Source organism: Dermacoccus nishinomiyaensis (assembly GCF_900447535.1).
Classification (GTDB): domain Bacteria; phylum Actinomycetota; class Actinomycetes; order Actinomycetales; family Dermatophilaceae; genus Dermacoccus; species Dermacoccus nishinomiyaensis.
Window position 1 is genome coordinate 675,920 of the sequence record NZ_UFXX01000001.1, and the last position, 57,671, is coordinate 733,590.

At 68.9% G+C, this 57,671-nt stretch carries 47 protein-coding genes, 1 pseudogene, 1 riboswitch and 1 other annotated feature (2 of these 50 running past the window's edge); of the genes and pseudogenes, 13 read left to right on the top strand and 35 right to left on the bottom strand.

Annotation, left to right across the window (positions count from 1 at the left end; all coding sequences use genetic code 11):
* The 3 genes from DYE07_RS03295 to DYE07_RS03305 form a co-directional block, all read left to right on the top strand.
* On the top strand, positions 1 to 974 hold the 3' portion of the coding sequence (locus DYE07_RS03295) for a leucyl aminopeptidase (protein ID WP_115296336.1). 511 nt of this gene lie to the left of the window's left edge; 974 of the gene's 1,485 nt are visible here — the last part of the coding sequence; the start codon falls outside the window, past its left edge; its stop codon occupies positions 972 to 974.
* A gap of 188 nt (positions 975 to 1,162) precedes the next feature.
* Positions 1,163 to 3,013: a 2-oxoglutarate dehydrogenase, E2 component, dihydrolipoamide succinyltransferase gene (gene sucB, locus DYE07_RS03300; protein WP_115296337.1), complete on the top strand. Its 1,851-nt coding sequence runs from the start codon at positions 1,163 to 1,165 to the stop codon at positions 3,011 to 3,013.
* A 23-nt stretch (positions 3,014 to 3,036) separates the two neighbouring features.
* Positions 3,037 to 3,945 carry a TIGR01777 family oxidoreductase gene (locus DYE07_RS03305; RefSeq protein ID WP_006946521.1) on the top strand — a complete coding sequence of 303 codons (909 nt, stop codon included), beginning with the start codon at positions 3,037 to 3,039 and terminating at the stop codon, positions 3,943 to 3,945.
* A 68-nt stretch (positions 3,946 to 4,013) separates the two neighbouring features.
* Here DYE07_RS03305 and DYE07_RS03310 read toward each other — a convergent pair whose 3' ends face one another.
* The gene (locus tag DYE07_RS03310; protein ID WP_074045454.1) at positions 4,014 to 5,699 is read right to left on the bottom strand and encodes a serine/threonine-protein kinase; all 1,686 of its coding nucleotides are present in this window, start codon (positions 5,697 to 5,699) and stop codon (positions 4,014 to 4,016) included.
* Positions 5,700 to 5,842: 143 nt separating this feature from the next.
* Between DYE07_RS03310 and lipB the strand changes: the two genes are divergently transcribed.
* From lipB to DYE07_RS03325, 3 genes are all read left to right on the top strand, one after another.
* Complete coding sequence (lipB, locus tag DYE07_RS03315; RefSeq protein ID WP_006946636.1) at positions 5,843 to 6,484, top strand: lipoyl(octanoyl) transferase LipB; 642 nt, start codon at positions 5,843 to 5,845, stop codon at positions 6,482 to 6,484.
* Between the two features lie 115 nt (positions 6,485 to 6,599).
* Positions 6,600 to 7,625 (top strand): lipoyl synthase, encoded by a 1,026-nt coding sequence (lipA, locus tag DYE07_RS03320; RefSeq protein ID WP_006946581.1) that lies wholly within the window; start codon positions 6,600 to 6,602, stop codon positions 7,623 to 7,625.
* Positions 7,626 to 7,629: 4 nt separating this feature from the next.
* A complete protein-coding gene (locus DYE07_RS03325) occupies positions 7,630 to 8,439 on the top strand; it encodes a DUF4191 domain-containing protein (RefSeq protein ID WP_006946616.1) in 810 nt (269 codons plus the stop codon).
* Positions 8,440 to 8,659: 220 nt separating this feature from the next.
* On the opposite strand, the gene DYE07_RS03330 is transcribed toward DYE07_RS03325, so the two are convergent.
* Positions 8,660 to 9,085, bottom strand: a complete 426-nt coding sequence (locus DYE07_RS03330) for an RDD family protein (protein ID WP_062258745.1) — start codon at positions 9,083 to 9,085, stop codon at positions 8,660 to 8,662.
* 246 nt (positions 9,086 to 9,331) lie between these two features.
* Here DYE07_RS03330 and glnA point away from each other — a divergent pair, with 246 nt between their 5' ends.
* Both glnA and DYE07_RS03340 read left to right on the top strand, forming a co-directional pair.
* Positions 9,332 to 10,756 (top strand): type I glutamate--ammonia ligase, encoded by a 1,425-nt coding sequence (gene glnA / locus DYE07_RS03335; RefSeq protein WP_115296338.1) that lies wholly within the window; start codon positions 9,332 to 9,334, stop codon positions 10,754 to 10,756.
* Positions 10,757 to 11,006: 250 nt separating this feature from the next.
* On the top strand, positions 11,007 to 11,474 hold the full coding sequence (locus tag DYE07_RS03340; protein WP_040014932.1) for an SRPBCC family protein: 468 nt from the start codon (positions 11,007 to 11,009) through the stop codon (positions 11,472 to 11,474).
* Positions 11,475 to 11,639: 165 nt separating this feature from the next.
* Here DYE07_RS03340 and DYE07_RS03345 read toward each other — a convergent pair whose 3' ends face one another.
* The 21 genes from DYE07_RS03345 to mraZ form a co-directional block, all read right to left on the bottom strand.
* The gene (locus tag DYE07_RS03345) at positions 11,640 to 13,787 is read right to left on the bottom strand and encodes a S9 family peptidase (protein WP_006946554.1); all 2,148 of its coding nucleotides are present in this window, start codon (positions 13,785 to 13,787) and stop codon (positions 11,640 to 11,642) included.
* Positions 13,788 to 13,816: 29 nt separating this feature from the next.
* The gene (gene dnaE, locus DYE07_RS03350; RefSeq protein WP_115296339.1) at positions 13,817 to 17,365 is read right to left on the bottom strand and encodes a DNA polymerase III subunit alpha; all 3,549 of its coding nucleotides are present in this window, start codon (positions 17,363 to 17,365) and stop codon (positions 13,817 to 13,819) included.
* 102 nt (positions 17,366 to 17,467) lie between these two features.
* A complete protein-coding gene (locus DYE07_RS03355) occupies positions 17,468 to 18,397 on the bottom strand; it encodes an RluA family pseudouridine synthase (RefSeq protein WP_006946614.1) in 930 nt (309 codons plus the stop codon).
* On the bottom strand, positions 18,394 to 18,972 hold the full coding sequence (lspA, locus tag DYE07_RS03360; protein ID WP_370447738.1) for a signal peptidase II: 579 nt from the start codon (positions 18,970 to 18,972) through the stop codon (positions 18,394 to 18,396). The genes DYE07_RS03355 and lspA overlap by 4 nt, the downstream gene beginning before the upstream one ends.
* Complete coding sequence (locus tag DYE07_RS03365) at positions 18,969 to 19,385, bottom strand: TraR/DksA family transcriptional regulator (RefSeq protein WP_040014933.1); 417 nt, start codon at positions 19,383 to 19,385, stop codon at positions 18,969 to 18,971. The genes lspA and DYE07_RS03365 overlap by 4 nt, the downstream gene beginning before the upstream one ends.
* Positions 19,386 to 19,598: 213 nt before the next feature.
* The gene (locus DYE07_RS03370; protein ID WP_006946610.1) at positions 19,599 to 20,726 is read right to left on the bottom strand and encodes a DivIVA domain-containing protein; all 1,128 of its coding nucleotides are present in this window, start codon (positions 20,724 to 20,726) and stop codon (positions 19,599 to 19,601) included.
* 93 nt (positions 20,727 to 20,819) lie between these two features.
* Entirely contained in the window at positions 20,820 to 21,098 is a 279-nt protein-coding gene (locus DYE07_RS03375) for a YggT family protein (RefSeq protein WP_006946604.1), read from the bottom strand.
* A gap of 101 nt (positions 21,099 to 21,199) precedes the next feature.
* A complete protein-coding gene (locus tag DYE07_RS03380) occupies positions 21,200 to 21,700 on the bottom strand; it encodes a cell division protein SepF (RefSeq protein ID WP_006946575.1) in 501 nt (166 codons plus the stop codon).
* Between the two features lie 73 nt (positions 21,701 to 21,773).
* Positions 21,774 to 22,553: a YggS family pyridoxal phosphate-dependent enzyme gene (locus DYE07_RS03385; RefSeq protein WP_170957184.1), complete on the bottom strand. Its 780-nt coding sequence runs from the start codon at positions 22,551 to 22,553 to the stop codon at positions 21,774 to 21,776.
* Positions 22,550 to 23,293, bottom strand: coding sequence for a peptidoglycan editing factor PgeF (pgeF, locus tag DYE07_RS03390; RefSeq protein ID WP_006946611.1), 744 nt, complete (start codon positions 23,291 to 23,293; stop codon positions 22,550 to 22,552). The genes DYE07_RS03385 and pgeF overlap by 4 nt, the downstream gene beginning before the upstream one ends.
* A 15-nt stretch (positions 23,294 to 23,308) precedes the next feature.
* Positions 23,309 to 24,631 carry a cell division protein FtsZ gene (ftsZ, locus tag DYE07_RS03395; RefSeq protein WP_006946559.1) on the bottom strand — a complete coding sequence of 441 codons (1,323 nt, stop codon included), beginning with the start codon at positions 24,629 to 24,631 and terminating at the stop codon, positions 23,309 to 23,311.
* A 223-nt stretch (positions 24,632 to 24,854) separates the two neighbouring features.
* The gene (murC, locus tag DYE07_RS03400; RefSeq protein WP_074041037.1) at positions 24,855 to 26,306 is read right to left on the bottom strand and encodes a UDP-N-acetylmuramate--L-alanine ligase; all 1,452 of its coding nucleotides are present in this window, start codon (positions 26,304 to 26,306) and stop codon (positions 24,855 to 24,857) included.
* Entirely contained in the window at positions 26,303 to 27,403 is a 1,101-nt protein-coding gene (gene murG / locus DYE07_RS03405; RefSeq protein WP_006946518.1) for an undecaprenyldiphospho-muramoylpentapeptide beta-N-acetylglucosaminyltransferase, read from the bottom strand. Before murG ends, murC begins: the two co-directional genes overlap by 4 nt.
* A gap of 5 nt (positions 27,404 to 27,408) precedes the next feature.
* Complete coding sequence (gene ftsW, locus DYE07_RS03410; RefSeq protein WP_006946534.1) at positions 27,409 to 28,662, bottom strand: putative lipid II flippase FtsW; 1,254 nt, start codon at positions 28,660 to 28,662, stop codon at positions 27,409 to 27,411.
* Positions 28,659 to 30,164, bottom strand: a complete 1,506-nt coding sequence (gene murD, locus DYE07_RS03415) for a UDP-N-acetylmuramoyl-L-alanine--D-glutamate ligase (protein ID WP_115296341.1) — start codon at positions 30,162 to 30,164, stop codon at positions 28,659 to 28,661. The genes ftsW and murD overlap by 4 nt, the downstream gene beginning before the upstream one ends.
* Positions 30,161 to 31,252 (bottom strand): phospho-N-acetylmuramoyl-pentapeptide-transferase, encoded by a 1,092-nt coding sequence (mraY, locus tag DYE07_RS03420; RefSeq protein ID WP_115296342.1) that lies wholly within the window; start codon positions 31,250 to 31,252, stop codon positions 30,161 to 30,163. Before mraY ends, murD begins: the two co-directional genes overlap by 4 nt.
* On the bottom strand, positions 31,249 to 32,661 hold the full coding sequence (locus tag DYE07_RS03425) for a UDP-N-acetylmuramoyl-tripeptide--D-alanyl-D-alanine ligase (protein WP_115296343.1): 1,413 nt from the start codon (positions 32,659 to 32,661) through the stop codon (positions 31,249 to 31,251). The genes mraY and DYE07_RS03425 overlap by 4 nt, the downstream gene beginning before the upstream one ends.
* Positions 32,658 to 34,397: a peptidoglycan D,D-transpeptidase FtsI family protein gene (locus tag DYE07_RS03430; RefSeq protein WP_237723950.1), complete on the bottom strand. Its 1,740-nt coding sequence runs from the start codon at positions 34,395 to 34,397 to the stop codon at positions 32,658 to 32,660. The genes DYE07_RS03425 and DYE07_RS03430 overlap by 4 nt, the downstream gene beginning before the upstream one ends.
* Before the next feature lie 326 nt (positions 34,398 to 34,723).
* Positions 34,724 to 35,212 (bottom strand): cell division protein FtsL, encoded by a 489-nt coding sequence (gene ftsL / locus DYE07_RS03435; RefSeq protein ID WP_136788337.1) that lies wholly within the window; start codon positions 35,210 to 35,212, stop codon positions 34,724 to 34,726.
* 140 nt (positions 35,213 to 35,352) lie between these two features.
* Positions 35,353 to 36,324 (bottom strand): 16S rRNA (cytosine(1402)-N(4))-methyltransferase RsmH, encoded by a 972-nt coding sequence (gene rsmH / locus DYE07_RS03440; protein ID WP_074045461.1) that lies wholly within the window; start codon positions 36,322 to 36,324, stop codon positions 35,353 to 35,355.
* A 138-nt stretch (positions 36,325 to 36,462) separates the two neighbouring features.
* The gene (mraZ, locus tag DYE07_RS03445; RefSeq protein ID WP_006946550.1) at positions 36,463 to 36,894 is read right to left on the bottom strand and encodes a division/cell wall cluster transcriptional repressor MraZ; all 432 of its coding nucleotides are present in this window, start codon (positions 36,892 to 36,894) and stop codon (positions 36,463 to 36,465) included.
* A 395-nt stretch (positions 36,895 to 37,289) separates the two neighbouring features.
* On the opposite strand from mraZ, the gene DYE07_RS03450 reads away from it, so the two are divergent.
* From DYE07_RS03450 to DYE07_RS03470, 5 genes are all read left to right on the top strand, one after another.
* Positions 37,290 to 38,261, top strand: a complete 972-nt coding sequence (locus tag DYE07_RS03450) for an AAA family ATPase (protein WP_115296345.1) — start codon at positions 37,290 to 37,292, stop codon at positions 38,259 to 38,261.
* On the top strand, positions 38,258 to 39,358 hold the full coding sequence (locus DYE07_RS03455) for a DUF58 domain-containing protein (RefSeq protein ID WP_115296346.1): 1,101 nt from the start codon (positions 38,258 to 38,260) through the stop codon (positions 39,356 to 39,358). The genes DYE07_RS03450 and DYE07_RS03455 overlap by 4 nt, the downstream gene beginning before the upstream one ends.
* The gene (locus DYE07_RS03460; RefSeq protein WP_115296347.1) at positions 39,355 to 41,550 is read left to right on the top strand and encodes a transglutaminase TgpA family protein; all 2,196 of its coding nucleotides are present in this window, start codon (positions 39,355 to 39,357) and stop codon (positions 41,548 to 41,550) included. The genes DYE07_RS03455 and DYE07_RS03460 overlap by 4 nt, the downstream gene beginning before the upstream one ends.
* 692 nt (positions 41,551 to 42,242) lie before the next feature.
* Positions 42,243 to 42,518 (top strand): hypothetical protein, encoded by a 276-nt coding sequence (locus DYE07_RS03465; protein WP_115296348.1) that lies wholly within the window; start codon positions 42,243 to 42,245, stop codon positions 42,516 to 42,518.
* Between the two features lie 57 nt (positions 42,519 to 42,575).
* The gene (locus DYE07_RS03470) at positions 42,576 to 42,923 is read left to right on the top strand and encodes a hypothetical protein (protein WP_115296349.1); all 348 of its coding nucleotides are present in this window, start codon (positions 42,576 to 42,578) and stop codon (positions 42,921 to 42,923) included.
* Positions 42,924 to 43,633: 710 nt separating this feature from the next.
* On the opposite strand, the pseudogene DYE07_RS03475 reads toward DYE07_RS03470, so the two are convergent.
* From DYE07_RS03475 to hrpA, 12 genes and pseudogenes are all read right to left on the bottom strand, one after another.
* Positions 43,634 to 44,893: pseudogene (locus tag DYE07_RS03475) on the bottom strand (IS3 family transposase).
* Positions 44,478 to 44,609: a sequence feature (AL1L pseudoknot), on the bottom strand. It overlaps the preceding pseudogene by 132 nt.
* Before the next feature lie 106 nt (positions 44,894 to 44,999).
* Positions 45,000 to 45,743, bottom strand: a complete 744-nt coding sequence (locus tag DYE07_RS03480; protein WP_115296350.1) for a hypothetical protein — start codon at positions 45,741 to 45,743, stop codon at positions 45,000 to 45,002.
* Positions 45,744 to 46,326: 583 nt separating this feature from the next.
* Entirely contained in the window at positions 46,327 to 46,890 is a 564-nt protein-coding gene (locus DYE07_RS03485; protein WP_147286880.1) for a hypothetical protein, read from the bottom strand.
* Between the two features lie 5 nt (positions 46,891 to 46,895).
* Positions 46,896 to 47,819, bottom strand: coding sequence for a tyrosine-type recombinase/integrase (locus tag DYE07_RS03490; RefSeq protein WP_115296352.1), 924 nt, complete (start codon positions 47,817 to 47,819; stop codon positions 46,896 to 46,898).
* Between the two features lie 112 nt (positions 47,820 to 47,931).
* Positions 47,932 to 49,584, bottom strand: a complete 1,653-nt coding sequence (locus DYE07_RS03495; RefSeq protein WP_115296353.1) for an RNA polymerase sigma factor — start codon at positions 49,582 to 49,584, stop codon at positions 47,932 to 47,934.
* Between the two features lie 303 nt (positions 49,585 to 49,887).
* Positions 49,888 to 50,250 (bottom strand): universal stress protein, encoded by a 363-nt coding sequence (locus DYE07_RS03500; protein WP_006946612.1) that lies wholly within the window; start codon positions 50,248 to 50,250, stop codon positions 49,888 to 49,890.
* A 69-nt stretch (positions 50,251 to 50,319) separates the two neighbouring features.
* Complete coding sequence (metX, locus tag DYE07_RS03505) at positions 50,320 to 51,492, bottom strand: homoserine O-acetyltransferase MetX (RefSeq protein WP_115296354.1); 1,173 nt, start codon at positions 51,490 to 51,492, stop codon at positions 50,320 to 50,322.
* Between the two features lie 34 nt (positions 51,493 to 51,526).
* Positions 51,527 to 51,634: riboswitch (SAM riboswitch) on the bottom strand.
* An 89-nt stretch (positions 51,635 to 51,723) separates the two neighbouring features.
* Positions 51,724 to 52,662: a hypothetical protein gene (locus tag DYE07_RS03510; protein WP_147286881.1), complete on the bottom strand. Its 939-nt coding sequence runs from the start codon at positions 52,660 to 52,662 to the stop codon at positions 51,724 to 51,726.
* A 271-nt stretch (positions 52,663 to 52,933) separates the two neighbouring features.
* The gene (locus tag DYE07_RS03515) at positions 52,934 to 53,620 is read right to left on the bottom strand and encodes an EcsC family protein (protein WP_115296356.1); all 687 of its coding nucleotides are present in this window, start codon (positions 53,618 to 53,620) and stop codon (positions 52,934 to 52,936) included.
* A gap of 127 nt (positions 53,621 to 53,747) precedes the next feature.
* Positions 53,748 to 54,677: a PAC2 family protein gene (locus tag DYE07_RS03520; protein WP_202775055.1), complete on the bottom strand. Its 930-nt coding sequence runs from the start codon at positions 54,675 to 54,677 to the stop codon at positions 53,748 to 53,750.
* Positions 54,678 to 54,750: 73 nt separating this feature from the next.
* Positions 54,751 to 55,194, bottom strand: a complete 444-nt coding sequence (locus DYE07_RS03525; RefSeq protein ID WP_006946632.1) for an HIT family protein — start codon at positions 55,192 to 55,194, stop codon at positions 54,751 to 54,753.
* Between the two features lie 20 nt (positions 55,195 to 55,214).
* Positions 55,215 to 57,671: the 3' portion of an ATP-dependent RNA helicase HrpA gene (hrpA, locus tag DYE07_RS03530; protein ID WP_115296358.1), read on the bottom strand. It continues 1,506 nt past the right edge of the window; the window shows 2,457 of its 3,963 coding nt (coding positions 1,507-3,963); the start codon falls outside the window, past its right edge; the stop codon is at positions 55,215 to 55,217.

Consider the following 57,671-nt stretch of genomic DNA (forward strand, 5'->3'; position numbering starts at 1 on the left):
CGGCCGTCGTGACCGCGCAGAACTGGGCGCGCGACCTCGTCAACATGCCGCCGCTCGACCTCAACCCCGCCTCGTTCGCCGACATCGTCCGCAAGCGCATGTCGGGCACCAAGGTCAAGGTCGACATCATGGACGAGAAGGCCCTCGCGAAGGCCGAGTGCGGCGGCCTCATCGGCGTCGGCCGCGGCTCGGCGCGTCCGCCGCGCCTCGTGACGCTGACGTACAAGCCCGCGAAGGCGACGAAGCACATCTCGATCGTCGGCAAGGGCATCACGTTCGACTCCGGCGGCCTGTGCATCAAGCCCGCCAACGGCATGGCGACGATGAAGTGCGACATGGCCGGCGCTGCCGCCGTCGCGGCCTTCCTCGAGGCCGTCGCCGCGCTCGAGCTGCCGGTCGCCGTCACGGGCTACCTGTGCCTCGCCGAGAACATGACGGGCGCCGACGCGCAGCGTCCCGGCGACGTCATCCGCATGCACGACGGCACGACCGTCGAGATCGACAACACCGACGCCGAGGGGCGCCTCGTCATGGCTGACGGCCTGTGCTACGCCACCGAGGAGGAGCCCGATCTCATCATCGACATCGCGACGCTCACCGGCGCGGCCGTGCTCGCGCTCGGCAACCGCACGGCGGCGATCGTCGGCAACAACGACGAGGTGCGCGACGAACTGATCGCGGCCTCCGAGCGCGTCGACGAGCACATGTGGCCGATGCCGCTGCTCGAGCACCTGCGCCCGAGCATCGACTCCGAGGTGGCCGATCTCAAGCACACCGGCGAGCGCATGGGTGGGCTCATCACCGCGGCGATGTTCCTCAAGGAGTTCATCGGCGAGAAGAACGGCGAGCAGATCGACTGGATCCACATGGACATCGCGGCGCCCGCGTTCAACGAGGGCAGCCCCTACGGCGTCAACCCCAAGGGCGGCACCGGTTTCGCCGTCCGCACCCTCGTCGAGCTGGCTCGCGCCTGATCGAGCAGGCCCGCGGGTGGGAACGGCCGTTTTCCTACCCGCGGGTATTCGGGGCGGGTTTCCGCAACCCCGTCCGCGAGTGACAAGATGGCCTTGATCGGGGAGATCCGCTCGCTGCGAAGTGCCCCGGAGTTCACAACTTCATCCGCGAAACCAAAGTGAATTTTGGATTGAGGAGACCTCCACCCATGTCTGACCGCGTGACCATGCCGGCCCTCGGCGAGTCGGTGACCGAAGGCACCGTGACCCGCTGGCTGAAGAACGTCGGCGACACCGTCGCCGTTGACGAGCCGCTGCTGGAGGTCTCCACGGACAAGGTCGACACGGAGATTCCGTCGCCGATCGCCGGAACGCTGCAGGAGATCCTCGTCGAAGAGGATGAAACGGTGCCGGTCGGCGCCGACCTCGCCGTCATCGGTGACGGCGACGCTCCCGCGTCGTCCGACTCCGGTTCCGACTCCTCCTCCGACGACTCGCAGGAAGCCGAGCCGCAGGCCGAGGCCGACGAGATGAAGGACGAGGCCGCCGAGAGCGCGCCGCAGGCGTCCGAGAGCTCGAACTCCTCGAACGACTCCGCTGCTGAGGTCTCCGGCGGCGAGAAGGTGACGATGCCCGCGCTCGGCGAGTCCGTCACCGAGGGCACGATCACGCGCTGGCTCAAGTCCGAGGGCGACGACGTCGCCGTTGACGAGCCCCTGCTCGAGGTCTCCACGGACAAGGTCGACACCGAGGTTCCCTCCCCCGTCGCGGGCAAGCTGACGAAGATCCTCGTCGCCGAGGACGAGACGGTGCCGGTCGGCGCCGACCTCGCCGTCATCGGCGGCTCGGCCGGTTCGAGTTCCTCCGACGACTCGGCCGAGGCCGAGAAGGCGCAGAAGAACCAGGACGAGGTCGACTCGAAGAAGCAGGACGAGGCCGTCGAGGCCGCGGAGTCGAAGAACGAGACGCCGGCCCCGGTCAAGGACGACGAGGCCGCCGAGAAGGAAGCCCCGAAGGCCGAGTCGTCGGCGAGCGAGGCGCCGAAGGACGAGGCCCCCAAGGCCGGCGCCGGCTCCGACAAGCAGCAGGAGACGTCGACGAAGGTCGACAACTCCGGCACCTACGTCACGCCTCTGGTGCGCAAGATCGCGGCCGAGAACAACATCAACCTGTCGACGATCACGGGCACCGGCGTCGGTGGCCGCATCCGTAAGCAGGATGTCCTCGACGCCGCGAAGAAGGCCCAGGAGCCGAAGCAGGAGGCCGCCCCGGCTGCGTCCGCCGCGGCTCCGGCAGCATCCTCCACCCCGGCCGCGTCGACGACGACGCCGCAGCCGTCCGCCGAGGCTCAGGCCAAGCGCGGCACGACGGAGAAGATGTCGCGTCTGCGCAAGGTCATCGCGCAGCGCATGGTCGAGTCGCTCGCCGTGTCCGCGCAGCTGACGGCCGTCGTCGAGGTCGACCTCACGAAGGTCGCGAGCATCCGTGCGCGCAACAAGGAGAGCTTCAAGTCTCGCGAGGGCGTCAACCTCTCCTACCTGCCGTTCATCACGACGGCTGTCGTCGAGGCGCTCAAGGCGTTCCCGCAGGTCAACTCCTCGGTCGACGGTGACAACATCATCTACCACAACGCCGAGCACATCGGCATCGCGGTCGACACGCCGCGCGGCCTGCTCGTGCCCGTCATCAAGGACGCGGGTGACCTGTCGATCGCCGGCATCGCGAAGAAGATCGCCGACCTCGCCGCTCGCACGCGTGACAACAAGGTGACGCCGGACGAGCTGGGTGGCGGCACGTTCACGATCTCGAACATCGGCTCGAACGGTTCGCTCATCGACACCCCGATCATCAACCAGCCGCAGGTCGCCATCCTCGGCACCGGCGCGATGGTCAAGCGTCCCGTCGTCGTCACCGATGAGTTCGGCAACGACTCGATCGCGATCCGTCAGATGATGAACCTCGTCCTCACCTACGACCACCGCGTGGTCGACGGCGCCGACGCCGGTCGCTTCCTCTCGGCCATCAAGGCTCGCCTGGAAGAGGGCGCCTTCGAGGTGTGATCGTCGCGGGCTAGTCTGACCGCATGACTGGACAGCGCATCGCCATCACCGGTTCCTCCGGAGTGATCGGCGGTGCGCTGTCATCATGTCTGCGTCGCCGCGGCGACACCGTCATCCGGATCGTCCGACGACCGGCGGTCACACCCGGCGAGGTGACGCTGCCCGAGGCCCGCAGCTCGAACAGCCGATTGGTCGAGACGCTCGCCACCGTCGATGCGGTCGTCAACCTGGCCGGGGCGGGCGTCGGGGATCATCGGTGGAGCCGCGCGTACAAGGACGCGATTCGCGAGTCGCGGATCGAGACGACGTCGAGGCTCGCCGACGCACTGGCGGAGGTGCCCCAACGGATTCGTCTCGTCTCGGCTTCGGCGATCGGCTTCTACGGCGATCGCGGTGACGAGGTGCTCGACGAGACGAGCGCACCCGGGGAAGACTTCCTCGCTCGCGTCTGCATCGAGTGGGAAGCTGCGGCGATGAGGGCTGCGAAGCGCCACGACGTCGCCCTCGCGCGCACCGGTCTCGTCATGACGGGCGAGGCCGGAGCGTTCGCTCCCCTCCTGACGACGACGCGGCTGGGCGCAGGGGGCCCATTGGGTTCGGGGCGGCAGTGGTGGAGCTGGATCACGCTGCGTGACGAGGTGCGCGCGCTGGTGTTTCTTCTCGACCACCCCGACGTCGTCGGGCCCGTCAACCTCGTCGCACCGCGCGCGAGTCGGCAGGCCGATCTCGCACAGGCACTCGCGCGCTCGCTGCGGCGCCCCGCTGCCCTGCGCGTACCGAAGGGGGCATTGCGCTTCGTCCTCGGTGAGATGGCCGACCAGGTGACCGCGTCGACGCGGGTACGCCCCCACGTGCTCGAAGCTGCCGGGTTCGACTGGCAGGACGAGAACCAGGACCAGGCGCTCGACCGGCTCGTCGCGTCGGCGCTCTGACCGGCGCGCGTCGGGAGGCTGATCGGGCGCGTGGCGCGCTCTCGTCCGGTTCATGGCGGAGATGCGCCTCAGCTCGCTGACCAGGACGAGATGCGCCAGCCCGTGCCGTCGTGGCTGAGGACGAGCCGGACGTCATCGTGACGCGCAGCAACACGCTCGCTCGCGGTCTTGGTGCGGACGTCGTACCCCGACGTCGTGATTCGGCTCGTCAGGCACACCTGGCCACCGCTGCATGACGTCGGCGTCAGCGCGCCGATCGCGTAGCCGAGGCCGTCGTACGACGCGCCCTGCGCGCTCGCCCGCGTGAAGGCCTGCAGGTCGTGCGTGTGAGCAGCCGAGCCCGGCACGAGGCACCGGCCCAGGCCTTCTCGATCCAACGTCGACCAGGCCTTGGCCCGGCAGTCGAGCAGCGCCACGACCTCCTGACGCGTCGGAGCCGTCATCGTGGGCGTCTTCGCACCGGACGCGGGCACCGCCGTCCCCGCCTCCGGGTTGGTCGAGGGCGACACCGCGTTCGGCATCGTCTTCGACGGCGGTGCGGGCGTCACCGCCGTCGAGGACGTCGTCGAGTTCGCCGGTGTCACACCAGGGTTGGCGCGCGCGTAGGCCGCGCTCGTCGAAGATCCGGCGTCATTCGCCGAGTCTCCGCCTGCGTGAACGGGCCACATCGCTGCTGCTGTGACGACGCACGCCCCCAGCAGCGCCGCGGGCACCCAGCGACCAGCTCTCCAGCACGCGCCCGCCGCGTCAGCACGTCGCCCAGCGTCGACGGCCCCTGGACGCCACGTCCGTCTTCCCCCGACCTCGCCGCGGGTTTCAGCGCCACGACGCCCCCGTCGCCCACGACGTCCGCCCCTGAGTGACGACCCATGGCGCTCCGCGTCGGCCGGCTCGAGGAACTGCCGCCGCTGCGCCTCGTCCCGCAGTCGTCGCGTGATCGACTCACCAACGGCAGGGGTGTCACTCCCCTCGCCAATCGGCACGGCGGTCGGCACGGGCACCGGGCGTGCGGTGGCGACACCGCGCAGCCGGGTCGCCAGCTCCGCGGCGTGCGGGCGCGACGACGGCGTCTGTGCGAGGCACGCCGTGATGAGGTCGACGAGCGCGTCCGGCGCGTCGGGCAGGACGTCGACGAGGTGCGGCCGCAGCGCTGCGACGGGCGGCGGCGTCCCCAGGAGACAGAACCAGGCGAGCGCCCCGAAGGAGTACACGTCGGCCGCCGCGCTGGGCGGTTCGCCGTCGACGATCTCGGGAGCGACGAACCCGTAGGTGGCCCAGTCGGCCCCGTCGGCGCGTGCCGCGACACGCGTGGCCCCCAGGTCTGCGATCGCAGGGCGTCCCTGGTGGTCGAAGAGAATGTTGGACGGGGTGAGGTCGGCGTGCACGCATCCTCGGTCGTGGAAACCCGCCATGGTCGCCGCGACCGGAGCGAGCGCCGTCACGCACTCGCCGACGGTGAGTCCGCCGCGTCCTCGCACGACGTCGTCGAGGCTGCCGCCGGCCATGTACTCGAGCACGAGCGCGCTGTGGCCCTCGGCGCTCGTCGTGAGATCGAGGGCCTCGACGACGTGGGGCCCCGCGTGGCGCCGCAGCATCCGCCATTCCGAACGCGCGGTGATCGCGGGTTCCGTGCCGACCTTGATCGCGACGGTGCCCTGCGGCCCGGTGGCGCGCCACACCGACGAGCTGCCGCCCTGCCCGATGCGCGCTTCGATGGTGTATCCGGCGATCGTGGGTGCGGTGGCGTCGGGCATGGTGACTCCTGGGTTCGGCGTGCGAGGGGCGCCGCGGTCGGCGTCACTGGTTCCACTGTCGCCCAGGAGGGCCGAAGCGTGCGTCGAGTTATCCACAGGCAGGCCGGCGGCCGTCGCGGCGTGTCGGAGAGTAGGCTCGGGGGATGCGTATCCAGCACCTCGGCTTCGCCCCTGACTTCGTCGACTACGAGCAGGCGTGGGAGGTGCAGCGTCAGGTCCACGCCGACGTCGTCGCGGGCGGCGAGGACACGGTTCTGCTGCTCGAGCACTCCCCCGTCTACACGGCGGGCAAGCGCACCGAGGCGCACGAGCGTCCCTTCGACGGCACGCCCGTCGTCGACGTCGACCGCGGCGGCAAGATCACGTGGCACGGTCCGGGTCAGCTCGTGGGCTACCCGATCATGGCGTTGCCCATCCCCATCGACGTCGTCGCGCACGTGCGTCGCCTCGAGCAGCTCATGATCGACGTGTGCGCCGAGTTCGGCGTCGACGCCGACCGCGTGGAGGGACGTTCCGGCACCTGGGTGCTCGCCGACGACAAGGGCCCCGACCGCAAGATCGGCGCCATCGGCGTGCGCGTCTCGAAGCGCGCGACGATGCACGGTTTCTCGCTCAACTGCGACTGCGACCTGTCGTGGACGCAGACGATCGTGCCCTGCGGCATCGCCGATGCCGGGGTGACGACACTGAGCCGCGAGGTCGGTCGTGACGTCACCGTCGCCGAGGTGCTCCCGGTCGTGGAGCGTCACCTGTCGGCGATCGTCGCCCCGTCGAAGGCGGCATGAGCGCCGTCCGCGTACTCGTGGGGAAGTTTTCACCCGCGTACGCTGTTGTTCTGAGCGCTGGCGCGCATCTTCGCGCCGTGTCGCCCTCAATCGCCAAGCCGAGGAGTGCTTTTCTGTGACCGTCGCGCCCGAAGGCCGTCGACTGCTGCGCGTGGAAGCGCGCAACGCCGAAACGCCCATCGAACGAAAGCCGAGCTGGATCCGCACCACGGCGAAGATGGGCCCGGAGTACAACTCGCTGCAGAATCTCGTCAAGGGTGGCGGCCTGCACACCGTGTGCCAGGAGGCCGGCTGTCCCAACATCTTCGAGTGCTGGGAGGACCGTGAGGCCACGTTCCTCATCGGCGGCGACACCTGCACGCGACGCTGCGACTTCTGCGACATCGCGAGCGGCAAGCCGTCCGCCCTCGACCTCGACGAGCCGCGCCGCGTCGCCGAGTCCGTCCGTGAGATGGGCCTGCGCTACGCCACCGTCACCGGCGTCGCGCGCGACGACCTGCCCGACGGTGCCGCGCAGCTGTACGCCGACACCGTGCGCCTCATCCACGAACTCAACCCGAACACGGGTGTCGAGATCCTGCCGCCCGACTTCGGCGCCGTCCCCGAGCTCGTCGGCAAGGTCTTTGACGCCCGCCCCGAGGTGTTCGCCCACAACCTGGAGACGGTACCGCGCATCTTCCGACGCATCCGCCCGGCGTTCACGTACGAGAAGTCGCTCAAGGTGCTGACGATGGCGCGCGAACAGGAGCTCGTGACGAAGTCGAACCTCATCCTCGGCATGGGTGAGGAGGAGCACGAGATCGACCAGGCGCTCGTCGACCTGCACGAGGCGGGCTGCGACATCATCACGATCACGCAGTACCTGCGCCCCTCGAAGCTGCACCACCCGATCGACCGGTGGGTCAAGCCGGAGGAGTTCGTGCACTGGTCCGAGCGTGCCGAGGAGATCGGTTTCTCCGGCGTCATGGCGGGACCGCTCGTGCGTTCCTCCTACCGAGCCGGCCGTCTGTACGCCCAGGTCATGGCCAAGCGCGGCCAGGAGCTGCCGGAGAACCTGCTGCACCTCGCGGAGGCGGCGTCGTCGCCGGCGCGTCAGGAAGCTGCGTCTTTGGTGGCCCGCGCCGAGACCCGCGTATCCTGACCCCATGGCATCAACCTCCCCCACCAACGAGCCCAAGAAGTCGCGGTTCCGCCGCGGTTCGAGCGGCGGCGCCACGAAGGCCGACGGTGCGTCGAGCACGAGAGGCGAGGCCAAGGAGCCGGGCCGCTCCGCTCAGTTCCGTCAGGTGTTCGAGACGGCGCGCGCCAACGACCCCGCGCTGCTGGCGTGGATGATCGGTGCGTTCGCGCTCGTGTTCGTGCTGCTGCTCATCATCGGCTTCAGTATCGGCCACCCGATCTACCTCGGCATCATCGGCGTGCTGCTGGGTGTGCTCGCCGCACTGCTCGTGCTCGCCCGCCGCGCGAACACCGCGATCTACAAGTCGATCTCGGGTCAGCCGGGCGCGAGCGTCGCCGTCATGTCGTCGCTGCGCAAGGGCTGGTTCGTCGAGCAGGAGCCCGTCGGCGTCGACATGGGCCGCAACCGCCAGGTGCGCGACCTCTCGGGTGCCGCGATGGTGTACCGCGCCGTCGGCAAGCCGGGCGTCGTGCTCGTCGCGGAAGGCCCCAAGGGCATGGCCGAGCGTTTGCTCTCCAGTGAGAACAAGCGCACGACGCGGGTGCTCGGCCCCGAGGTTCCGGTGCACACGCTGCGCGTCGGCACCGACGAGGGCTCCGTCCCCGTCGAGCGTCTGCAGAAGGACATGCAGAAGATGCCCAAGGTGCTCACCGACGACGAGGCCGCTCGCATCACCAAGCGCTTGCGCGCCCTTGGGTCGGGCCGCCCCGCAGCTCCGGCCGGTATCGACCCCACGAAGGCACGCGTCAACCGCGCCGCGATGCGTGGCCGCTGAGCCTCCACGCACGAACACGAGAGCCCGCCACCTCGAGGTGGCGGGCTCTCGTGTGTTCTGGGGCTTGTCGCTTGTTCCCGCGCCCACGTGGTGCGACGCGGCGATGCATGTCGTCCCATCCGGGTGACGGGGCGTGAGGCGGGGCAACCCGCATGGGTCGTGCCATGAAGGTCATGCTGCCTGGGGCGTGCGCGCGGCGAGCGTCAATGTCGCATCGAGTTCAGCGCGTACGGACGATGACGGTGCCGGCAAGCTTGTCGTGCAGCCCGCGTCCGCTCGAGTCGGTGACGACGGCGGGGATCGCGAGGCAGAGCAGCACGGTGCGGACTGCGCCGGCGAGTAGACCGGGGGCGGCGCCGTCGCTGACGCGCTGCACCTGCATCCCCATGACGCGGTGCCCGAGCGTCATCCCGAGGGTGCTGACGAGCAGGAGGTTCTCGACGGCGAAGACGGCGAGCGGTTTGAAGCCCTCGGCGCCGCTCCCGCCCCAGCGGTAGCCCAGCAACCCCATGGCGATGACGGAGCAGAGCGCCCAGTCGATGAGCAGCGCGACGGCGCGCGGGGCCAGCCGCGCGAAGGAACCGGGGCCCTCGACGGGGCGGTTCTCGGCGGGGTCGGCATCGGCGAGGGGGGCAGCTGGGGGCACGTTCGTTTCCGTTCGGTGGTGTCTCGCACTGTGAGTCGTAGCGCGCCCTCCAAGACTAGAGGTGAGGTGCCTGGATAGGTTGGAGGGGTGGTCGCGCGCCGTGCGCCGACCGGCGTGAACTGTTCACATGTTTCGTAACACCGACGAAACATGAGGGCCATGCCCGGGTAATCGGGGGGTCCTAGCATCATGGGCAACACGTGGTGTGGTGTCGACCGGCATCGCACACCCCAGTCAGGAGGATCCATGTTCAAGACCGCTGAAGAGGTCGTGAAGTTCATCGAGGATGCGGACGTCAAATTCGTCGACATCCGCTTCTGCGACCTGCCGGGCGTCATGCAGCACTTCAACATCCCGGCCGAGAGCTTCGACGCTGAGGCGATCGAGACCGGCCAGATGTTCGACGGCTCGTCCATTCGCGGTTTCCAGGCCATCCACGAGTCCGACATGAAGCTCATCCCGGACCTGCAGACGGCCTACCTGGACCCGTTCCGTGAGTACAAGACGCTCATCATCAACTTCTCGATCGTCGACCCGTTCACGGGCGAGCAGTACTCGCGCGACCCGCGCAACATCGCGGCGAAGGCCGAGGCGTACCTGAAGTCGACGGGGATCGCCGACACGGCGTTCTTCGGCGCCGAGGCCGAGTTCTACGTCTTCGACGACGTGCGTTTCGAGACGAAGCAGAACGCCGGCTACTACTACATCGATTCGATCGAGGCGGCCTGGAACACGGGCCGCGTCGAAGAGGGCGGCAACCTGGGGTACAAGACCCGGTACAAGGGAGGTTACTTCCCCGTCCCGCCCGTCGACCACTTCGCCGACCTGCGCGACGAGATGGTGCTGAAGCTGCACGAGGTCGGCCTCGAGGTCGAGCGCAGCCACCACGAGGTCGGCACGGCCGGTCAGATGGAGATCAACTACAAGTTCAACACCCTGCTGCAGTCGGGTGATGACGTCATGAAGTTCAAGTACGTCATCAAGAACGTCGCGTTCCAGAACGGACGCTCGGCGACGTTCATGCCGAAGCCGTTGTTCGGCGACAACGGTTCGGGTATGCACACGCACCAGTCGTTGTGGAAGGACGGCGAGCCGCTGTTCTACGACGAGCGTGGTTACGGTGGCCTGTCGGACATCGCTCGCTGGTACATCGGTGGTCTGCTCAAGCACGCGCCGTCGCTGCTCGCGTTCACGAACCCGACGGTCAACTCCTACCACCGTCTCGTACCGGGTTACGAGGCGCCGGTGAACCTCGTGTACTCCGCGCGCAACCGTTCCGCGTGCGTGCGTATCCCGATCACGGGCACATCGCCGAAGGCGAAGCGTGTCGAGTTCCGTGTCCCGGACCCGTCGGCGAACCCGTACCTGTGCTTCGCGGCGCAGCTGATGGCGGGCCTCGACGGCATCAAGAACCGCATCGAGCCGCCGGAGCCGGTCGACAAGGACCTGTACGAGCTGCCGCCCGAGGAGCACGAGGCCATTCAGCAGGTTCCGGGTTCGCTCGGTGACGTGCTCGACGCGCTCGAGGCCGACCACGAGTATCTGCTCGAGGGTGACGTGTTCACGGAGGACCTCATCGAGACGTGGATCGAGTACAAGCGTCTGAACGAGATCGACCCGATTCGTTTCCGTCCGCACCCGCACGAGTTCGAGATGTACTACGACATCTGAGCCTGGGAGGCAAAGGCCGAGCGGGTTCAGATGTCGGAGAAAAAATGGTCATCTGAACCACCTTTGCATCTGGAGGCGAAGGTTGAGGGCCCGAGGCGGGCAGCGAGCGTGAGCGAGCTGCCCCCCCGGGCCCTCTGTCGTGGCCGAGCGGGTTCAGATGCCGGAGAAAAAATGGTCATCTGAACCGATCTTCAACGCCAGCCCCGCCGTAGCCGAGGAGGATGACCAACGGCCAGCTACGGTGGGCGTCATGGCTGACAACCTCGAATCTGAGATCTTCATCGCTGCTCCCCCGGAGCAGGTGTGGCCGCTCGTCAGTGACCTGCGGCGGATGCCGCAGTGGTCACCGCAGTGTCGCAAGGTGATTGCGCGGGGCCCGATCCGCCGTGGCACGTTCATGCTCAACGTCAATCGTGACGGCAATCTGTGGTGGCCGACGCGTGCCAAGGTGACTGATTTTCACGACCTGCAGCGCGTCGCTTTCCGGGTGCTCGACAACGGCACGACGTGGAGCTTCACGCTCACGCCGCAGGACGGCGGCACCGTGCTGACGCAGCGACGTGACGTGCCGCCGAGCGGTACGTCGAAGGTGTCGGCGCTGCTCGTCGACAAGGTGCTCGGCGGTGAGGACCACTTCGAGGCCAACCTCGTCGCCGGCATGAACACGACGCATCCGCGCATCCGTGCAGCCGTCGAGGCGCGCTCAGCTCAGGAGTGATAGCCGACGGCTTGGCGCAGCGGGCCCGTCCTCGACCTGAGCCGGCGCGACTCGCGTCGTGCCCAAGAGATGCAGCCCCCGTTCTTGCGCCCAAGTGCACCCGGGTGCACTTGGGCGCAAGAACGGGGTTCACTTCCCCAGGGTGCCGATTTCTCAGGGCGTGAGTCAGACGTTGGCGGACGCTGGGTGCACGATCTCGGACGCGTCGAGACGGTCGAGAATCCACGCGGTCTCGAACGCCGCTTCCTTCCACGCCTCGTACCGCCCGCTGACGCCGCCGTGGCCCGCGACCATCTCGGTCTTGAGCAGAATCGGTCGCTCGTTCTGGTCACTCGTGACGGTGCGGCGCAGCATCTGCACCCACTTCGCGGGTTCGACGTAGAACACACGCGTGTCGTTGAGGCTCGTCGTCGCGAGCACCGACGGGTAGTCGACGTCGCGGACGTTCTCGTACGGCGTGTAACTCTTCATGTACGCGTACACGTCCGGGTCGGCGAGCGGGTTGCCCCACTCCTCCCACTCCCCCTGCGTCAGCGGCAGCGACGGGTCGAGCGTCGTCGTCAACGCGTCGACGAACGGCACCTGCGCGTGCACGGCGCAGAACAGCTCAGGCGCCTCGTTGATCGCCGCGCCGATGAGGAGGCCGCCAGCCGAACCACCCTCGGCCGCAAGGCGATCGGGGGCCGCCCACCCCGTCTCGACGAGGTGACGCCCCGCCGCGACGAAGTCGGTGAATGTGTTCTTCTTGTGCTCGAGCCGCCCGTCGAGATACCAGGATCGGCCCATCTCACCGCCACCGCGCACGTGCGCGATGGCGAACACGACGCCGCGCTGCAGCAGGCTGAGCCGCAGGACGGAGAAATACGGGTCGATCGACGACTCGTACGAGCCGTACCCGTACAGCAGCACGGGGTTCGTCCCGTCGGGCGTGACGTCGCGGTGCGCCACGAGCGAGACCGGCACCTGGGCGCCGTCGGGAGCCGTCACCCACAGACGGTGCTGCTGGTAGTCGGCCGGGTCGTGGCCGCCCAGCACCTCGCGACGCTTGAGCAGCGTCACCTCGTCCGTCGTCGTGTCCCAGTCGTAGATGGCGCGCGGCTCGATGAACGACTCTGTTGCGACCATGAGCGTCGTCGCCTCGTACGTCGGGTTCGCCCCGACACCGACGACGGTGAGCTCCCCCGCGAACGGCAGCTCGCGCGCCGCCCCGAAACCGTCGCCCTCCTTGGGCAGGAGCCGCACGGTCGGCAGGCCGCCGGCGCGCAGCCCGACGAGCATGAAGTCGCGGTAGGCGGAGACCCCGAGGATGCGCTCGCCCTCGGCGCCCACGAGCAACGGCTGCCAGTTGTCGACGCCGGGGTCGGCGAGCGGCGCCACGGCCACGTCGAAGTCGACGCGGTCACGGTTGTGCACGATGTAGAGCCGGTCCCCGTCGATCTCGATGTCGTAGTCGAGCCCCTCGGTGCGCGGCTGCACGACGCGCCAGCCGGCGGCCTCGTCGTGCAGATCCATGAGGTGGAACTCGGAGGTGTTCTTCGACCCCATCGACAGGATGAGCCACCGATCGTCATGCGTGCCGCCGATGCCGAGCCAGAAGGCCGCGTCGTCCTCCTGGTAGAGCAGCACGTCCTCGCTCGGGTCGGTGCCGACGACGTGACGCCACACCTGGTGCGGGCGCCACGACTCGTCGACGCGCGTGTAGAAGTACGCATCCCCCGCAGCCGACCACACGAGGCCGTACCCGACGTCGGTGACGCTCTCCTCGATCGTCTCGCCCGTGGCGATGTCGCGCACCGTGACGGCGTAGCGCTCGTCACCCGCGAAGTCCATGAGCGCGGCGAGCCGGTTCTGGTCGGGCGTCAGCGCGAGTGCGCCGACCGAGTAGAACTCCTTGCCCTCGGCCTCGACGTTGCCGTCGAGCAGCACCTGCTCCCCCGCGAGCGCCTCCCCCGGCCGCGGCGTCGGACGGGCCTCACCGTCACGGTACGGTGCGCGGCAGCTGATGCCGTACTGCTTTCCCTCGAGGGTGCGCGTGTAGTACCACCAGTCCTTGTCGCGCACCGGGATCGACAGATCGGTCTCCTTCGTGCGCGACTTGATCTCGTCGAAGAGACGCTCGCGCAGCGGCTCCTGCGCCGCGAGCACGGCGTCGGTGTAGGCGTTCTCCGCGTTCAGATGCGCGATGACGTCGGGGTTGCTCTTGTCGCGCAGCCACTCGTAGTCGTCGACGAAGACGTCCCCGTGGTGGGTGCGCTGCGTCGGCACGCGACGAGCGATCGGCGGCATCGGCTGAGTCGCCGTGGTGTCGGTCATGGGTGTTCCTTCCGAACGGTCGTCGTGCGTCAGCCGAGGCACGAGGGGCCCAGGAGGGCCTTGAGGTCACCGAACAGCGCGGGCGTCGCGTTGACGCGCAGGCTGTCGTCGAGCTTGACGGTGAGGGTGCGCCCCGGCCGCGAGAGCTTGAGGTGCACCTCGGTGATGCCGGGGTGCTCCCCCAGCACCTCCTTGAGCCGCTCGGCCAACCCCTGCGTCGCCCGCGCGTACGGCAGGTGCAGCAGCACCGGGCCGCGTGGGCCGTCCGTCAGCTCGGGCAGCGTCAGCTCCATCGCGTTGAGCGCGACAGACTCGTCACGACGGTTGACGCGCCCCTTGACGGCGCACACGACGTCCTGGCTCAGCATCGTCGAAACCGTCGCGTACGTCGAGGGGAAGAACAGGCACTCGATCGCGCCGTCCATGTCCTCGACGGTCGCGATGGCCCACAGATCGCCCTTCTTCGTGCGCTTGATCTGCAGGCCCGTGATGAGCCCGGCGATCGTCACCGTCGCGCCGTCTGGCAGCGCGTCCTCGGCGAGCAGGCGCGCGACCGATGTGTCGGAGAACTGCGCGAGCGCCGCCTCGATGCCGAACAGCGGGTGGTCGGAGACGTACAGGCCGAGCATCTCGCGCTCGAACGCGAGCTTCGTCTGCTTGTCCCACTCGATCGGCGGAATCTGCGGTAGCGCGGCGAACTCGATGCCCGGCGCGTCGTCACCGAAACCGGCGAACAGCGAATCCTGCCCGTGCTCCTCCTTGCGCTTCTCGTCGATGAGCGCATCGACGTACGACTCATGGATCTGCACGAGCCCCTGACGCTGGTGGCCGAGGTCGTCGAACGCGCCCGCCTTGACGAGTGACTCGACCGTGCGCTTGTTGAGCACCGTCGCGGGGCACTTGCGCAGGAAGTCCTCGAACGAGGTGAAGCGGCCCTTCTCCTCACGTGCCGCGATGATCGCCGCGACGACGTTGGAACCGACGTTGCGGATCGCCTCGAGCCCGAAACGGATGTCCTCGCCGACGGCCGCGAAGTTGCCGATCGACTCGTTGACGTCAGGCGGCAGCACCTTGATGCCCATGTGGCGGCACTCGTTGAGGTACAGCGCCGACTTGTCCTTGTCGTCACGCACCGAGGTGAGCAGCGCCGCCATGTACTCGGCCGGGTAGTTCGCCTTGAGATAGCCCGTCCAGTACGACACGAGCCCGTACGCCGCGGTGTGCGCCTTGTTGAACGCGTAGTCGGAGAACGGCAACAGGATGCTCCACAGCGTCTGCACCGACTCCTTCGAGAAGCCGTTGTCGAGCATGCCCTTCTCGAAGTTGACGTACTCGGCGTCGAGCACCTCCTTCTTCTTCTTGCCCATCGCGCGCCGCAGCAGGTCGGCGTTGCCGAGGGTGTACCCGGCGAGCTTCTGCGCGATCTCCATGACCTGCTCCTGATAGATGATCAGGCCGTACGTCATGTTGAGGATCGGCTCGAGCGCCTCGGTCAGCTCGGGGTGGATGTAGTCGATCTGCTGCTTGCCGTTCTTGCGCAGCGCGAAGTTGGTGTGCGCGTTGGCGCCCATCGGGCCGGGACGGTACAGCGCGAGAGCGGCGGAGATGTCCTCGAAGTTGTCGGGCTGCATGAGACGCAGTAGCTGGCGCATGCCGCCGCCGTCGAGCTGGAACACGCCGAGCGTGTCACCTCGCGCGAGCAGGTCGTACGTCTTAGCGTCCGTCATGTCCTTGCTCAGCGCGTCGAGGTCGATGTCCTCGTCACGGTTGGCCTTGATGTTCTTGAGCGCGTCGTCGAGGATCGTCAGGTTGCGCAGGCCGAGGAAGTCCATCTTGACGAGGCCGAGCGTCTCGCAGCTCGGGTAGTCGAACTGCGTGATGACGGCGCCGTCCTGCAGGCGACGCATGATCGGGATGACGTCGATGAGCGGTTCGCTCGACATGATGACGCCGGCCGCGTGCACGCCCCACTGACGTTTCAGCCCCTCGAGGCCGACGCCCGCGTCGAAGATGTTCTTGAACGTCGGGTCGGAGGCGATGAGCTCACGGAACTCGCCGCCCTCGGCGTAGCGCGGGTGGCTCTCGTCGTACATCTTCGCCAGCGGAACGCCCTTGCCCATGACGTCGGCCGGCATCGCCTTCGTCATCTGCTCGCCGATGGCGAACGGGAAGTCCATGACGCGCGAGGCGTCCTTGACGGCCTGCTTCGCCTTGATCGTGCCGTACGTGACGATGTACGACACGCGATCCTCGCCGTACTTGTCGACGACGTACCGGATGACCTCCGAGCGCCGACGCTCGTCGAAGTCGACGTCGAAGTCGGGCATCGACTGACGTTCGGGGTTGAGGAAGCGCTCGAAGATCAGACCATGCGGGACGGGGTCGAGGTCGGTGATGCCCATCGCGTACGCGCACATCGAACCGGCACCCGAACCACGCCCCGGCCCGACGCGGATGCCGTTGCGCTTCGCCCAGTTGATGAAGTCGGCGACGACGAGGAAGTAGCCCGGGTAGCCCTTGCCGATGATGACGTCCTGCTCGTACTTCGCCTGCTTCACGGCGTAGTCCGGCACACCCTCGGGGAAGCGACGGCGCAGCCCCGTCTCGACCTCCTTGATGAACCAGGACGTCTCGTCCTCACCCTCGGGGCAGGGGAAGCGCGGCATGTAGCGCCCTTCGCCCTCGGTGAAGGACACCTCGCACTGCTCGGCGATGAGCAGGCTGTTGTCGCACGCGTCCGGGTGGTCGCGGAAGAGGTGGCGCATCTCGTCGGCCGACTTGAGGTAGAACTCGTGGCTGCCGAACTTGAAGCGGTTGGGGTCGGTCAGGCGCGAACCCGAGTTGATGCACAGCAGCGCATCGTGGTGGACCGCGTCCTCCTTGTTCGTGTAATGCAGGTCGTTCGTCGCGAGCAGCGGCAGGTTGAGGTCCTTCGCCAGCTTGAGCAGGTCACTGCGCACGCGCCGCTCGATGTCGACGTCGAGGTCGTGCTCCATCAGCTCGCAGTAGAAGTTGCCGTCACCGAAGATGTCGCGGAACTCCGCCGCGGCCTCGCGCGCCTTGTCGTACTGCCCCAGACGAAGGCGCGTCTGGATCTCCCCCGATGGGCACCCCGTCGTGCCGATGATGCCCGTGCCGTACGCGTTGAGCAGCTCTCGGTCGAGTCGCGGATACTTCGAGTACACCTGGTCGAGCGAGGCCTGCGAGCCCATGCGGAAGAGGTTGTGCATGCCCTCGTTGTTCTTCGCGAGCAGCGTCATGTGCGTGTAGAGACCCCGGTTGGAGACGTCGTCGGCCTCCTGGCCGCGCTCGCCCCACGTCGTGCGCGTCTTGTCGGTGCGGTGCGTGCCCGGCGTCATGTACGCCTCGAGGCCGATGATCGGCTTCACGTCATACTTGCGCGACTTCGACCAGAACTCGTAGGCACCGAACAGGTACCCGTGGTCGGTGGTCGCGATCGCGGGCATGCCGAACTCCTGCGCACGCGCGAACATGTCATCGATACGGGCTGCACCGTCGAGCATCGAGTACTCGGTGTGGTTGTGCAGATGGACGAAGCTCTTCGACTGACTGGACATCGCCCAGAAGTCTACGACCGGCCACCGACAACCCCGCCGGATGCGCGACGCCCGGCTCCCGGGGCGAGCGGGGAGCCGGGCGGAACGTCGCGGAATTCCGCGTCAGGCGCTGATGCGATCGAGCGCGCGCTGCAGGTCGGCCGGGTACGGCGAGGTGAACGTCACACGTTCGCCGCTACCGGGGTGGTCGAATCCGAGCTCGACGGCGTGCAGCCACTGACGCTCCAGCCCGAGCTTCTTCGCGAGCGTCGGGTCGGAGCCGTACAGCGGGTCGCCGACGCACGGATGATGCATCGCTGAGACGTGGACACGGATCTGGTGGGTGCGCCCCGTCTCGAGATGGATCTCGAGCAGCGACGCCGACCGGAACGCCTCGAGCAGTTCGTAGTGCGTTACCGACGCGCGGCCGGAATCCATGACGGCGAACTTGTAGTCGTGGTTGGGATGGCGCCCGATCGGCGCGTCGATCGTGCCCTCGATCGGGTCGGGCAGGCCCTGCACGAGCGCGTGATACGTCTTGTCGACCGTGCGGTCACGGAATGCCTGCTTGAGCAGGGTGTACGCACGCTCGCTCTTGGCGACGACCATGAGACCGCTCGTGCCGACGTCGAGGCGCTGCACGATGCCCTGACGCTCCGGTGCGCCCGAGGTGGAGATGCGGTACCCCGCAGCGGCGAGGCCGCCGACGACATCCGGGCCGTCCCAGCCGACGCTCGGGTGCGCGGCGACGCCGGCCGGCTTGTCGACGACGACGATCTCGGTGTCGTCGTGCACGATGTTCATGCCGGGCACGGGTTCGACGCGGGGCGTCGCCTCACGCGGCCCGGTACGCTCCGGCATCGCGACCTCGAGCCACGCGCCGGCGCTCACGCGCTCGGACTTCGCGACCCGCTTGCCGTCGACGCTGACAGCGCCCTCGGCCGCGAGTTCGGCGGCGCGGGTGCGGGAGAAACCCAGCAGGCGGGCGATGGCCGCGTCGACGCGCTCCCCCTCGAGCCCTTCGGGGACAAACAACGACTTGACCTCGCTCATCGCTGAGCCTCCTCGGTGGTGGGCGACGTGCCATCATCTGCGCCGTCGTGGGCGCCCTCGCGCGTTCCGTCGAGACCGATGCCGCGGAAGGTCAGCAACACGACGAGGGCCGCGGCGACGCAGATCGCCGAATCGGCCAGGTTGAAGATCGGCCAGTGCGGCAGCTCGAAAAAGTCCACGACGTGGCCACGCCCCCCACCCGGCTCACGAAAGAACCTGTCGATCAGATTGCCAACGGCTCCTCCGATGATCAGCCCGAAGGCGAGGGCCCACGGGAGGCTACGCAGCTTGCGCGCGGTCACGGCGAGCACGACGACCACGACCACCGCGATCGCGGTGATGAAGAGCGTCGAATTCGTGCCGAGGCTGAACGCGGCGCCGGGGTTGTACGTCAACCGCAGCCGCAGGAACGAGCCGAGCAGATCACGCGGGCGGCCGTCACTCAGGGCGTCCTGCGCCCATTGCTTGCTGGCCTGGTCGGCCGCGATGACGCCGAGCGCCGCCACGGCGACGAGCGCGAGAGGGCGCCCCGAGACGCGGGACGGGGGGACGGTGGGTGTGGCGCCCGAGTTCAGCGGCGCTCCTGCTTCTTCTTGCATGTCATGCATAGGGTCGCACGAGGGAAGGCCTGGAGTCGAAGTTTGCCGATCGGGCCGCCGCACGATTCGCATACGCCGTACGTGCCGTCGTCCATCCGCCCGAGGGCGCGTTCGCTCTGACGCAGCACCTCCGCGGACTTGCGGGCCAACGAGATCTCGTGCTCGCGCTCGAAGTTCGCGTTGCCGACGTCGGCCTGGTCGTCGCCCGCCCCGTCGCCCGGGTTGCGCAGCAGCCCCTCGAAGTCCGTGGCGAGTTCGTCGAGCTCGGCGCGCACGCGGGCCACGTCGGCCTCGAGCTCGGCCCGCACCTCGGCGAGTTCGGCGTCGCCCCACGGCTCCTCGGCGCCGCCGACGGCCAGGTCGCTCGCGGCGGTCTTCTGTGTCGCCATGGTGGTCACTCCAGTCTCCCAGCGGCGCCCGCTCGGCGCGCACGATGATGCGGATATTACGCAGAGGATAGGCCACATCAGGCGGGTCGAGGCGAACAACAGATGAAGTTTTACGTACCCGCTAGTAGGACCAGCAAAGGGACGCACGAAGCGGGCTCGTGGACGACAGATCGTGCACGAGCCCGCTTGGTGACGGCCATGAGGCCGCGGTCATCACGCTTTGGTGTCGGGCGTCTGCTGCTTCTCGTCGAGCTTGCGCAGCTGCTCGCTCAGGTAACCCTTGAGGTTCGAGCGGTAGTCGGTCTCGAAGCCCTTGAGCCGCTCGATCTCGGCTTGCAGCGCCGTGCGTCGCGTCTCGAGGTCGGACAGGATGCTCGTGCGACGCTGCTCGGCCTCGGTCACGAGCGCGGCCGACTTCTCGGTACCCGTGCGCACGAGCTTGTCGTGCTGGCTCTGCCCGCTCGAGACGAGTTCGTCGTGCTTGGCCTGAGCCTTCTTGACGAGGTCGTCGTGCTCGCTCTGGCCGCGCTTGACGAGGTCGTCGTAGGTCGACTGGCCTGTCGTCAGCAGTTCGTCGTGGCGCTGCTTGGCGCTCGACAGCAACTTCTCGCTCTTCGCGTTCGCCTCCGTGACCACCTTGTCGCGGTGCGCGGTGGCTTCGCCGACGAGACGATCACGCTCGGTCTCGCCGTCACGCACGTGCTGGTCGTGCAGACGCTGTGCGAGGGCGATGACGCCCGCCGCGTCGGTGCCGGCGTTGGTCTCGTTCGTGGCCGGCTGCGTCGACGTCGCCGAGGCGGCCTCGCGGGCCTGCTTCAGCTCGTTCTCCAGCTGCGTGATGCGCGCGTCGGCCTCGGCCAGCTTCGCCTGCGCGTTCTTGGCCTCCTCGCGGGCGCTCTGGAGGTCGCGACGGGCGCTCGTGGGGTCGGCGCTCGCCGCGTCCTGACCTGCGTCGGCAGCCTCGTTCGCCTTGGGGGCACGCGCCTTGTCGAGTTCGGTGCGCGACGTTTCCAGTTCCTTCTTGAGGCGCGCGATCTCCGCCTTGTCCTCGTCGCTCGAGCCACCCGCGGCTGGAGCCGCAGCGTTGTTCACCGGCGTGAGGGCCGGGACGGCCGTCGTCTTCGACTGGCCCGCCATCGTCGCGTCGCCGTCTCCGCCGTGGCTGCGGCGGCAGTCGTCGAGCTTGTCGCTCAGCGAGTCGTTCTCGGCGTTCAGCCGACGCAGCTCGACGACGATCTCGTCGAGGAAGTCGTCGACCTGGATCTCGTCATACCCGTTGCGCCCGAACCCCTTCGGCTTCGAGAACTCCTTCTTGACGACGTCTTCCGGCGTCAGCGCCATGTATTCACCTCAGTAACGCTCGAAGCCGAGGCGGGGCCTCGGCAAATCCGTTTCGTGCACGCCGATGCGGGCACGCTCAAAAATTTCCCGACTTCACCTTAGGAGATTAGCCGCGACTTGCACAGCCAGCGCCACGATCAGGAACGCCAGGTCGATGCCGACGCCGCCGAGGCGCAGGGGCGGAACGACGCGGCGCACCGCCTTGATCGGCGGGTCGGTGACGGTGTAGACCGCCTCCGCGACGACGAGCACGACGCCACGCGGCGTCCACTGCCGCGCGAACACCTGGATCCAGTCGAAGACGAGGCGCGCGATGAGCACGACGAAGAACACGTCGAGCACGGTCGCGAGCGCCGTTCTGACGCCGTTCATCGAGTCTCCTTCATCACCATGACGCCATCCTCCCACGCATGGGCGCGGCCGCCGTCATCCAGGGGACAACGGCGGCCGCGGCCCGAGCGCGAGGCGACGATTCAGCTCTGGTTGAACAGCCCGCGCGTCGCCTTGGCGACCTCGGGCCCGCTCGTGGAGACCTCGACGTTCTCGGGCGAGAGGAGGAAGACCTTGCTCGTCACGCGCTCGATAGAGCCGTGCAGACCGAAGACGAGACCGGCGGCGAAGTCGACGAGACGCTTGGCGTCCGTGTCGTCCATGTCGGACAGGTTCATGATGACGGGGACGTTGTCGCGAAAGGCCTCACCGATCTCCTTGGCCTCGTTGTACGTCCGAGGGTGGATGGTCGTGATGCGACTCATGGTCGAGGCCTCCGTGTCGGAAAAGTCGTGGTGGGTCACCTCGGGGCGCAGCGGCGTGACCTCGGCAGGGGCGCGACGTTCGTACGCGTCATAGTCGTCGTGACGCTCGTCGTCGTAGGCGACCTCGTACTCCTCGACGTACTGCTCGCTCGCGCGCGGCGCGTGCGTGTCCACGTCGGACAGTCCGAGGTATTCCATCGTCTTGCGCAGTGCGCTCATTCTTCCTGCTCCTGTGTCCGCCTGGCCCCTCGCGGAAAGGGCACCACATAGCTCGTCGGTGTCAGGCTCGAAGTTACCCGGCGAGCGGACGCGAACCGAGTATTGCGCTTCCGACACGCAGGTGTGTCGCGCCGATCTTCACCGCGTCCTCGAGATCGCCCGACATCCCCGCCGACAACGACGTGGCCTGCGGGAAGTTTGCGAGGAAATCTTGACGGACGTGCGCGAGACGCGAGAACGCGGCGGCCGGCTCCTCTCCGAGTGGCGCGACCGCCATGAGCCCGCACAACCGTAGGTGCGGCGCCTGCTCGACCGCCGCGGCCACCTCGTGCAGCTCGGTCTCCTGCGCGCCACCGCGCCCCGAACCGTCACGCTCGAGAGCGACCTGCACGAAGATGTCGAGGGGGTTCTCGCGATCCGCGGCGCCGGCGTCGAGCAGCGGCACGAGCTTGAGCCGGTCGAGCGACTGCACGACGTCCGCGTGCCGCGCGATGCGGCGCGCCTTCTTGCTCTGGATCTGGCCGATGAAGTGCCGACGCGGTGAGGCGATGAGATCCGGACGCTCGGCGCGCAGCGCATCGACCTTCTCGACGAGCTCCTGCTCGCGGTTCTCCCCCACGTCGCCCACCCCGAGGTCGGCGAGCGCGACGAGGTCGGTGACGGGGAAGAACTTCGTGACGACGACGAGCGTCGGGGCGTCGTCACGCCCGGCCGCGCTCGTGGCGGCGGCGATGCGGACGCGCACGCGCTCCAGGTTGGCCTGCAACTCGGCGCGACGCGCGGGCGAGGCGTCGAGACCACGGCGACTGGGGTCGGAATCGGCGGTGCGTGACGGCGTCGGAGGCTGCATCACGACACGGCCGCCTTGCGGACGATGAGCCCGGCGAAGCGACCCGTCGCGCCGTCGCGACGATACGAGTACAGGCGAGGCTCCTCACGCGTGCATCCCGGCACCCATTCGAGCGGGACACCGGCGTCCGCGAGCTGCGACGCGACGCCCGCCGCGACGTCGATCGCCGGCGTGCCCGTCCACGTGATGGCGGCGCTGGCCGGGTGGGCCTGACGCGCGGCGTCATGCATCTCGCGCGGCACCTCGTAGCAGCGCCCGCAGATCGACGGGCCCAGCACTGCGCTGATGTCGCGCGCTCCGAGGTGGCGCATCGCCTCGAGCGCCGCCGGCACGACGCCGGCGAGCATGCCGGGACGCCCGGCGTGCGCGACGCCGATGACGCCGGCCGCGTCATCACTCAGGAGAACCGGCGTGCAGTCGGCCACCATGACGCCGAGCGCGAGGCCGCTGTCACGGCTGACCATCGCGTCAGCGCTCGGTCCGGCCTGACCGGAGGCGACGTCGGCGAGGGTGACCTCCGCGACGCTCGCGCCGTGGACCTGATCCATCCAGGCGATGGGGACGCCACCCAGCTGCGCGGAGACCCGCTCCCTGTTCACGCGCACCGCACGCTCGTCGTCACCGACGTGCAGCCCGAGGTTCAACGCCGAGAACGGCGCCTCACTGACCCCGTCGAGGGAATCGGTGAAGCACCGTTCGAGCGAGCCGCTCGGCGACTCACGCCGGTCGTGCCAGAAGAACATCGACCGGGCTCCGGATCACTTGAGGAAGTCGGGGACGTCCAGGTCGTCACGATCCTCGAACGTGACCTCCTTGGGCGGACGCACGACCTCGGGGGCCTGCTGACCGCCCTGCTGCGACTGCCCTTGCTGCGCCTGGCCCTGCTGAGCGTCCTGGGCGTGCTGCTGCTCACCCTGACCCGGCTGGACGCGGGCCGGCGGCGCGGAGACGCGCGTCGGGCCGGCGGTCGTCCCGGGAACGGTGACGGGCTTGATCGTCGCCGGGGCGGCAGCCTGCGGCTGGTAGGACTGCTGCGCCTGCTGGGACGGCATCTGCGCGGACGTCTGCTGCTTCGCGGGACGCTGCTGAGCGCCACCCTGCTGAGCAGGACGCTCATCGTTGCGCTTCTGCGGCGCACCACCGTCGAAACCGGCGGCGATGACGGTGACGCGCACCTCGTCGCCCAGGGCGTCGTCGATGACGGCGCCGAAAATGATGTTGGCCTCGGGGTGCGCCGCCTCCTGCACGAGGCGAGCGGCCTCGTTGATCTCGAACAGACCGAGGTCGGAACCGCCCTGGACCGACAGCAGGACGCCGTGGGCGCCGTCGATGCTCGCCTCGAGCAGCGGGCTGGAGATAGCGAGTTCGGCGGCCTGCACCGCGCGGTCCTCGCCACGGGCCGAACCGATGCCCATGAGCGCCGAGCCGGCACCCTGCATGACGGACTTGACGTCGGCGAAGTCGAGGTTGATCAGACCTGGGGTCGTGATGAGGTCGGTGATGCCCTGGACACCGGACAGGAGCACCTGGTCGGCCGAGCGGAAGGCGTCGAGCATCGAGACGGCGCGGTCGCTGATCGACAGCAGCCGGTCGTTCGGGATGACGATGAGCGTGTCGACCTCTTCGCGCAGCGCGGAGATGCCGAGCTCGGCCTGGTTCGCGCGACGACGGCCCTCGAAGGTGAACGGGCGGGTCACGACACCGATCGTCAGAGCACCGAGGCCGCGGGCGATCTTCGCGACGACGGGCGCACCACCGGTGCCCGTGCCACCACCCTCACCGGCGGTGACGAACACCATGTCGGCGCCCTTGAGGACCTCTTCGATCTCCTCGGCGTGATCTTCCGCAGCCTGACGACCGACCTCGGGGTCGGCGCCGGCACCGAGACCGCGCGTCAGCTCACGGCCCACGTCGAGCTTGACGTCGGCGTCACTCATGAGCAGGGCCTGGGCGTCGGTGTTGATCGCGATGAACTCCACACCCTTGAGGCCGACCTCGATCATCCGGTTGATGGCGTTGACGCCACCGCCGCCGATACCGACGACCTTGATGACGGCCAGGTAGTTCTGGGGAGTTGCCACGAGAAGAGGCCTTTCGAAAGCGGGTGCGAGTATGCAGAGCCGATGCTACGCGACCGGATGCCCGGACGCGAACATCTCGACGTCAACTCGAACGTGACCCCGCCAGGCACGTGGCCCGCCGACCCGCGCACCACCGCACCCCCTCGGCGACCCGGGACCCCTGAGGCAACGGAAGACCCCCGGCATTCCGCAGAATCCCGGGGGGTCTTGGCCGCCGAAAAGATTAACCTTCGACTTCACCTTCACGCGTATTGAGACCAGTGAGGATGCGCGGGCCGAGGTGCGTGACATCGCCCGCGCCGACGGTCACGACGAGGTCGCCCGGGCGAGCCACGTCGAGCACGCGAGCGAGCGCGTCGTCGGCCGTGGGAGTGAACTCGCCGCGTCCGGACGTCATGCGATCGGTGATCAGCGCGCCGCTCACCCCGGCGACGGGCTGCTCGCGCGCGCCGTACACGTCGAGGACGAAGGCGTGGTCGGCGCCATCGAGCGCCGCGGCGAGACCGGTCGCCGCGTGCTGCGTACGCGAGTACAGGTGGGGCTGGAAGATGACGATGAGTTCGCCGTCGTCCTTGAGCCCGGCCGCCGTACGCACGAGGGCGTCGAGCTTGCCGGGGTTGTGGGCGTAGTCGTCGACGACGCGGACGCCGCCCGCCTCACCACGCGGCTCGAACCGACGCGAGGTGCCGCGGAAGGCCCCGAGCCCGCGCGCGACATCGGCCGGCGCGAGACCGAAACCGTGGACGAGGGCGGTGTAGACGCCCGCCGCGTTGAGCAGGTTGTGGGCACCCGGCACATGCAGCGCGACGTCGTGGACGGCGTCCCCGTCGCGGAGGCTCATGCGCCAGTCGAAGCCCTCCCCGCTCTCCGCGACGATACGCACGTCTGCGTCGGTGTCGCGCCCGTACGTCAAGACGCGCGCGCCCGCGGCGCGACGGCGCTGGGCCAGGGCCAGCGAGCCCTCGTCGTCAGCGCAGGCGACGAGCAGACCCTGCGGCGCGATCGTCGCCGCGAAGGTCTCGTAGGCACGAGCAAGGTTGGCCGACGTGCCGTAGAAGTCGAGGTGATCGTCCTTGATGTTCGTGACGATCGCGACCTGCGGGTGGTAGACGACGAACGAGCCGTCGCTCTCGTCGGCCTCGACGACGAAGATCTCGCCCTCGCCCGGTGCCGCGTTGACACCGAGCCCCGCGACGTTGGCGCCGATCGCGAACGACGGCTTCTCCCCCGCCGCGACGAGGGCGGCCGTCGCCATTCCGCTCGTCGTCGTCTTGCCGTTGGCGCCCGCGACGGCGAGCCCGCGACCCGCGCGCATGAGCATCGCGAGGCCCTGGCTGCGGTGCAGCACCGGCAGACCGCGCCGTCTGACCTCGACGAGTTCGGGGTTGGCCTCGTTGATGGCGCTTGAGATGAGGACGACGGCGCCGTCCGGCACGTCGGCAACGTTCGCGGCGTCGTACCCGAGCTCGATGCGTGCTCCCTGGGCACGAAGGTCGTCGAGTACCGGCAGGTCGACGTTGTCGGAGCCGCTCAGGGTGACGCCCGCGGCGAGGAACAACCGCGCGACGCCCGACATGCCTGAGCCGCCGACCGCGATCATGTGCACGTGTGGCACGTCCGCGAGAGCGGGCAGCGGCGCGGCGAAGTCGAACCGCTCGTTCACACCGTTGCTCATGCCCGGCCCCCGGTCGCTGCAGCGTCCTCGATGAGGTCGACGAGGCGTGCGGCGCCATCCGCGTGCCCGCGGCTGCCGGCTGCCGCACGCATGCGGGCCAGCTCGTCGGCGTCCGTCACGAGCGGGATGACGACGCGCTCTACCCACGTCGCGTCGACGTCGCCGTTGTCGACGAGCAATGCTCCCCCGGCCTCGACGACGTCCTTCGCGTTGAGTCGCTGCTCGCCGTTGCCGATGGGCAGCGGCACGTAGATCGCGGGGATCGCGAGCGTGGACAGTTCGCTCACCATGCCGGCGCCGCTTCGCGTGACGACGAGGTCGGCCACCGCGTAGGCGAGGTCCATGCGGTCGCAGTACTCCTCGACGACGTAGCGCGGCCCCGAGGCGGTGGCCGGGGCCTCGAACCCCTTGCCCCGCCCGGTGATGTGCAGGACCTGCACCCCGGCCTCACGCAGCGCCGGCGCGGCCGCGGCGAAGGCCTCGTTGAGACTCGCTGCACCGAGCGAGCCACCGGTGATGACGAGCGTCGGGCGTCCGGGTTCGAGACCGAAGTACGTCATCGCCTCGGCGCGCAGCATCGCGGGGCGAAGCTCTCGGATCTCGCGTCGCAGCGGCATCCCGACGACCTCGGCGCCCGCCAGCGGGGTGCCGGGGAACGTCGTCGCCGTGTGCGCGGCCCATCGCACGCCGAGCTTGTTCGCCAGCCCCGGCCGGGCGTTCTGCTCGTGGATGACGATGGGGATCCCAGCCTTGCGCGCCGCGAGGTAGACGGGCGTCGAGACATACCCGCCGAAGCCGACGACGACCTGCGGGCGGCGTTCGGCAACGAGTGCCTCCGCCTGGCGCAGCGCCCCCCGGAACGCGGCGGGAAACCTCAGCGCGGCGACGTTCGGCCGACGCGGGAAGGCGACCTTCGGCACGTAAGACAGCGTGAAACCGTGCTCGGGCACCAGTCGCTCCTCGATGCCGTCAGGGGAACCGACGACCGTGATGACGGCTTCGGTGTGGCGGTCGGTGATCTCCTGCACCGTCGCGAGCAACGGCAGGACGTGACCGGCCGTTCCTCCTCCGGCGAGCAGAACGCGTTCGAGCGTCATGTCAGTCAGCCTTTCCGTCGAGGGAGCACGGCGAGTGTGCGCGCCACGCGGCGCGGTTTGAGGGTGAGAGCTTCGGCGGCACCTGGTTCCTGCCTGGCGAAGGCCAACAGGATGCCGATGCCGAACAGTGTCATGACGAGCGCCGACCCGCCATAGGAGACCAGCGGGAGCGGCACACCGACGATCGGGAAGATGCCCAGGACCGAGCCGATGTTGACCACTGCCTGGAAACAGATCCACACCATGATGCCGGCACTCGCGACGCGGACGAACATGTCACGCGTCTGCGCGATGAGCCGGTAGCACGCGTAGGCGAGCACGACGTACAACGCGAGCACCGTGAGGGCACCCGGCAGACCGAGCTCTTCGCCGATGATGGCAAAGATGAAGTCGTTGTGAGCCTCCGGCAACCACTGCCACTTCTCACGCGAGGCGCCCGGCCCGAGGCCCCACACTCCGCCCCCGGCGAGAGCGTACATGCCGTGCACCTTCTGGTAGCACCCGTCGAGATCGACGTTGTCGCACCCACCGAGCCAGGCCTGGATGCGCGAGGTCCGGTTACCACTCGTCCAGATCGCGATGGGCAACGTGACGAGGGCGAGGGCCGCCAGCCAACCGAACAACGCCTTGCGCGCGCCGGCACACCACAACATGCCGAGGTAGATGACCGAGACGACCATCGTCGTCCCGAGATCCTTGCCGAGCATGATCAGCCCGATGAGCAGGACGACATAGGGCACGGTAGGCAGGATCGAGCGACGGGGGTCGTGCAGGTGGGCCTGTCGGTTGGACAGGACGAGCGCCACCATGAGGATCAGCGCCACCTTGCCGATCTCGGACGGCTGGATCTGCAGCCCGCCCACTCGGATCCAGTTGCGGTTGCCGAGTACCTCCACACCGATCCCGGGCACCATGACGAGCACCTGCAGGAAGAGTGCGGCGAGCATGAGAGGAAAGGCCATCACCTTGAACACCCGGATCGGCAGACGACTCGTCACGGTAGCCACGATGACACCGACCACGGCGAATACCGCCTGCTTCGTGAAGTCCGAATACGGCGACTGCGTATCCATGTACGACGTCACGCTCGAGGCGGACAACACCATGACGAGTCCGAGTCCGACGAGCATGCCCGCCGAGCCGAGGATCAGGTAATACGTGGCCAGCGGCGACTCGAGCCACTTCAGGCGTCCTCTGAGCTGACGCGAGGCCCCCTGCACCGCAGGCGAATCCCGCCATGACAGGCGCGTCGCCGTCATGCCCCGGATCCGCTGAGTGCCGCGACCGCGTCGGCGAACGCGTCACCGCGCGCGCCGTAGGAGGCGTACATGTCGAGACTCGCCGCTGCCGGTGCGAGCAGCACGGTGTCGCCGCGCTGGGCGGCTGCATTTGCCGCCGCGACGGCCTCACGCATCGCCTCGTCGGCATCGCTCGTCTCGATGACGGTGACGGGCACCTGCGGCGCGTGGGCCGCGAGAGCGTCGGCGATGATGCCCCGGTCACGACCGAGCAGCACCACGGCGCGCAGCCGCGAGGCGTTCGCGCGCACGAGATCATCGACCTCGGCGCCCTTGAGCAATCCGCCGGCGATCCAGACGACGGGGTCGAACGCCTGCAGCGACGCCTGGGCCGCGGGCGGGTTCGTCGCCTTCGAGTCGTCGACCCAGCGCACGCCGCCGACCTCGGCGACGCTCGCCATCCGGTGCGGCTGGGGCGTGTAGTCGACCAGGCCCTGACGGACCGCGGCGAGCGTCACGCCGTAGCTGCGGGCGAGCGCGGCCGCGGCGAGCGCGTCGGCGACGTAGTGCGGTGCGGAAGCGTTCGGGCCGAGGTCACTCAGGATGGCGAGTTCGGCTGCGCTGGTGCGTCGTTCGGCGATGAAGGCACGGTCGGCGAGGACGTCGTCGACGATGCCGACCATCGACGGCCCCGGCGTGCCGAGCGTGAACCCGATCGCGCGACAGCCGTCGACGACCTCGGCGTCCTCGACCATCGCCTCGGTCGCGGGATCGTCGACGTTGTAGACGCACGCGACCTGGGTGCGCTCGTACACCCGCCCCTTCTGACGCTTGTACTCCTCGTAGGAGCCATGCCAGTCGATGTGGTCGGGGGCGACGTTGAGGCAGCAGGACGCGTACGGCGACACCGTGCGCGACCAGTGCAGCTGGAACGACGACAGCTCGACCGCGATGACGTCGTACGGCTGCGGGTGCAGTACTGCCTCGAGCAGCGGCATGCCAACATTGCCGGCGGCCACCGCGCGCAGCCCCTGCGCCTTGAGCATCGACTCGAGCATCGTGACGGCCGTCGTCTTGCCGTTGGTCCCGGTGATCGTCAGCCACGGCGCACCGCCCTCGCGCGGGCGCATGCGCCACGCGAGCTCGACCTCACCCCAGACGGGGATGCCGCGCGACATGGCGTCCTGCATGATCGGCGCGCTCGGCGCCACGCCCGGCGAGGTGACGATGAGATGCGTACCCTCCGGCGCCGCGTCCATGTGCTCGGCGCCGAACGCGACGTCGGCGCCGAGGACGTCGAGGATCTGCGCGCGTTCGGCCATGACGTCGCTGTGGTCGCGCGAGACGACGCGCACGCGGGCGCCGCGCTCGAGGAGCGCGTCGGCGGCCGCGAACCCGGACACGCCGAGCCCGATGACGAGCACCGACAACCCGGACCAGTCGGCGTCGCGGTGCGTGAGGTCACGCTCCCCCGCGAACGGTTCGTACGAAGGGTCGAGGGCCCACAGGTCGTGCTGGCTCACTGGCTGACGTTCCATTCCGCGTAGAAGATGCCCAGACCGAACGCGACGCACAGCCCCGCGATGATCCAGAACCTGATGACGACGGTGATCTCGTTCCAACCCACCATCTCGAAGTGGTGGTGCAGCGGCGCCATCCGGAAGATGCGCTTGCGTCGGGCCTTGAACGAGCCGACCTGGAGGATGACCGAGAGCGTCTCGATGACGAACAGCCCGGCGAGGATGACGACGAGGAACTCGGTGCGCGTCGTGATGGCGAGGCCCGCGAGCGCGCCGCCGAGGGCGAGCGAACCGGTGTCACCCATGAAGATCTTGGCCGGCGTCGCGTTCCACCACAGGAAGCCGAAGCAGGCACCCATGAGCGCCGCGGCGACGACGGCGAGGTCGTGAGGGTCGCGCACGTCATAGCACTTGGCGGCGTGCGTCATCATCTCCGAGTACTGGCAGTTCTGGTTGAACTGCCAGATCGAGATGAGCACGTACGCGCCGAACACCATGACGCACGCGCCGGTGGCGAGCCCGTCGAGACCGTCGGTGAGGTTGACGCCGTTCGAGGTACCCGCGATGAGCAGGTTCGCCCAGATGACGAACAGCAGCAGGCTGACGACGGTGCCGCCGACCGCGAGCGACAGGCTCGAGTCGCGCACGAACGAGATGGCGTAGCTCGCGGGTGTGAGGCCGTTGGAGTTCTCGAACTGCAGTGCGAGCACTGCGAAGATGACGGCGACGAGCGTCTGCCCCCCGAGCTTCTGCAGTGACGTCAGCCCGAGCGATCGCTGCTTCGTGATCTTGATGGCGTCGTCGGCGAACCCGACGAGCCCCAGCCCCGCCATGAGGAACATGACGAGTAGGCCGCTCGCGCTCATCGGCGTCATCGTGAACAGGTGGGCGCAGCCGTACGCGAGCAGGCTCGCCACGATGATGACGGCGCCACCCATCGTCGGCGTGCCGCGCTTGGTGTGGTGCGTCGTGGGGCCGTCGTCGCGGATGAACTGCCCGTATCCCTTGCGCACCAGGAACTTGATGAACATGGGGGTGCCGAACAGAGCGGCGATCAGCGACACGATGGCCGCGATGAGCACGCCCTTCATGAGGTCACCTCCGTGACAGGAAATGCGGGTGTACCGGATTCTTCGACCAACCTATCCCCCAGCATGCGAAGACCCGAGTCACGACTCGACTTGAACAGCACGACATCCCCCGGTGCGATCTGCTCGACGAGCACGTCGTGTGCCGCGTCGATGTCGTCGACGGTGGTGACGGCGTCCGCCGTCATGCCCGCCGTGCGCGCCCCCTGCGCGATGGCCTGCGCGCCCGCGCCGACGACGACGAGGCGGTCGATGCCCAGTTCGGCGGCGAGCTGCCCGACGGCGGTGTGCTCGTCATGCGAGGCCTCGCCCAGTTCGCGCATCTCACCGAGCGCGGCGATGCTGCGGCGTGAGGTACCCATGTGGGCGAGGGCTCGCAGCGCGGCACGCATCGAGTCGGGGTTGGCGTTGTACGCGTCGTTGACGAGCGTCACGCCGCCGCCGACCTCGCTGACCTCCATGCGCCAGCGCGACGCGGCCCCGGCTCCGGCGACGGCCTCGACGACGTCGCCGAGCGCGAGTCCGAGGCTGGTCGCGGCGGCGATGACGCTGAGCGAGTTGCCGACCTGGTGCTCGCCGACGAGGGCGAGACGCACGTCTGCCTCCCCGAGGGGGCAGGTGAGGTGATAGCTCGGGCGACCGTCCTCGTCGATGCTCACGTCGGTGGCACGGTAGTCGGCGTCCTCGCCGAGCCCCACGAGGATGACCTTTGCCTGCGTGCGGCTCGCCATCGCGCGCACCCGCGAGTCGTCGACGTTGAGGATCGCGACGCCGTCCTGCGGCAGCGCCTCCACGAGCTCACCCTTCGTCCGGGCGATTGCCTCGACGGAGCCGAACTCGCCCATGTGCGCCTGTCCGACGTTGAGTACGATGCCGATGCTCGGCGGCGCGATCTTCGTCAGGTACGCGATGTGCCCCACCCCCGAGGCGCCCATCTCGGCGACGAGGTAGCGCGTCGCCTCGTCGATGCGGCAGACCGTCAGCGGGACCCCGACCTCGCTGTTGAGCGAGCCGTAGGGGGCGATCGTCGGCGCGAACCGCGCGAGCACCGCACCGAGCAGATCCTTCGTCGACGTCTTGCCCGACGAGCCGGTGATGCCCACGATCTGCAGGTTGGGTGCACGGTCGACGACGGCGCGCGCCACCTCGGCGAAGGCCAGTTCGACGTCGTCGACGACGACGCACGAAGCACCGTCGACCGCTCGCTCGCCGAGAACTCCGGCAGCGCCGACCGCCAGCGCGGCCGGGACGAAGTCGTGCCCGTCCGCGTGCTCACCGACGCGCGCGACGTAGAGCGAGCCGGCGGCGCACTCGCGCGAGTCGGTGACGACGGGACCGGTGATGCGAGCGTCGGGGCCGACCAGGCGTCCCCCGGTGACGGTCGCGATCTCCTCGAGTGATAGTTCGATCACTGGGACGACGACTCCTTCGAACGGTATTCGATCGGATAGGGCAACTTGTCGCTCTTGTTCGGGGGAATCTTACGGTTATGCAGGGCGTACCCCATGACCTTGGAGAACACGGGCGCGGCGAGGTCGCCACCGAAGGTGCCCGCCTGCGGCTTCTGCAGCGTCACCGACACGATGAGCTGCGGATCCTTCGCGGGCGCCATGCCGATGAAACCCGCCGTCACGCCGTCGTACGTCTTCTTCTGCGCGTCGTAGCGCTGGGCCGTCGAGGTCTTGCCGGCGACGTCGTACCCGTCGACGGCCGCGAGCGGCGCCGAGCCCTCCTTCGACACGACGCCCTGCATCATGCCGATGAGCTCGCGCGAGGTCTTCTCACTGAACACGCGCGTCGGCGTGCGATCGTCCTGCGGCGCCTTCATCGTCCCGTCGGCGTCCTGCACCTTCGACACGAGGCTGAGCGGCGAGCGCACCCCACCGTTGGCGATGGTCTGGAACAGCGCCGTCTGCTGCACCGCAGAACTCGCGAGGCCCTGACCGAACATCACGGTGTACCACGTGTCCCCCACCCAGTTCTTGACGGGCGGGACGATGCCCGCGGACTCGCCGGGAAAGCCGATTCCGGTCGTCTTGCCGAGCCCGAACTTCATCATGTACGAGTACAACGTCTCCTTGGGCATCTTCTCGCCCGCGAGGATCGTGCCCATGTTCGACGATTGTGCGATGACACCGGCGAGGGTCAGGTACTCGACGCCGTGGGGGTGCGAATCCTGGAACGGGCGCCCGGCGCGCTCCAACTTGGCGGGCACCTCGACGTGCGTCGTGGGCCTCGCGAGGCCTTCCTCGAGGAGCGCGCCCGCCGTCACCATCTTCTGTGTCGAACCGGGTTCGAAGGTGTCGGTGAACGCACGGTTCTGCAAGGCGTCGGACGCGGCCGAACTCATGTCGTTGTTGTCGAAGCTCGGGTAGCTCGCGGTCGCGAGAAGGTGCCCCGCCTTGTCGGCGACGACGATCTCGCCCGACTGCGACTTCGTCTTCTTGACGGCCGCGACGAGTTCGTTCTGCGCGTACCACTGGATGTCGTTGTCGACGGTGAGCTGCACGGCCCGGCCGCTGACGGGCTGCTGGTCGAGGTTGTCCCCCGTCGCGATCGGCTCGCCGTTGCGAGCGCGCTCGATCTGGTGGATGCCGTCCTTGCCGCGCAGCTGCGCGTCGAGCATCTGCTCCACCCCGCCGCCAGGCACGCCGGCCGAGTTCACCCAGCCGACGAGCGGGGCGACGGAGGTGCGCTGCGGGTATTCACGCTTCTGACGCAGTTCCGAGGAGATGCCGGGCAGCTCCAGCGCCTTGAGCTGGCTCCACTGCGCCGGCGTGATGTCCTTCGCGAGGTACACGAAGCGGCTCTTTCGCTTGCTCGCCTCGTCGAGCTTGCTCGCGTAGTCGCTCGCGTCGCCGCCGAGCACCTGGGCGAGTTGTGCGCCCACGCCGTCGATGCCCTTGGGCGACCTCTTCGAGTTCTTGCGGTACTGCGAGGCCGCAACAGGGTCTCCCGCGATGTCGCGGCGTTCGACGCTGCGGGCGAGGACCGCACCGTTCTCGTCGGTGATGGTGCCGCGCGCGGCCGGCACGTTGGTGCGCGTGAGCCGCTGCGTCAGCGCCTGCTGGGACAGCTCGTCCGCGTTCCACCACTGCACGCTGAACAGTTCGTAGGCGAAGATCGCGAACACGAGCGTGAATGCCATGAGCATGAGTCGCGAACGTCGGCGCGGGTGCCCGACGGCCGCGAGACGTGCCCGGGCGGGTTCGTTCCAGCGCACCGGGCGGCCCTGGCCGTCGCTGTTCTGACGAACGCCTCGCGCACCACCACCCGCAGCCGGCCGTTCGCGAGGCCGATCCTGACCCTGGGGTCGTCCCTGTCGCCGGTTCTGCGCCGGAACCCGACCGCGAGATCCAGGACGCTGGGAGCCGTCGGGACGGGGGCGGCGAGGCTGGCCGGGCTGAGAGCGCCGGGGTCGATCCACGTCAGCTCTCCTCGTCCCGCTCGTCCACGTCGTGCTCGCTCTACGTCTTACTTGCTCGTCTTCTTCGCCGCCTCGGCCTTCTTGGCCGCCTCGGCCTTGGCCGCAGCAGCGTCGGCCGCTGCCTTCTCCTTGGCTCGAGCCTGCGCCTGCGCCACCGGGTCGGTGATGTGCAGACCGACGGTGCCGCTGGCGATCACCTCGCCGGCCGCCTTGCTGGCGGGGGTGCTCGGGAGCGTGTTCACACTAAGCGCCGTGCCCGCCTGGCTCGGGTGTGCCACGCCGAGCTTCTTGCCCGTGTCCCGACTCACATAGGTGATCGACGCCGGCTTGACCATGCCGTAGCTCTCGGCCTTCAGCGTGAGCTCCTCGGGCGCGGACACGGCCGAGATCTCGCTGTCGAGCGCCTGCTCTCGCTCGTTGAGCGTGGAGACGTCACTGCGCAGCGTCGAGAGGGTGAACGACTGCTCGGCGCGCATCGTGTTGAGGAACAACAGCGCAAGCGCCGAGGCCATCGCGACGAGGACGGCGAGCGCCATGAAGCGAGTGTGCCCGGCGCGCTCGGCGGTGGCGACCTGAGTCGCTGGCCGAGCCGGACGCGCACCGGAACGGGCCGAGGTCACGCGGGGGCGACTCGTCGTCACTCGACGAGGGGCGCGGGTGGGGGCGGCCAGCTGGGTCATGACTGGCTTCCTTTCGCTCGGGTGCGTTCGATGACTCGTAATCTGACGGAGGCACTGCGGGGGTTGCGCGCGAGTTCGTCCTCGCTCGGGACGGCGGCGCCCCGGGTGACGAGCGCGAACTCGGGACGGTGCTCGGGTAGTTCCACCGGTAGACCGGGCGGCGCGGTCGAGGCGGACGCAGTTGCGAAGGCGCGCTTCGTGATGCGGTCCTCCAGCGAGTGGAACGACAGCACGGCGAGGCGTCCGCCGACGGCCAGCGAGTCGAGCGCCGACCTCACAGCCTGCTCCCAGCCGCGCAGTTCGTCGTTGACCTCGATGCGCAGGGCCTGGAAGGTGCGCTTGGCCGGGTGGCCGCTCTGACGCTGCGAAGCGAGCGGGATGACCGAGCGCAACATCTCGACGAGCCGACCCGACGTCGTCCACGGCTGCTTCTCTCGCTCCTTGACGACGGCGTGCGCGATCTTGCGGGCGAAGCGCTCCTCGCCGTACGTCTTGAGGATGCGCTCCAACTCGTCCTGGCTGGCGGTGTTGAGGACGTCGGCGGCCGTGGGCCCGTCGCTCGTCTGGTCCATCCGCATGTCGAGTGGCGCGTCGGCGCGGTAACTGAAGCCGCGGTCGAGCTCATCGAGCTGCAGGCTGGAGACGCCGAGGTCGAACAGCATCGCGTCCGCGGGGCGGGGCAGGACGTCGGCGACCTCGGTGTTGACGGCGTGCACGCCTTCGAAGCGGTCACCGAAGCGGGCGAGGCGTTCACCGGCCAGACGCAGGGCCTCGGTGTCACGGTCGATCCCGATGGCGCGGGCCTCGCCGAAGCGCTCGAGCACGGCCTCGGTGTGGCCACCCATGCCGAGGGTGGCGTCGACGTAGAGAGCGCCGGAGCGCTCGAGCGAGGGGGCGAGAGCGTCGAGGATCTCGGTGAGCATGACGGGCACGTGACGATCGGCTGCGAGGCCGCGTGACATCTCCATCGGTGCTCCGTCGCTCGAATCGGGGTGGGCGGCATTCGGCCGGCGGCGCTGCTGTCGCCAGGGCCCCCGCCGCTGGGCTTCCGGCACCGGGGAAGGTGTGTCGGATTCTCAGCGGCCGGAGACCTCGCGACAGCAGGGCTACAGCAAACCGGGAACGACTTCTTCGGCCTGCTCGGAGAACGGCTGTTCCGCGCCGGCGAGGTAGTCGTTCCACGCCTGCGTGTCCCAGATCTCGACGCGGTTACCCGCACCGATCACCGTGCATTCCTTCGAAAGACCCGCGTACTCGCGCAGCAGCGGCGGGATCGTCACACGGCCCTGCTTGTCGGGGATCTCGTCGGAGGCCCCCGAGAGCAGGACGCGCTGATAATCACGCACCGCACGCGAGGTGACGGGTGTCGTGTTCATCGCGGCAGCGATGCGCTCGAACTCGTTCATCGGAAAGACGTACAGGCAGCGTTCCTGCCCACGCGTCATGACGAGGCCCGCAGCGAACTTCTCGCGAAACTTCGCGGGAAGGATCATGCGGCCCTTGTCGTCGAGACGCGGCGTGTGGGTACCCAGAAACACGGCTGGGCACCTCCCGTCACCGATCTCGCTCCGATGACCCCCACTCTACTCCACTTCACCCCACCATGTCGCCCCACCATGTCTGATCTCGTGATCTGGGCAGAGCGATTTCCGCGTCATTGCAGGGCTGACGGCGGGTGGGGCGCGGTGGAGGGAAAAAACCGCCGTTCCCCGAGCGTGGGGGCGCGGGTCCGGCTCGGTCGACGGCTTCACGGCCACGGCACCTCGTCGAGAGCGCAGGTGGAGCGATGTGGAGGAACCCGGTGGAGCGCAGTGGAGGGCGTGCGTGGAGCGCGGTGGAGGGCGATGCGCTCGTCGGCCAGGCGGGTAACGACGCATCCAAGCCCGCGGGGCGAACTGTGGCCGGGGAGGGAAGTTTGGCAAGATCGTGAGTCATGGAACGCCGCAGCCCCGAGCCTTACCCCGCGACCACCGACGTCCTCGGCCTCGCCGACGCCGTGCGCCGCAACGTCGCCCTCGTCGTCGAGGGCAAGGACGACGTCGTGCTCACGGCCGTCACCGTGCTGTTCGCGGGCGGTCACCTGCTCGTCGAGGACGTGCCGGGCGTCGGCAAGACCGTGCTCGCCAAGGCCCTGGCCCGTTCGGTCGACGCGACGATGCGACGCATCCAATTCACGCCCGACCTGCTCCCGAGCGACATCACCGGTGTCAACGTCTACGACCAGGGCAAGGGTGACTTCACGTTCCGTCCGGGCGCGGTGTTCGCGAACATCGTCATCGGTGACGAAATCAACCGCGCCTCGCCGAAGACGCAGTCGGCGCTGCTCGAAGCGATGGAGGAGCACCAGGTGAGCATGGACGGGCGCACCATGCCGCTGCCGCGCCCCTTCATGGTCGTCGCGACACAGAACCCCGTCGAGATGGACGGCACCTTCCCCCTGCCCGAGGCGCAGCGCGACCGTTTCATGGCGCAGATCAGCATGGGTTACCCCTCTGCGCGCGCCGAGCTCGACATGCTTCTGCACCACGGTGAGAAGGACCCGCTCGACACGCTGCGTCCCGTCGCCAGCGCCGACGACGTCGAGCACGCGATCGATGCCATCGCGTCACTGCACACGAGTGACGCGCTGCGTCAGTACGTCGTCGACCTCGTCGCCGCGACGCGCAGCCACCCCAGCCTGCGTCTCGGCGCGAGCCCGCGCTCCTCGCTGCAGCTGCTGCGCGCGGCGCGCGCCCACGCCGCCATCGCGGGGCGCGACCACGCGCTGCCGGAGGACGTCGCCGCCATGGCGCCCGCCGTCCTGTCGCACCGTGTCCTCATGAACCGCGCCCAGCGCGACGAGACGCCCGGTGACGTCGTGCGCCACCTCGTCGAGACCGTGGCTGTGCCGTCGGCGTCGCGATGAGCGCGCTGCCGCGCCTCACCCGTCGTGGCCTGCTGCTCGCGGGAGCGGGCGTCTCCCTCGTGCTCATCGGCGCGTTCTCGGGTTTCACCGACCTCGTGCGAGCCGGAATCTTCGCGTTGCTGCTCCTCGTCCTCAGCGTGCTGACGCTGCTCGTCGCGACACGCGCGTCGGCGCAGGTGCGTCACGTCGGCCCGCGGTTGCCGCTCGAACCCGGTGACCGCGAGCGTGTCGCCGTCCACGCCGAGCTGTCGCCGTCGGCGCGCTTTTCGGGTGCCACCCTCCAGGAACCGCACACGTTCGGCGGCCCGACGCCGTCGTGGCCGGTCGAGGGGCGCCACTTCGACGGCGAATACGCGGTGAGCGCACCTCACCGCGGCCGCTTCGTCACCGGTCCGACGCGCCTGGTCGTGCGTGACCCATTCGGCCTCGCGCACCTGACGCGGGACGTCGCCGCGCGCCGTGAGATCCGCGTGTGGCCCCGCCAAGACGTCGCGCTCACGCCGCAGCGCGAGCGCAGCCTCGTCGGCGACTCGAGCATCGAATCGCACCTCGCCTTCGGCGGCGAGGTCGGGGCGAGCGTGCGCCAGTACGTGCGCGGTGACGACATGCGCCTCGTGCACTGGCCCGCCACCGCTCGCCGCGGTGAACTCATCGTCCGCCAGCTCGACCCACCGACCGACGAGACCGCCCGTGCCCGGCTCGTCGGGCACGTCGAGACCCCGGGTGTCGACGCCGGATGGGAAGGCCTCGTCGAAGCCTGCGCCTCGTGGCTGAGTGCACGCGCCCGCGCGCACCAGCCGTTCGCGCTGCGGGTCGGCGCCGAGACCTACCGCGATCTCCACGACGCGATGGACGCCCTCGCCGTCGCGGGTGATTGCCCCCTCGTCGACGACGCCGCGTCCGCGCACGTCGTCTTCGTCCACGCCGACACCGCGGGCTCACTGGGGCCGGCGCCGTCCGGGGGTGAGGCGTTCGTCGCCGGATCACCCGATGCCGTGACGTCGATGCGCGCCCGCCTCGACGCCGACGGGTGGAGCACACACACGGTTCCCGAGGCGCGCCCCGTCACCACCGCCCCCGCCGAAGGAGCTCGATGACCACCCGCCGCATCCTCGCCGAGGTCGCCCTGGGGCTGCTGTGCCTGAGCGCCTGCTGGCCCCTCGTCGAGCTGTCGAAGGCCGACAGCGTCGGCGTGCCGATCGTCGTGGCCGCGCTCGTCATGTGGGCGATCGGCGCCGGGCTGCGACGCGTGGGTGCACGTTCCTGGCTCATCGTGCTCGCGCAGGCGGCGGCCGTCATGGTCTCGCCACTCGCGGCGCTCGCCGCGCACGGGGTCTCCCCGACCCCGTCCGCTCTGCGGGACGCCGGCCACGAGGCGCAGAAGGTCGCGAACTCCTCCGTCGCTCCCCTGCCGGCCGTCGCCGGCGTCATCGCCGCGCTGACGCTCGGCGCCGCGCTCGTCGCCCTCGTCGTCGACTACGTCGGGGGCACCTCGAAGCTGCCGGCCGCCACCGTGCTGCCCGTCGCGGCGCCGTTCGTGCTCGCGACGACGGCGCTCGGTCAGACGTTGCCGCTGCCCTACTTCGCTGCTGCCGCAGCCGCGTGGGCGCTCCTGATGTGGCTGAGCACGAGTCGTTCCCGCACGTTGACGGGTGCGCCCGTCTTCGCCGCCGTGACGGTGCTGGCCGTGGCCGGCGCCGCCGCCCTGTCGGGGCACGTGCCGACCCGCGCGACTCCGGCTCTCGCCGAGGGTGGGGCCCGGGGCGTCGACACGAGCGTGGACTTCTCGACATCGCTCGACCTGAGCAATGATCTGTCCTCGCGCAACGCGGCGCCCGTCCTCACCTACACGACCGAGGACTCACAGCCCGGCCCGCTCCGGGTGACGACGAGCTCGACGTACGCGGACGGCCAGTGGCGCGCCCGCACGAACGAGCCGACGACGAAGGTGAAGGCCAACAGCGAGTTCCCGGCGCTCGGCTACGACCCGGCCGTGCCGACGACGAGCTCGCAGGCCACCGTCACGCTCAACGCGATGAAGCCGCCGTTCATCGCCGCGCCGACGACGCTGCGCGCCGCCGCCTTCGGCCAGGGCCACGACACCTTCGACGTCGGAACGACGACCGGCGTGCCGCACCTCGCCGCTCAGGTGCCCGCGTACGCCGTCATCTTCCGGACGTTCACGGCGGCAGCGCGCCCCGTCGACGACTCGGCCGTCAGCGCCGGAACCGGTGGGGTGACGCAGGACGACCTCGACGTCGCCTCGCTGCCGCAGGCGGCCCGCACGCGGATCGACGCGCTGCTCACCGCCTCCGGCGCCGGGGATGCGACCTCGCGTTTCGACAAGGCCGTCGCCATCCAGAACCACCTGCGCACCGACCCGTCCTACACGTACTCGCTGACGCTCGCCCCGACCCGCACCGTCGACGGCGCGCAGCTCGACCCCCTGTCCAACTTCCTCGAGACGAAGCAGGGTTACTGCACCCAGTACGCCACCGCGATGGTGATGAGCGCGCGCTCGCTCGGCATCCCGGCGCGCGTCGCGATCGGATTCCTTCCCGGCACGAAGCGGGGCAACGAGTACGAGGTCCGCGCCGCGGACGCGCACGCCTGGCCGGAGCTGTACTTCCCCGGCATGGGGTGGACGCGGTTCGAGCCGACGCCCGGTTCGCGCTCGGGCGCCGCCCCGGCCTACGCACGGACGAGCCCGTCGGCGACGAAGTCGTCGTCGAGCGCCCCGACGACGAGCTCGAGCGCGCCCGTGCCGTCCACTCGTTCGGTTGCCCCATCGACGACGCAGACGTCGAGGTCGACCTCGCACGGCGCGCCGGTGACGCCCCACGACGACGGCGTTCTTGGTCGCGTCCTGCTGACGCTGCTCGGCGCACTGGCCGTCATCGCCCTGCTCGGCGCATTGCCGCTGCTCGGTTGGTGGCGACGCAACCGCCCGGTGCGTCAGGCACGTGAGCCCCGCGAGCGTGACGAGGCGCTGTGGCACCGCATGGTGTGGAACCTGCGCGACCTCGGGTACGTCATCACGACCGAGCGATCCCCACAGGAAGCGGCCGGCCGGTTCGCCGACGACAACCCGCGCGCGTCGACGCACCTCGTCCAAGCCGTCGAACGCGCGGCACACTCGATCGAGAACTCGCGCTACGCTCCGACGCCTGCGCGGGGCATGGCTGCCACGACCGAACGCGTGACGCGCGCAGCACGCTCCGACGCCTCCGTCGGCGCTCGCCTGCGGGCGTGGCTGCTGCCCCGCTCAGCGTTCGGGGCACGGAGCTGACGTCGCCGCGGGGCCCTTCGAGCGTGGGTCCCGCGGTGCGTCAGACGTTCTGGCTCGTCCGGTGTGCCGGATGGTCGGGCGTTCGACCCGTTAAGGTCGCGGATATCTGCGTTTTCCCTACGCCCAGACTTCTTGAACGAGGGCCTTCTAACACGGCATACACGCCACTGGCCCACATCCACTCGAGTGGATGTGGGCCAGTGGCGTCGTGCGCGAGGCTGCGAACGCCTCGCGCCTCGTCCACGACTCTCAGTCGAGGATTCTCAGTCGAGGTAGTTGCGCACTAAGAACGCGTTAGCGCTGTGCGGATTTCAGGTGGTGGCGCGGTGATTGAGCGTCAGGCAAAGCGCTGTGCCGCGTAATACCCCCGACTAAGTGGAGACCCCGCGAGGTTGCAGCCTCCGGGGTCGTGACGAACAGCATGGGAGTGCTGAACGTGAACCCGATTCTAGATGTGTGGTGCGCCCTATGCGACCACCTCGCACCCTTCGCGGCTATGGCCGTGGTGCCGCTGCTGCTGTGGGTGCACCACTTCGAGACGATGCCGCCGGCGGCTATTCACGAATCCGGTAGTACGGAACCCGTAACAGCGGCGTGCTCGTCGGTGACGTAGCCACTGGTGAGGTCATCGACCTTCCCTCTGACAGCGGAAAGGTCGTCGCCACTACCGACGCCCCTGAGGGGTGGGCCGCATGAGCGCCGCGCAGGACGCCGCGCGCCTCGTGAGCCTCGCCGTGGCGCACAACGACGCCACCGAGACGCTGCTCGAGCGCACCATCGCAGGCACCGCGAGCCCGTGGGACGCCCGCGCCGTCACTGCCGCGTTCGATGCGATGGACGTCACCCGCCACGCGCTCAAGATCGCGCACTTCCCCGACGCTCGCGCCGTGTTCGTCGACCTCGGCCGCGTCATCGTCGAACACCGCGACGGACGCTTCGAGCGCGTCGCCACCGACGAAGAAGCCTGAACGCGCAGGTGTAACAAACGTGACACCTGAGCCCACCCCCCACCGAAAGGCACGACCATGACGACCACCACCACGACCACCACGACGTTCGAGGACGTGCGCGCCTGCCGAGTGCCCTGGTGCCAGGAACACACCGCGCCGCTCGAGGCCGCCCACGACCTCGGCGACGGATGGATACGCGACCCCAATGAGCCCGGCCTTGTACGCATGCACGTGCGCCCCGGCCGCTTCTTCGACCTGCAGCAGTTCGAGGACTACGCGGACGTCTCGCACGTCATGTCGGCGCCGACCGTCGATGCTGTCGAGCGCATGGTCACCGACACCGTGGACGACATGCGAGCGTGCGCCGCCGAACTGCTCGAGTTCGCGGACATCGCCGCAGAGAGTCGGATCGACCCGGCGTGAACGCCTCCCGGCGCTGGGGCTCGAACCTTGGGAGCTGTGGCTCCCAAGGTCTGCCGTCACCCGGCGCCGGGGCTTCCGGTCGATCGCGATTGAGACTCCATCGCCATGTACTCGCACGCTAGGACGAGGTCACACCTGCTCGTGCAAGCGCACCTGCGCACGCGAAACCAAAGTTTGTGCCGTACAAGCTTTGCCCCCGACGAGCATGGCACCTGAGCGCACGTGGGGCCTTCTTCGCTTCGAGGAAGAGTTCTCATCGAGAGTGCCTCCTACCCGCGCGCACGCGGGGCCTCCACCGGGCGGTCAACCTCTGCTGCACCATCAGGAGTTGACCGTGCGGTGAGGGTAGGCACCACACGCCCATCCCCCCAGAAGGTGCGGAATCTTCCGCACCTGACGCCGAAAGGGGCTGCACAACACGCACACCCTTGGGGGCACGCACCGGATGCGTACCCCCGGATTCCCAGGATTGTGGGAATCGCACCAAGCGGCGCTGAAAGCCGGTCAGCTGCAACAACAAACCGACAGGGCCCGGTGATGGTCTCCGACACCTGAGAACCGGCTCAGGTGGCCCTAGACGCGACTGCAGGCGCGTCCAAGGGTTTCGCGATGTAGGCGCGTCTCGATTCGAGGCGGGCCTCGTCGGCGTGGGTGGAACAACGTGAGGCGGTCAACGGGCAGGGTGAAGCGCCCTGGGTTTCGTTCCGCGCTTATGTGGTGACGAGAGCTCTCGTCTGGGACTGATCGTAAGCCGCCTCAACCTCGACCGGCGTTCGGTAGCCCAGTGCCTCGTGTAGGCGCTGATGGTTCCACCAGCTCACCCACTCCAGCGTCGCCAGTTCGACCGCTGATGTCGATGGCCACGTGGGGCGTGAGTAGATCAGCTCGGCCTTGTACAAGCCGTTGACCGTCTCAGCGAGGGCGTTGTCGTACGAGTCGCCCACTGTCCCAACGGAAGGCGCGACGCAGTGCTCGGCCAGCGTGTCGGTGTAGGCCAGGCTGACGTACTGCTCCGCGGTCACTGTGATGCACGAGCCGACCGCCTTGACGCGCCGCCGGCGTCGTCGCGAGGGCCTGCTGCAACGCGATCATCGCCAACGCCTGCGTCGTCAGCGACGACGCAACTGACCAGCCGACGATCTTCCTCGTGCACGCGGCGGTGATGAACGCCGTGTACGCGAACCCACTCGTTGTCCGGACGTACGTGATGTCGGCGACCCACAGCATGTTCGGTGCCGACGCGTGGAAGTCACGCTCGACGAGGTCGGGGCGGCGATCGGGCACCTTCGATCCAACGGTCGTGAATGGGCGGCGCCCGCGGCGAACGCCGTGCAGCCCAGCCGTTCTCATGAGCCGAGCGGACTGATCACGCCCGATCATCCAGCCCCGGCGGCGCATCGCGTGCCACATCTTGCGGTGGCCGTACACGCCGTAATTCTGGGCGTGAAGGCGTTTCACTTCCTTCACGAGGACATCGTCGCGGATCGCTCGCGCGCAGCGCGGGCGCGTCTTCGCGGCCCGGTAGCCGCGGGAGGTGGGGGCACCTCCCGCTTGCGGGGGAATGAACCCACAGTCCGTCGCGCGCAGAACGCGACAGATCGGCTCGACCCCGAACTGATCACGGTGTTCGTCGATGAACCGGATCATCTCGTCGTGGGGCGGTCGGGTTCCGCTGCGAAAAAAGCTGAAGCTTTCTTCAGGATCTCGTTCGCGCGCCGTGTTTCTGCGAGTTCGCGGCGTAGCCGCCGGTTCTCTTCCTCAAGGGACTCACGCGGCGCTGTCGCGCCAGCCGTAGCGGCGGGGAGTTCGCCAGGGCGGGGCATCCAGTTACGGATCGTCGCCGGCGCGATGCCGAGCGACGCTCCGACAGCGTCCATCGCGACCCGCTGCGAGCATCCCTCCGCGGCGCGCTTGTCGAGCACCATCCGCACGGCATGCTCACGCAAGTCCTGGTCGTACTTCTTGGGCATGGTCCGATTCTCCTTCAGGTGGGTCGGAACCAAACCCAGGGCGCTTCAGGGGTTTCTGGGCAGGGTTCCAGCAAAGGCAACTTCCCTGCCCGTAGGGCTCCGAGCCTCAACGCCCCTCGCCGCTCACCTTCACCCGCCCTTGATACCGGGCCAGCACCTCTCCCAGCGGCAACCCAAGCTGCTCGGCCGCCGAACTCCACGTGCCACCCTCGACGAGGTGATCCTCGAGCAGTGCCAGCGTGCGGGCGTCCACCTGAGCGGCGAGCCATGCCGCGCGAGCGAGCGGCCGCGGGGTCATGGTGGACGAGGTGACGGTCTCCACCCAATCGAGAATGCTCTCGGTCTGTTCCTGGCGGCACCGCTCAAGCGACTTGCCGGGCACCTTCGCGGGCTCGAACTCCACGGCCACGGGCGCGACGGCCTGCACTTCCGGGGCCGCGCTACGACGGCGGTGCGCCCTCTGCCGGCACGCGGGCGAGCAGTAGCGGCGATCCGAGCGGCCCGCGACAACTGCTCCGCAACCGTCACACTCGCGCGTTACGGCTTCCGAACTGGTCTCCCGGTACGAGGCCGTTCGGCATGCGCTCGAGCACGCGACGACCTTGCGGCGACCGTCGGGGCGCACGATGGTCGGGCGGCCACAGCCGGCGCACGGCGCGGGCGTTTCTTCTGGCCACCATGATTCGACATGCGCCATGCCCGTGACGTAGGCGAGGGCGGTGCGATCCGCAGGTTTCGCCACGCACTCGAGGCATACAGCTTCCCGCGCCGTCCACCCCCGTTCGTGGCGGTTGCGACGGTGGTGGACGTCGACGGCGACCACGGGGCCGTCGATGGGCTGCTCGCACACTGCACACGGCCTATAAGTGTTCACAGTCGTTACTCTATTCGTAACGGATAGCGTGCACTGCTTGAAACGACGAAACGCCCACCACCTCGAGGTGAGGTGGCGGGCGTTCATCGAGCCCAGTGAACTGCTAGCCCGTCTTATATGCTTGGAACCCATCGCTGCACACCCCGCGACTGAACCCATGCCCCGCCGGTTAAAGCAGCCCCAGGGGAAGCACTCATTCGATTCGTGTCTATACACGTGCTGCAGAAACCGCGAACCGATCGCTTCGAAGCTACTCGCGTGCAGGAACCACGGACACACGACATACGAACAGGGGTAACAGCCTTATTGCCCGCCATCGGGCACGACCTCTCATAGAAGAAGGCTCCATCTTCCCACGCCGGAACCCGCCATCACGACACGCCCGCCACCTCGAAAGGTGACGGGCGTTCATCGTGGGGCTATGCACCCCTCGGGCTCTTGGATCGTTCGACCCGCAGGGGAGAGACAGATTCCCGTGTACGGGTTCCGGTGTTCTCAGGCGTGCGACGGGTGCGGACAGCCGCGCCGGCCATTCGTCGCGTAGTCACATGGCGGACACTCAGGCCCATGCACCACCGTGCGGTCGACGTCGCAATGCCCCAGCGTCCACGATGACGCGAGAGGTCGCCCGCAGCGCCAGCACGCGAACCGCCCCCCGCCTGCACCGGACCCATGGCGTAATCACGGGATCCTCTCCTACCCGCACGATGGTCCGCAGGTCGAACGGCGTCTGCCCACGCAGCCACCGCCCTCCGGTGCTCGGTAGACCGCGGGACCATTCATCGAGGCGCCGCGCCCAGTCGACGAGAGCGGCGTCGTCGAGTGGGTCGTCACCCAGTCCCACTCCGAGGTAGGCCTCGTGTTGCCAGGGCGTCAGCTTCAGTTGATCGCGGGGCGCCCACTTGATCGTGCTCTGCACGACGAAGCGCGAGGTGTCCAGCCGCACTGCGGTGCCCAGCTTGGGCAGGCCACCCTTGTGCCGTTCGTCGCAGCGGATCACGATTTCGTTGAGGTAGCCCTGCCGCTTCCCCTGCGCTCGGATCACTGCCAAAGCGGCATCGATCTCAGGCATGAGGCGCTTACGACGCCCCACCAGTTCGCGAATGGATTCCGCGTCGAGCATTTCCGTCACAGTTCCCCCAGGTTCAATCGTTTGGCTTCTTCGGCAGCGCGGGCCGCAGCTTGGGCGCGCGTGTAGCGCATGAGCATGTCGGGCCGCGTCCATCCAGCGACGGCCATGAGCCCGCCCTCACTGCCGCCGGCTGCGAGCCAGCGGTGCGCGGCGGTGTGGCGAAGGCGGTGAGGGTGGAACCCCTCGATGCCGGCCGCGTCCGCACGAAGACGCAACGTCTTGTGCAGCGCATCGTACGAGAACCCCTTGCTTCGATCCCCGAGCCACAACTCGGGCCGTGAAGCGAGAGCGTGCCCCCGGCGAAGGCGCATGTAACGGTCGATTGCCTGCCCTGTCTGCGGGCCGAACGGCACGACGCGCCCCTTGCCGCCCTTGCCGCGGCGAATGACGAGCGTCTGCTCCCTCAGATCGACGTCATCGACATGGATCGCGACCACCTCGCCCGCGCGCGCGCCGGTTTCGATCATCAAGCGCAGGATTGCCTCGTCCCGGCGGGCTCGCAGCTTTCGGGCGGCGGTTGCTTCGCCCGGAACACGACAGGCGCGAAGCAGCGCCTTGAGTTGGTCGGCGGTGAGCGGCTCGATGACTTTCTGGTCGAGCTTCGGCGCCTTGACGCCGATGAATGGATCTGCGCTGAGCTCGTCCTCCTCGGCGAGCCATGAGGTGAACCTGCGCACCCCGAGTTGGCGAGCACGGACGGTCGCAGCCTCGCGCCCCGTCTCGCCCAGGTGCACGCAGAAGGCGCGCAAGGTCGCCCGGCTCAGCGGGTCGGCCTTGCGCGCCTCAGCGAAAGCGACGTACTGCTTGACGCCCTCGGTGTAGGACTTGATCGTCTGCGCCGAGCGTCTGTCGGCCTTGAGCGCAAGCTCCCAAGAGATCAGCAACTCACGCAGTTCGGGCACGCTCAACTCTCCGGGCATGCCTCCAGTCTGAGCGTACCCCGACTAGGAGCGCTGTGCACCCTTAGAGTTCACGACGTAAGGCGAAAAAGCGCCGGAACGACGCGGATTTCTGCCTCGCTACCCGTCTGGCTCAGTCCAGGTAGTCGCGCAACACCTGCGAGCGCGACGGGTGACGCAACTTGCTCATCGTCTTGCTCTCGATCTGACGGATGCGCTCACGCGTCACGCCGTAGACCTTGCCGATCTCGTCGAGCGTCTTCGGCTGGCCGTCGGTGAGGCCGAAGCGCATCGAGACGACGCCCGCCTCGCGCTCGGACAGCGTGTCGAGCACCGAGTGCAGCTGCTCCTGCAGCAGCGTGAAGCTGACGGCGTCCGCCGGGACGACGGCCTCGGAATCCTCGATGAGGTCACCGAACTCGCTGTCGCCGTCCTCACCGAGGGGCGTGTGCAGCGAGATGGGCTCACGGCCGTACTTCTGGACCTCGATGACCTTCTCGGGGGTCATGTCGAGCTCCTTGGCCAGCTCCTCCGGCGTGGGCTCGCGGCCCAGGTCCTGAAGCATCTGACGCTGCACGCGAGCCAGCTTGTTGATGACCTCGACCATGTGCACCGGGATGCGGATGGTGCGCGCCTGGTCGGCCATGGCACGCGTGATGGCCTGACGGATCCACCACGTCGCGTACGTCGAGAACTTGTAGCCCTTGGTGTAGTCGAACTTCTCGACCGCGCGGATGAGGCCGAGGTTGCCCTCCTGGATGAGGTCGAGGAAGAGCATGCCGCGACCCGTGTAACGCTTGGCCAGCGACACGACGAGACGCAGGTTGGCCTCGAGGAGGTGGTTCTTCGCGTTCTTGCCGTCCGAGGCGATCCACCACAGCTCGCGCTTGAGCTTCATGTCCATCTTGACGCCCGACTCGAGCTTCTGCTCGGCGAACAGGCCGGCCTCGATGCGCTTCGCGAGCTCGACCTCCTGCTCGGCGTTGAGCAGGGCGACCTTGCCGATCTGCTTGAGGTAGTCCTTGACCGGGTCGGCCGTCGCACCCGCCGTCACGACCTGCTGGGCCGGCGCGTCATCCTCGTCACCCGGACGCAGGACGAAGCCGCCCTTCTCGTCTTCGGCCTCGCCGGCGGGCTTCTTCGCCTCGTCGACCTCCTCGGCGCCTGCCTCGACGTCCGTCACGACGACGTCGTCGATCTCGACGTCCTCGGCGACGACCTCGTCCGGCTCGCCAGCGGATGCTTTCTTGGCGGTGGTCTTCTTCGCGGTCGTCGACTTGGCCGCGGTGGCCTTCTTCGCCGTCGCCTTCTTGGCGGTGGTCTTCTTGGCGGCCGCCTTCTTCGCGGGGGCCTCACTCGCCTCGTCGGCGGTGACGTTCTCGTCGAGCTCGACGTCGGTCTCCGCCTCTACGGCCTTCTTCGCCGCCGTCTTTTTGACGGCAGCCTTCTTCGCGGTCGTCGTCTTGGCCGCGGTGGTCTTCTTCGCGGCAGCGGTCTTCGTCGCCGTCTTCTTGGCAGTCGACTTCTTCGCCGCGCTCTTGCGCCCGGTCGTCGTGGCGACGGCCTGGGCCGCGTGAACCTCGTCGAGCACGATCTCGATGCCCTCGGCCCCCAGCGCCTTCAGCACCGCCTTCTGCTTGGCCATGGAGATCTTCGCTTCTTCGAGGGCGGTCTTCAGCACCACGCTGTCGACCGTGCCGCTCGCGCGCCCCTGCTCGAACAGAGCAATGACCGCGGGATGGTCGATGTCCGCGGGAAGCGCGGGGGTCTGAGCCGTTTCGGACACTGAGGTCACCAACTACCTTCCGAGAGTGCACAACGCATCGGGCAGGCGCAATCGCGCGCCGAGCGCTTCGTACGAGGGAAGAGACGAACCACGGGGGCGGGATCCGACGAGAGCCGGTTGCCCGAGACTCACCTGAGCTCGCCTGGCACCGTGGTGCCTGATTCGATCCCCCGCGTCGCTTCTTTCACCATTATAGAACTCTGGGTCGAGAACCGCAGAATCACGGGGTTCAACGCCCCTGCGTGCGCGGGTGTTCCCGACCTGACGCAAGCGCGTCAGGCCGGGGTTGGGAGCAGCGCGAGATCAGTGCGCTGTGGGCTTGACCGCGAGGACGGGGCACGGCGCGTCGAGCAGCAGCCGCTGAGCGCTCGAACCGAGGATCAGCTTGCCGACGGGCGTGCGGCGACGCAGCCCGATGACGAGCAGCGCCGGGTCGAGTTCGGCCACCTCGTCGAGGATCACCTCGACCGCGTCCTGGCCCTCCTCCACCTGCACGACGCGGCCGCCGACCGCGTCCGCACTCTCCTGCGCGGCAGCGCGCGCGTCGTCGCTCGGGACGGTCGAGACGAGTACGAGCGGGCGCCCCAGCACACTCGACTGACGCACGGCCTCGGCCACCGCGGCCTCACCCTCCGGGCCCGGAGCGAAACTGACGACGACGGACATGCGCAACCCCTGTTCTGCGACTGTGGCGATCGGCTCACACGCTACCCGAGGTGCCGCGAGCGCCCGCCGTCACGCCACGGGACGGACGCGGCCCGCCTCGGCCGTGAGCGGCCGAGCGATGACCTCGCGCACGAGCGCCGCGATCTGGTCGGCCTCGATGAGGAAACCGTCGTGACCGTGCGGCGAGTGGATGAGACGCAGCCGTCCGCGCCCGTGAGCCCGGACGATGTCGGCGGAGGCACTGACCGGGAACAGCCGATCGGAGTCGACCGCGGCGACGACGAGCTCACCCCCGAACACCCGAAGCGCAGGCTCGATGCCGCCGCGGCCGCGGCCGACGTCGTGCGTCGCCATCGCCTGCGTGAGCCGCACATAACTCATGGCGTCGAACCGCGCAACGAGTTTCGCGGCGTGGTGCTCGAGATAGCTCTCGACGGCGAACAGGCCGCCGTCGAGCGTGCGGTCCGCTCCCTGCGACTCGCGCCCGAACCGCTCCTGCAACTCGTGCGCGCTGCGGTAGGAGGTGTGCGCGATCTGGCGGGCGAGCCCGAGCCCCGACGTCGGGAAGACGCCCTGCTCGAGGTAGCCGCCACCCCGGAAATCCGGGTCAGCTTCGATTGCCCGCACCTGCGTGTGCCCCCACGCGATCTGGTCGGCGCCCGCCGCCGCGCAGCTCGCGACGACGAGGGCGCGCTGCACCCGATGCGGGAAGGTCGCCACCCACTCCGCGGCGCGCATCCCGCCGAAGGAGCCGCCGATGACAGTGTGGAAGCGCGCGATGCCGAGAGCGTCGGCGACCCGCGCCTCGGCGCGCGCCTGATCCCTGACGCTGACGTGTGGGAAGCGCCCGCCCCACACCCGGCCGTCTGGTGCGAGCGACATGGGGCCCGTGCTGCCGCGACAGCCGCCGAGCACGTTGATCGCCACGACGAACAGCTCGTCGGTGTCGAGGGGCGCGCCGGGGCCGATGAGACCAGGCCACCACCCCGCCGTCGGCTGCCCGGGGCCGACCGGCCCGACGACGTGCGAGTCTCCGGTCAGGGCGTGCTCGACGAGGACGGCGTTGCTCGCGTCGTCGTTCAGCTCGCCCCAGCACTCGTACGTCATGACGACGTCGGGCAGGGCGGCGCCGTTCTCCAGCGTCAGGGTGCCGATGTGGACGGCACGTGCGTGCGGGTTGAACCCGTCGTCGGTGAGGGGCGCCGCGGAGTCGGCCACGGCGAGGCGACGGTGCGAAACCATGACGTCCTCGATTCCGAGGTGGGTCGCAACCCACCTCTCGCGCTTGCCGCCCACGGGCGGCCCTGTCGTCACCCGGGGCACCCCGCCGCGAGGGAGGTTGCCGCTCAGCAAGCCGGGGCTTGTGTCGCTGAAACTCTTGACCTGCGACACAGTAGGCGGCCCTGCCCGCGGCTTCCATCGCCCGCGCGGCGACGTCCACGATGTGGCGCGCTCCCCCAACCGGCACGCTCGTCAGGCGACGGAACTCTGCCGAGCCTTCGTGTGGAGCGCACCGACGGCCTGCTCGTACGACAACCCCGTGCCTGTGATGTCGCGCAGCAGTTGCCCCAATGACGTCCGTCCGATGCGCAGCGACGCCGCGGCGCACGCACCGGCTCCTCGCAGGTCGCCTTCGCGCCAGGTCGCGGCGGCCTCGAGGGCCTTCCACGCGGCGCGGCCGTGGCGCGGCACGAGCGGCAGCCAAGTTCGCAGGCACGCGCTCGTCATCAGCGGGCCCGTCTCGCCGAGCGGCATGCCCGGGCTCAGCAGACGGAACAGTTCGGGTGCGACGCACAGGAGGATCTCATCGCGCGTCGGGCCGTCGACGACAGCGTCGGCGAGCACCTGCAGGTCGGCGCTGCGGGAGCGTCGCCGGGTGCCCGACGCGGTGTCGGGGACGTCGCACAACCGTGCCCAGGCGGCTCGGACGTCGACGACGCTGGGAACGGGGCGCGCGGTGGCGGCCATGGCCTCGCCGCCGCGGCGGACGTGGCGAAGCTGCTCGCGGGTCTGCTCTGACAGGGACGGGATCTCGTGGATCGCGCCGTCACAGCAGCCGAGCTCGCATTCGATGGCCCACCAGTGCTCGTCGCTGGCACCGAGGACGTGGTGCAGCGGCACGCGGCGCTCGATGCGTTTCGCGAGGGCCGCGATGTCGACGCGGCCCGGCTCGCAGCGATAGGCGATGGCGATGGCGGCCTGCGCACCCATCGTCGCGCGCCGCTCAGCGACGACGTCGAGCATGTGCGCCGTCTCCCCGTCGCACGCATCGTCCGCCCAGCCGAGCACCCCCGCGAGCGCACCGTCACGTTCGAACAGGACGATGACGGCGCCCGCCCCCTCGGAGCCGACGAGATCGGGAAGGCCTGCCACCAGGGCGCTGAGGCCCTTGAGTCGTGTTGTTGTCTTCATGCCCCCAGCGAAACCCATGACGCCACCCGCGCGCTGACCACGAGCCACAAACCTGTGGACGAGGCATCCTGCGGGCCGCGAAACGGGCCGTAGCCGTCACACCTGTGGGTGAGTGGGCCGTTCGAGCAAGGCCAGGCGGGGGTTCGCGGCCCCCAGATCGTCGCCCGGAAGCCCGTTGATGCGCACGGACGACACATCGCCGAACCGGCCCGGACACGCCGAACGCCACCCGTCGAAGACGAGTGGCGTTCGAGGTGGAATCAGGGAGACGTCAGGCTGACGGCGGGATCTGCGCGACGAAGTCGCGACGCGCCGACTGGGCGATCTTGCGGATGAGGACGACATCGAGGCCGCCACCGATGAAGCCGCCCGCCACGGGGATGAGGCGCGGAATGCGCGTGAGGAAGCGACGCCCCACCTGCGAGCCGAGACGGAACGCAACTGACTTGTTCACGACGGCGAGCGCCGCCGGCGGCAGCTTGCGCGTGGCGACGTTCGTCGCGACGCCACCCGTCATCGGGCCGAGGCCCTTGAGGACCTGCGTCGCGTCCGCACCGATGAGGTCGAGCAGGATCGCCGAGCGCACGGCTGGGTCGTCGACGTCGTGACCGTTGATGGCGGCGATTGCCGCGACCATGCGCGTCGCGACGGTGTAGAAACCGATGACGTTCGCGGGCAGTGCCACGGGGAGCGTGACGAAACCGCCGAGGTTGGTGACGAAGCCGTTCGCGCCCGCGAGCTTCGTGTGTGATGCGACGACGTCGTCCATCGCCGCTTCCTTGGAGCCCGCCTTCTTCATCGCCTCGTCGGCGACGGCGCGGGCCGACTTGAACGTCGCCACGCCCCCGATGCCCACCGAGATGAGGTGCTGCGCCAGGGTGTTGGCCGTCGAGTCGAGCATGCCCGACGATTTCTCGGGGGCTGCAGGAGCCTTCTTGTCTTGACCGAATCCGAACATGAGGTGATCCTCCCAAGTTGGCGGGGGCCCGGCAAGCCACCGCAGGGGTGGCCGCAGCCAGGCGAGCGTTGCGAAGCCCGCGTGGCCGTCGGCTCAGACCGACGGCCGGCGAGAAGCGCTCGCGGGCTCACAACGAGCCCTTGGTGCCCGGATCCTCTCCCTCGGCGCGCAGGAACTGCTCCAGCTCGGCGCCGATCTCGTCTGCGCTCGGCAGGTCGTTCATCTCGGCGGCGAGGAGCGAGCGTCGACGACGACCCTCGGTGAAGGCGTCGTACTGCCGCTCGAGGCCCTCGACGACCTCGGTGACCTCGTCGTTCTCGCTGATCTGCTTGGCGATGTCGGCGCGATGCAGCCCGGCGATCGCGGCGAGCTCCTGAGCGGGGATCGCCAGCCCCGTCAGCCCGCAGACGGCCTCGAGCGCGGCGAGCGCGGCGTCCGCGAACTCGACCTGCGTGAGGTAGTGCGGCACGTGGAGCGCGAAACCTGCGGTGTCCATGCCTGCCTCGGCGAGCCGGATGTGCATGAGCCCTTCGGCACTCGAGGGCACCTGGACGTTGCCGAAGAGCGGCTCGTTCTCCGTCAGCAGACGCTGATCGGAGGCGAAACGCGTGAAACCGACCGGGCGCGTGTGCGGCACCGCCATCGGGATGCCGTGCGCGCTCACCATGAGCGAGACGCCGAGGTTCGCCGCGAGGATGCGGACGGCCTCGCTGACGCGCTCCCACTGGTAGTCCGGCTCGGGGCCGGCGAGCAGCAGGAACGGCGTGCCTTCGGCGTCGACGAGGCGGTACAGCACGAGAGCCGGGTCGTCGTACTCGCTGTAGCGGTCGCGATCGAACGTCATCATCGGGCGGCGACCGCGGTAGTCGAGCAACTGGTCGACGTCGAACGACGCGACGACCGTGTGCTCAAGCGTGCCCAGCATGTGCGCCGTCATCAACTTCTGTGTGTTGCCCGCGTCGATGAAACCGCCCAGCGAGACCACGAGGGTCGAGGCGCTCTGCTCGGCGAGCGGGGTGTCGGTCTCGATGCGGAACAGTTGCGTGGGATCAAGCACGTCGTACTCCTTCGTCAGGTGCTCACCGTTCAACGCCCCGCGCGCGGGGATGATTCCCCCACGCCGCGGCCACTCAGGTCTGCGGCGACGCGGCGTCCGGAACGGTCTCGGCATGACCGTCGGTGCGCAACTGCGCCCGCAGCGCCTCGGCATTCTCGGCGAGGATCTGCTGGTCCTGGCCGCGCGTGACGGCGTGCGGGTCGAACTCGGCCGGGCTCTGCGTCGGCCACACGTGCAGGTGCAGGTGCGGCACCTCGTACCCCTCGACGAGCAGGCCGACGCGCTGCGCCTGCCACGCGCGCTGCTGCGCCTGACCGATGATCTGCGCGACACCCGTGAGATGCGCGAAGATGCTCGGCGGCGCCTGCGTCCATTCGACGATCTCCCCGCGCGGCACGACGACCGTGTGCCCGTCGGTGATGGGGTCGATGACGAGGAACGCCACGCACACCTCGTCCTGCCAGACGAAGTGCGCCGGGATGTCGCCGTCGATGATCTTGCTGAAGATGCTCGCCATGGCCTCCAACCTACGCCCGATCAGCGGGCCTCCGCAGCGTCCATCGCCTTGTAGATCCGCTTCTCGGACACCGGGTGAGCGGTGCCCAGACGCTGCGCGAACTGGCTGACGGCAAGCTCCTCGATCATCCAGCGGATGTCGAGCACGTCGGCGTCCCCACGGCGCTCGGGGCGCAGCCCGGCGACCATGTCGTCGTACTCACGTCGGACGGTCGCGACGAGGTCGGCGCGGTCGGCGTCACGCACGAGATCGGTGACGCCCTTGTCGAGCCGCTCGAGCATGCCCCGCACGTAGCGATCGAGGTGACCGAGGCGCGCCAACCCGGTCTCGGCGACGAAACCGGGATGGATGAGCGCGACGAGGTGAGCGGCGACGTCGTCGTGCAACGCCTTCGCCGCGGGCGCCGTCAATCGTGACAGCCCGAGCTGCACCTCGGCGGCGTGCTCGAGCACGGGCGCGAGCTTCTCGGCCGCCTCGAGCACGAGCGGGGCCACCTGCTGACGGATCGCCGTGAGGGCCGCGTCGAACTGCTCTGCGTCGCGCACCTCGCGCCCGGGCATGCCTTCGATGACGGAGTCGACGGCGGCCGCGAGGACGTCGTCCATGAGGGCGTCCATCGAACCGTGCGGGTTGTTGCCGAGCGCGAGCTTCTGCCGGTTGCTCATGAGGCCGAGGATTCGCTTCCACGGCACCTGCGTGTTGAGCAGCAGCAGACGGCGGGTGCCGAGCCGAGTGGCCTGGCGCGCCTCGGACTCGGTGCCGAGCACCTCGACAGCGACGTCACGGCCGTGGTCGACGACAGCCGGGAAGCCCGTCATCCGCTGGCGGCCGGCCGACTTCGTGAACTGGCGGGGCAGCTCACCGAACGTCCACTGCGTCAGCCCCTGCTGCTCGAGGTCTCCGGCCGCCTTCGCGATCGACTGACGCAGACGCCCGGCGAGTTCGTCCTGCAGCGCCGCGAGATCCTTGCTCTCACGGATCTTGCGGCCCCGCTCATCCTCGACCCTGAACGTGACCTTCAGGTGGTCGGGCAGCTTCCCCGGGTCCCAACTCCCCGCGGGCACACGTACCGAGGTGAGACGAAACAGCGCCTCGCCCAGCTCGTCGGCGAACGGGACCTCACCCGGGCGACCCTGGGCATCCATGAGCGCCAGCGCCCGCCGCGCATGGTCGGGAGCCGGGACGAAGCTGCGTCGGATGTTCTTCGGCAGCGACTTCACGAGGGCCGTCGCGAGTTCCTCACGCATACCGGGCACGAGCCAGTCGAACCCGTGATCCTCGACCTGGTTGAGCACCGGCAGCGGCACGTGCACGGTGATGCCGTCGGCGTCTGCACCCGGCTCGAACTGATACGTCAACTTGAGCCTGAGACTGCCCTGCCGCCACGACTTCGGGTAGGCCGACTCGTCGACGGCGTCCGCGTCGTCGGCGACGAGCAAATCCTCGGTGAAGGTGAGCAGGCTCGGGTTCGTACGACGCTCGTTCTTCCACCACCGGTCGAAGTGCGCCCCGGAGACGATGTCCGCCGGGATGCGCTCGTCGTAGAAGTCGAACAGGACGTCGTCGTCGACGACGAGGTCACGCCGTCGGGCGCGCGCCTCGAGGTCGGCGAAGCGCGCGCGCAGCGCCGCGTTGTCCTTGAGGAACTGGTGCTGCGCATCCCAGTCACCCTCGACGAGAGCGTGACGGATGAACAGGTCGCGAGAGACCTCCGGATCGATCGCGCCGTAGGCGGCCTTGCGGCCCGCGACGATCGGGATGCCGTACAGCGTGACCCGCTCGGACGCGACGGCCCCCGCGCGCGAGCGCTCCCAGTGCGGTTCGGCATACGAGCGCTTGACGAGGTGGGCGCCCGCCCGTTCGATCCAGGCGGGGTCGACGACCGCGTTGGTGCGCGCCCACATGCGGGTCGTCTCGACCAGCTCGCCCGCCATGACCCAGTCGGGTTGGCGTCGGAACAGCGTCGAGCCGGGCTGGATCGCGAAACGCGCCTGACGGGCGCCGAGGTACTCACGCTTCTCACGATCCCGCAGCCCGACGTGGCTGAGCAGACCCGTGAGCAGCGCCTGGTGGACGGCATCCTCGCTCGCGGCGTTGTCGCTCATGAACAGCTTGGCCTGCTTGCACGCCGCCTTGAGCTGACCGTGCAGATCCTGCCATTCGCGCAGCCGCAGGTAGTGGAGGTACTCGCGCTTGCACAGGCGCCGGAAGGCACTGCTGGACAGTTCGCGCTGCTGCTCGCGCACGTAGTTCCACAGGTTGAGGTAGCTGAGGAAGTCGCTCTTCTCGTGCTGGAACCGGGCGTGCTGCTGATCCGCCTGGGCCTGCGCGTCCGCGGGGCGCTCACGCGGATCCTGGATCGACATCGCCGCGACGATGACGAGTAGCTCCCGCAGCGAGCCGTTCTCGGCGGCGGCGACGAGCATGCGTCCGAGCCGCGGGTCGACGGGCAGGCGCGCGAGAGTGCGGCCGGTCGG

Excerpts from the sequence above, each read along its gene's own strand:
- sucB (WP_115296337.1), top strand. The coding sequence starts at position 1,163 with ATGTCTGACCGCGTGACCATGCCGGCCCTCGGCGAGTCGGTGACCGAA.
- DYE07_RS03305 (WP_006946521.1), top strand. The coding sequence starts at position 3,037 with ATGACTGGACAGCGCATCGCCATCACCGGTTCCTCCGGAGTGATCGGC.
- DYE07_RS03310 (WP_074045454.1), bottom strand. The coding sequence starts at position 5,699 with ATGCCCGACGCCACCGCACCCACGATCGCCGGATACACCATCGAAGCG.
- lipB (WP_006946636.1), top strand. The coding sequence starts at position 5,843 with ATGCGTATCCAGCACCTCGGCTTCGCCCCTGACTTCGTCGACTACGAG.
- DYE07_RS03325 (WP_006946616.1), top strand. The coding sequence starts at position 7,630 with ATGGCATCAACCTCCCCCACCAACGAGCCCAAGAAGTCGCGGTTCCGC.
- glnA (WP_115296338.1), top strand. The coding sequence starts at position 9,332 with ATGTTCAAGACCGCTGAAGAGGTCGTGAAGTTCATCGAGGATGCGGAC.
- DYE07_RS03340 (WP_040014932.1), top strand. The coding sequence starts at position 11,007 with ATGGCTGACAACCTCGAATCTGAGATCTTCATCGCTGCTCCCCCGGAG.
- DYE07_RS03345 (WP_006946554.1), bottom strand. The coding sequence starts at position 13,787 with ATGACCGACACCACGGCGACTCAGCCGATGCCGCCGATCGCTCGTCGC.
- dnaE (WP_115296339.1), bottom strand. The coding sequence starts at position 17,365 with ATGTCCAGTCAGTCGAAGAGCTTCGTCCATCTGCACAACCACACCGAG.
- DYE07_RS03355 (WP_006946614.1), bottom strand. The coding sequence starts at position 18,397 with ATGAGCGAGGTCAAGTCGTTGTTTGTCCCCGAAGGGCTCGAGGGGGAG.
- DYE07_RS03365 (WP_040014933.1), bottom strand. The coding sequence starts at position 19,385 with ATGGCGACACAGAAGACCGCCGCGAGCGACCTGGCCGTCGGCGGCGCC.
- DYE07_RS03370 (WP_006946610.1), bottom strand. The coding sequence starts at position 20,726 with ATGGCGCTGACGCCGGAAGACGTCGTCAAGAAGGAGTTCTCGAAGCCG.
- DYE07_RS03375 (WP_006946604.1), bottom strand. The coding sequence starts at position 21,098 with ATGAACGGCGTCAGAACGGCGCTCGCGACCGTGCTCGACGTGTTCTTC.
- DYE07_RS03380 (WP_006946575.1), bottom strand. The coding sequence starts at position 21,700 with ATGAGCGCACTGCGCAAGACGATGGAATACCTCGGACTGTCCGACGTG.
- pgeF (WP_006946611.1), bottom strand. The coding sequence starts at position 23,293 with ATGTTCTTCTGGCACGACCGGCGTGAGTCGCCGAGCGGCTCGCTCGAA.
- murC (WP_074041037.1), bottom strand. The coding sequence starts at position 26,306 with ATGAGCAACGGTGTGAACGAGCGGTTCGACTTCGCCGCGCCGCTGCCC.
- murG (WP_006946518.1), bottom strand. The coding sequence starts at position 27,403 with ATGACGCTCGAACGCGTTCTGCTCGCCGGAGGAGGAACGGCCGGTCAC.
- ftsW (WP_006946534.1), bottom strand. The coding sequence starts at position 28,662 with ATGACGGCGACGCGCCTGTCATGGCGGGATTCGCCTGCGGTGCAGGGG.
- mraY (WP_115296342.1), bottom strand. The coding sequence starts at position 31,252 with ATGAAGGGCGTGCTCATCGCGGCCATCGTGTCGCTGATCGCCGCTCTG.
- DYE07_RS03430 (WP_237723950.1), bottom strand. The coding sequence starts at position 34,397 with ATGGCATTCACGCTCGTGTTCGCGATCTTCGCCTACGAACTGTTCAGC.
- ftsL (WP_136788337.1), bottom strand. The coding sequence starts at position 35,212 with ATGGCGCTCGCCGTCCTCGTCGCGATGGCCTCGGCGCTTGCGCTGTTG.
- rsmH (WP_074045461.1), bottom strand. The coding sequence starts at position 36,324 with ATGGAGATGTCACGCGGCCTCGCAGCCGATCGTCACGTGCCCGTCATG.
- DYE07_RS03450 (WP_115296345.1), top strand. The coding sequence starts at position 37,290 with ATGGAACGCCGCAGCCCCGAGCCTTACCCCGCGACCACCGACGTCCTC.
- DYE07_RS03455 (WP_115296346.1), top strand. The coding sequence starts at position 38,258 with ATGAGCGCGCTGCCGCGCCTCACCCGTCGTGGCCTGCTGCTCGCGGGA.
- DYE07_RS03460 (WP_115296347.1), top strand. The coding sequence starts at position 39,355 with ATGACCACCCGCCGCATCCTCGCCGAGGTCGCCCTGGGGCTGCTGTGC.
- DYE07_RS03465 (WP_115296348.1), top strand. The coding sequence starts at position 42,243 with ATGAGCGCCGCGCAGGACGCCGCGCGCCTCGTGAGCCTCGCCGTGGCG.
- DYE07_RS03470 (WP_115296349.1), top strand. The coding sequence starts at position 42,576 with ATGACGACCACCACCACGACCACCACGACGTTCGAGGACGTGCGCGCC.
- DYE07_RS03485 (WP_147286880.1), bottom strand. The coding sequence starts at position 46,890 with ATGCTCGACGCGGAATCCATTCGCGAACTGGTGGGGCGTCGTAAGCGC.
- DYE07_RS03490 (WP_115296352.1), bottom strand. The coding sequence starts at position 47,819 with ATGCCCGGAGAGTTGAGCGTGCCCGAACTGCGTGAGTTGCTGATCTCT.
- DYE07_RS03500 (WP_006946612.1), bottom strand. The coding sequence starts at position 50,250 with ATGTCCGTCGTCGTCAGTTTCGCTCCGGGCCCGGAGGGTGAGGCCGCG.
- metX (WP_115296354.1), bottom strand. The coding sequence starts at position 51,492 with ATGGTTTCGCACCGTCGCCTCGCCGTGGCCGACTCCGCGGCGCCCCTC.
- DYE07_RS03510 (WP_147286881.1), bottom strand. The coding sequence starts at position 52,662 with ATGAAGACAACAACACGACTCAAGGGCCTCAGCGCCCTGGTGGCAGGC.
- DYE07_RS03515 (WP_115296356.1), bottom strand. The coding sequence starts at position 53,620 with ATGTTCGGATTCGGTCAAGACAAGAAGGCTCCTGCAGCCCCCGAGAAA.
- DYE07_RS03525 (WP_006946632.1), bottom strand. The coding sequence starts at position 55,194 with ATGGCGAGCATCTTCAGCAAGATCATCGACGGCGACATCCCGGCGCAC.